The organism is Paenibacillus whitsoniae (assembly GCF_003955665.1).
Taxonomy (GTDB): domain Bacteria; phylum Bacillota; class Bacilli; order Paenibacillales; family NBRC-103111; genus Paenibacillus_E; species Paenibacillus_E whitsoniae.
Genome location: NZ_RXHU01000054.1, coordinates 57,672 through 115,342 on the forward strand (window position 1 = coordinate 57,672; position 57,671 = coordinate 115,342).

Below are 57,671 nucleotides of genomic sequence, written 5' to 3' on the forward strand. Positions count from 1 at the left end.
CAGCCGATGTTGCGCGACGTCGTCTTCAGCAGCGATTTGGCGCGCTCGACGCGCAGCTCCCGCACATAGTCGTTAAAGGTCTTGCCAACGAGATCGTGAAAGCAGCGGCTGAAGTAGCTCCGGCTCATATTGACGCGGAGCGCCACTTCCGGCAGGTGCAGCTCATCCTGCAGCCCGTCTCGAATGAGTTCGACGGCTCTCTTGATGCTGGCACGCACTTCTGCCGAATATCGCTGTCCGTCGTCTTCCATGGCTTCCTCTGCGGCAAGCTCCGGCTTCGGTGTCATCGCTGCGGATGCTGTCTGTTCCTGCATGCGCTGCACGATGCGCTGCAGCACCTCGTCCATTTGCTCATCCTCGAGCTCGACTTTCGTGATGTAATCGAGCGCCCCGAGCCGCAGCGCCTCTTGAATAAGCTCGAAATCCTGATGGAACGTAAGCACGACCATATGGATGTCCCGCTTCGTCTGCTTCACCTGCTTCATCAGCTCGATGCCCGACATCACCGGCATCGCCAGGTCGGTAATGAGCAAGTCAACGTCTTGCTCCGCGAGAAATTCGAGCGCTTTTCTACCGTTGCCGGCTTCCCCGACGACTTCGAGCCCATACTTGCCCCAGGGCATCATCGAAATAAACCCTCTGCGGACCAGATGGTCGTCATCCACGACCAATACCTTTATCATGACTCACGCCTCCTCATAGTGGATCGGCAGCCGCAGCCGCACCGTCGTTCCCGCGCCTTCCCGGCTTTCGATATGGAACGAAGCGTCCGCTCCGAATTGAAATTTGACCATGCGATATACGTAGTTCAGGCCGATGCCAAGTCCGACCCGCTTGCGATCCCCGTTATCATCGTTGAGCAGCCGCCGGATGTCCGCCTCGGACATGCCTTCGCCGTTATCGGACACACGAATCACGACATGGGTGCCGTGATCATCAGCGATTTCGACTTCAATGACACTGTTCTCGTCCAAACCGTGATACAGTGCGTTCTCCACAAGCGGCTGCAAAATAAAGCGCGGCACTGGCAGCTCAAGCGCCCCTGCGTCGGCGCGAATATTCACGACGAACTGGAAGTTGTAGCGGATGGCTTGCAGCTCGACATACTGTTTGAGCGCATCGAGTTCGTCCTTCATTTTGGCCGGACCGCCTTTACCGAGGTTGTAATGCAGCACCTTGTTCAAGGTGGAGACAAGCTTGTCGATGTCTTTCTGCCCGTTGCCCCGCGCCAGCCAACGAACCGTGTCGAGCGTATTGTAAATAAAATGCGGATTGATCTGGGCCATCAATTTTTCCACTTCCAGCTGGGCCTTGCCTTGCTCCTTGAACGCCACTTCCGAGATCAGCTCATGAATGCGGGTGCGCATGTCGGCGAATTCCTTGTGAATGACGGCAAATTCGAAAATGGGCGAAGAGCGGACCTGGAACGTGTCATTGCCGCTCCGTATGTTGCGGATGTCGTTGTTCAGCTGCGACAGAGGGCGGTACATCGTGCGCCAAATATACCAGGCAATCAAGCAGCTCGCGGCCAAGGTCGCGACGGCAAATAGCGTAAATTCCATTATCCAACGGTTAATTTCTGCGCGGTAGACAGACTTGGGGATAGCCGCCATCACCTTCCAGGACTGGTTGCTGCTCTCTTCGTACGTATAGTAGGAACTGCGCATCTTCGCCGCCGCATATTTCGCCGCATCCGCTCCGATCGGGAACGCGGCCGTATTTTCGCTGTACACGACGGTGTCGTTGTCGTCCACGATCATATGAATCAGATTACCGCCATATTGGTCGTTCTTGATAATGCTTTCGGCGAGGCGAAAATTCGTCTCGATATATACATACACGTCGTCGCGGTCGGGGAGTTCCACCTGGCGGAGGATCGACAGCACGATATGCCCATCGATTGGGTTCAGCGACATATGCGGTCCGAAATAGCGAATCTTGTTGAATTGGAACAAAACGGGAAGACTGCGCAAATTGACAGCGCCGTTTAAGCTGTAAGTTTCGAACAAGGTCGTTTGCTCTTTGCCTAAGTAATAGAACATGAGGCCCAGCGTCGGATTCGTAAAATGAATCAAGCCCAGCTCGCTGCGAATTTCATCGCTTAGCTGCTTTTTCATATAGCCGTCGCCAGCGAGGTAACTTTCAAGGCTTTTGCCGACTCTTCCGTCAAAAGCGAGCTGCTGCGACGTATGATTAAGCTGGCTGAGCGTATCTTCCAGCGAAATGAGCACTTGATGCAGATTGCTTTTGACGCCGGCCTCGGCTTTGTTTTTCAAAATCGCGTACATCGAAAAGTACGAAATGCTCCCCAGAATAATCAGCGGAGCAAGCGAGCTTAGGAATAAGATCAGGATTAGGCGCGAACGCAGCGAATAAGGCTTCTTGGTGAACGGGTACGTGCCACGCCTGGGCTGGGTTCGAGTGAATGTCATGTGCTCAGTCACCTCACTTTTCAGAGTTCTCTGACAGTTCCATAGAGCACATGGCAATTCCTGCCTGTGCTGCTAATCTGACGTTAGTGCCTGGTTTAGCGCTGAACGCTTGACTTTGTTTCTGCCAATGATTACAATATACAATAATATAAATGAATGAAGATCCATTGAAGGGACCAAGTAGTTCGCCCCCACATCTCCAGAGAGGAAGTCCAGGCTGCAAGCTTCCGTTGATGAGCGAATGAACAGACTTCCCGGAGGACTGGTTGGGAACGGTATGTTTCAGACATGCTGAGTAGCAGCTGTGCGAATTGCGGGCGTTAACCGCTTAAGAGCAGACGTTTTGCTGCGTGTTCGAATAGGAACGCCAATCGTCTGAATGCTGGGTGGCACCGCGGGTGAATTTGTGAAAATCAAATCTCTCGTCCCTGACGAAAGTCGGGGATGGGGGATTTTTTATTTTCCAGAAGAGATAAGGGAGGTTGCGATGAAATGAGTATTCAGAAGCCGAAAGGCACACAGGACCTTCTCCCGGGCGAAGTCGAGAAATGGCAGTACCTGGAGAGCAAGGCGAGAGAACTATGCCAGCGATTCAATTATAAAGAAATTCGTTCGCCGATTTTTGAAAGCACGGAGTTGTTTTCACGGGGCGTCGGGGAAACGACGGATATTGTCGAGAAAGAAATGTACACATTCATGGATAAAGGAGATCGCAGCATCTCCCTTCGTCCGGAAGGCACGGCCGGTGTTGTCAGAGCGTTTGTCGAAAACAAGCTGTACGGGATTCCGGATCTAACGAAGCTGTACTATATTGGGCCGATGTTCCGGTATGAGCAGCCGCAGGCGGGTCGTTACCGCCAGTTCCACCAATTCGGCATCGAAGCGTTCGGTTCGGTCGATCCGAGCATTGATGCCGAGGTGATTGCCTTAGGCTATACCTTCTACAAAGAAATCGGGCTTAAAGAAGTGACCGTCGAGATCAACTCGGTCGGCACGCCGTCGGTTCGCACGGCTTATCGCGAGCAGCTGCAGGCGTTCTTTGCGCCGGTGAAGGAGAAGCTGTGCAAAGACTGCCAGTCCCGTTACGACCGTAACCCGATGCGCATTCTCGATTGCAAAATCGATGCGAAATACGGCGAAGGCGCGCCGGATATCCTCGAATTCCTGGATGAAGAGTGCACGACACACTTCAATCAGGTGAAAGAGCACTTAGCGGCGATGGACATTCCGTTCCGCATCAACCCTCGTCTCGTGCGCGGCCTCGACTACTACACGCACACCGCGTTCGAGTATAAAGCGGCAGGGATCGGCGCTATTGATACGATAGGCGGCGGCGGCCGCTACAACGGCCTCGTCGGCCAAATCGGCGGCCACGGAACCGATCAGCCGGGCGTTGGCCTCGGGCTTGGCCTCGAGCGCATTCTGCTCGTGCTGCAGGCGCAAGGCGTCGAGATTCCGAAGCCGGAGCCGCTCGATGTGTATCTGATCGGGCTGGGCGAAGCCGCAGAGAAACAAATCACCAAGCTGCTGCAGCAGCTGCGCGTGCAAGGCTTGAAAGCGGAGAAGGACTATCAGGGCCGCAAAATGAAAGCGCAAATGAAGTCGGCGGACCGCTTTAATGCAACCTACGTTGCGATTCTTGGCGACGACGAGCTGGAGCGCGGCGAAATTACGCTGAAGAAAATGGATACCGGTACACAAGTTACAGTTAGTCTAGCGGATCTTGCTGCAAATGCGGCAAAGACCCTATTCGCATAAACACGCAGCGCCATTATTAACCCATTCGAGGAGGCAGTTCTTATCATGATGCTCAAAACACATCATTGCGGCGAGCTTACGAAAGCTCAGGTTGGTCAAACAGTAACACTTAACGGTTGGGTACAGCGCCGGCGCGACTTAGGCGGCGTCTTGTTCATCGATTTGCGCGACCGCAGCGGTCTCGTTCAAATCGTATTTAACCCTGATTTCTCCGGCGACGCTTTGGCGATCGCCGACCGTGCGCGTAACGAGTACGTGCTGGCGGTAAAAGGAAACGTCGTCGAGCGTGACGCCGAAACCGTGAACAAAAACATCGCGACAGGCGAAATCGAAGTGCGCGTAACGGAAATTGAAATTATGAACGCGGCCAAAACGCCTCCGTTCTTTATTGAAGACGGCGTGGACGTGGACGAAACGGTTCGTTTAAAATACCGCTACCTGGACCTTCGCCGTCCGGAAATGCAGCGCACGCTGATGCTGCGTTCCAAAGCGTCGAACGTATTCCGCAATTTCCTGGATTCGAAGGGCTTTATCGACGTAGAAACGCCGATCTTAACGAAAAGCTCCCCGGAAGGCGCGCGGGATTATCTGGTGCCAAGCCGTGTGCACCCAGGCGAGTTTTTTGCACTCCCGCAATCGCCGCAAATTTACAAGCAATTGTTGATGGTTAGTGGTCTTGAGCGCTACTACCAAATCGCTCGCTGCTTCCGCGATGAGGACCTGCGCGCAGACCGTCAACCGGAATTCACACAAGTCGACATCGAGACGTCGTTCCTGTCCCAGGATCAATTGCTGGACCTGCTCGAAGAGCTTGTCGTGAAATTGATGAAAGAAACGGCGAACGTGGACATTGCTCGTCCGTTCCAACGCATCACCTACGCGGATGCGATGGGGAAATACGGCTCCGACAAGCCGGATCTTCGCTTTGGTATGGAACTGCAAGACGTGTCGGACATCGTGTCCGGATCCGGTGTGCAAGTATTTGCCAACGTTGTGAAGGGCGGCGGCCAAGTCAAAGCGTTGAATGCAAAGGGCTGCGGCACTTGGAGCCGCAAAGAAATCGATGACCTGCTGCCGTTCGCAGCTCGTTACGGCGCGAAGGGCCTCGCGTGGATTCAAGTCAAAGACGGCGAATTCAAGGGGCCGATCGTCAAATTCTTTACCGAAGCGGAAATCGCATCGCTGACCGAGCGACTGGGCGCGGAAGAAGGCGACCTCTTGCTCTTCTCCGCCGACAAGAAGAAAGTCGTTGCTGACGTACTCGGCAACCTGCGTCTGAAAATCGGCCGTCAGCTTGGCCTGATCGACGACTCTGTTTTCAAATATGCATGGGTGGTCGACTTCCCGCTGCTCGGTTGGGACGAAGAGGCGAAGCGCTATGTGGCTGAGCACCATCCGTTCACGCGTCCAAACGAGGATGATCTTCACTTCTTCGATACAGATCCGGGGCAAATCCGTGCGCAAGCGTATGATCTTGTCTTGAACGGCTATGAAGTCGGCGGCGGGTCGCAACGGATCTATCAACGTGAAGTGCAGGAAAAAATGTTCGCCGCACTTGGCTTCTCCAAAGAAGAAGCATATGACAAGTTCGGTTACCTGCTCGAAGCGTTCGAGTATGGCACGCCTCCGCACGGCGGTTTTGCATTCGGTTTCGACCGTTTGGTTATGCTGATTACAGGCAGAACGAATCTTAGAGAAACGATTGCTTTCCCGAAAACGGCAAGCGCAACCGATTTGTTGATGGACGCGCCAGGAGAGGTAGACGACAAGCAGCTTGACCAATTGTCGATTCGCGTAGCGCTGAAGCAGCCTGCGAAAGCCTAGGGCGTGTCTGAACCCAAAGAATTTTTGAAGAGGACGTGTTCCGATGCTTCATCAATTTTCACGAACTGAGCTGGCTATCGGCCCGGAAGGGCTGGAGGTCATGAAAAACAGCACGGTCGCCGTGCTCGGCATCGGCGGCGTGGGCTCCATCGCCGCGGAAGCCTTGGCGCGCACGGGTGTCGGCCGCCTCATCCTGATCGACAAGGATGTCGTGGACATCACGAACATCAACCGCCAGATTCACGCGCTGACGACGACCGTGGGGCAGCCGAAGGCGGACTTGATGCGCGATCGGATCAAGCTGATCAACCCGGAGTGCGACGTCATTTCGCTGCGGATGTTTTACACGGAAGAGACGTATGAGCAGGTGTTCGCTTATCCGATTGACTATGTGCTGGATGCGAGCGACACGATCGAGTACAAAATTCATTTGATTAAGCAATGTCTCGAGCGCAAGATCCCGATCGTCTCCTCTATGGGCGCCGCGAATAAAATGGACCCGTCGAAGTTCCAGGTTGCGGACATTTCCAAGACGAGCATGGACCCGATTGCCCGTGTCGTTCGGCAACGGCTGCGCAAAGAGGGCATTAAAAAAGGCGTGAAGGTCGTCTTCTCGACCGAAGAGCCGATGAAGCCGCGGCAGGATGTGACGGAGCAGATCGTACCGGCCAATGCGCCGGAGATCCGCAAAGCGAAGCAGCCGCCTGCGAGCAACGCGTTTGTGCCGCCTGTGGCAGGACTGATCATGGTGAGTGTCGCCGTGAAGGATCTGCTTGAAACAGGGCTGGCGAAGAAGTAAGAAAGAGATGCTTTTCCGAAATTCGTTTCGGGAGGGCATCTTTTTTTGATTTGTTTTATATATCGGATGAATATATATTGACTCGATATATATCGGTGTGATACTTTATTTTAGAAGGAAAAACGTTCCACTTGGAGGCAAACAAACATGAACAGTCAAGACGTAATCCTGGGCTTGTTAATGAAAGGCGGATTGTCGGGATATGACATCAAGCATCGGCTGGAGTCGATCTTCTCTTATTTTTACAATGCAAGCTATGGAACAATCTATCCGACTCTGAACAAGCTGGAGAAGGAAGGCTTCATTACCAAGATGAGTGTCATTCAAGAAGGCAGACCGAACAAGAATGTGTACACCATTACTGAGGAGGGGAGAGCGCAGTTCAGCACGTATTTGAAAAGCCCGATTGAGCCGAATGAATTTAAATCCGATGTCATGACGCGCATGTTTTTCGGCGAGTTTCTTGAGAAAGACGTGATGCTTGGCATGCTGGAGGATCATTTGCAAAAGGCGCGAGACAATTTGAACCGACTAACGGACATGTATCAGGCATGTATGCCGGGCATGTCGCCGACGCAGGAAATCTGCATCCAGATTGGCATCAGCAACTCTAAAAGTGTCATTGAGACACTATCGCAGGGCATTGAACGATTGAAAAAAACGAATGAGAAGTGAGGGGAAAGCACCAATGGGGAATAAGAAAGCGGGTTTTATTATTTTAGCGATGGCGTTGGGGCTCTTGATGTCGGCCTTGGATAACACGGTGACGTCGGCAGCCATCTCCCATATTATTAGTGATATTAAAGGTTTTGATAAAATCAGTTGGGTGTTTACCGCCTATATGCTGGCTTCCACCAGTACGATGCTCGTCTTCGGCAAGATGTCCGATATGTTCGGCCGCAAGCTGTTTTATCTGATCGGGATTTCGATCTTCCTGATCGGGTCGGCGTTGTGCGGAACGGCGCAGGATATGACGCAGTTGATCATCTACAGAGCGATTCAAGGGATCGGCTCCGGCGCCATTTTTCCGATTTCGTTTACGATTATTTATACCATTTTTGCGGATCCGAAGCAGGCGGCGAAGCTATCCGGCGTATTTGCAGGCATTTTCGGTCTTTCCTCGGTAGCCGGACCACAGATAGGCACACTGCTCGCCGATACGTGGGGCTGGCGTTGGTGCTTCTATGTGAACTTGCCGCTGGGCGTTTTGTCGTTCCTCGTGCTGTTCTTTGCGCTGAAAGAATCCCGTTCCGACCGCAAACCGAAAATTGACTTTATCGGCACGCTGTTCCTTATTATTTCAACAGTTTCACTCATGCTGGCGCTCGAATTCGGCGGGAAAGATTACGCCTGGGGCTCCTGGCAAATCGTCAGCTTGATCGCCGTAGCCGTCGTTGTCGGTTTCCTGTTCATCCAAGTGGAGCGGAGAGCTTCGGAACCGATTCTTCCACTGCCGTTATTCAAAAATCGGATGGTGCTCGGCACTGTCCTCGCCTGCCTCTGCCAAGGCGCCATCATGTTTGCTGCGATTGCTTACTTGCCGATTTTCTCGACCGCGGTGCTTGGGCAAGCGAATTCCAACGGTCTGTTGACGCCGATGATGTTCTCGCTGATGGTAGGCGCCGTCGGGTTCGGCTTCCTGCAGCGGTTCTTCAGCTTTCGTACTGTTTTCGCGTTCAGCATGACGATGGGCATTATCGTCAGCTATTTGCTTAGCGTCGTCAGCCACGATGCCAGCAAACTGTACATGATTTTCTTAATGGTACTGCTCGGCCTTGGTGCGATCGGCCCGCTGATGAGCGTGGCTCAGAATGCGGTTGCTCAAAGCGTCGACCGCAAGTACATCGGTGTCTCCTCCTCCATCGTCGGGTTTTGGCGGAACATCGGGGGTGTGCTAGGCGCGTCGATTATGGCGACGATCGTGAATAACAATTATACGGCTTTGATTAAAGTAGGAGCTGCGTCCCACGGGATTCCAACGGATAAAATCGCATCGATGGGGAATCCGGAGCAGTTGATTCGTGCAGGCAGCTCCCTGCCGCAAGAGGTAGCGGGTTTCCTGCGCGACTCGCTCGGCACGGCGATTAACCATGGGTTTGTTCTCTGCATCGCTTTTGGTGCGCTCGGCCTGTTGGCTGCTGTCATCGCCGGCCCGCTGAAGTTTGCGATGCCGGTGAAGCCGCAGGAAGCAAAGCCGGAGCAGGCGCCGACGCCGTCGGTTTAAGGGAGTGGGCATCTTGGTAGTGCATGCGTAGTGCGTGTGCAGTGCAATGTTGAGGTGCCAATTCACTTGAGGTTCGTCTTCAACTGGAATTTCTCCAGTTCATGTGGTGCAGTTAGCTCCAATAGGGGTGTTTAACAGGAAACCTCCAGTTCATTTCAAATGAATCGGCAGAAATGATCCGATATGTGGGAGATAAGCTGGAGAAATTCCAGTTCATGAGTTCAGCAGATTGCAATTTCGGCTGGCTAGTATGGCTGTGTGGGGATGAGGGCGAAGTTCTGAGATCACGAAGAGGATTTTTGAGGGTGTTTAAGTGACTACCTTGGGAAGCCTCTTCTTCATTTCTGCCGGGAACATGACAGGCTCTGTCCTGCGGAGTATAATGGAGGGATAGGCACTCCCTGCCAGAACCATCATGTCGCCGCGAACAGCATGAATGGGGCGTGGGAAGCGACTTCATTATATCGCAAAGGAAACGACCCATGGATTTATTTACTTTAGCTTCTTCCCAAGATCCGACAGGCAAGCTGTTGGCCGATCGCATGCGGCCGACCACGCTTGATGAATATATCGGCCAGGAGCATATCGTTGGCCGGGGCAAGCTGCTGCGGCGCGCGATCGAAGCCGACCAGGTGACCTCGATCCTGCTCTACGGCCCGCCCGGCACGGGCAAGACGACGCTGGCGAACATCATCGCCAACCGCACGCAGGGCGAGTTCATGAAGCTCAACGCCGTCGATGCGTCGGTGAAAGACGTGCGCGACATCATCGAAGTCGCCAAATCGAATAAAGCGCTGTATGGCCGCAAAACGACGCTGTTTCTGGATGAGGTGCACCGCTTCAACACCTCGCGGCAGGATGCGCTGCTGCCGGCCGTGGAGCAGGGCATCCTCATCTTCATCGGGGCGACGACCGAGAACCCGTTCCACCATGTGAACGGGGCTCTGCTGTCGCGCTCGACGCTGTTTCAGCTCGAGCCCCTCACGGCGGAGCATGCGCTCGTCGCCATGCGCAGAGCGATCGCCGATCCCGTCAAGGGGCTCGGTTTCATGCGCCTCCACGTGGACGAGGAGGCGCTCGAGCACATTGCGCGGATGGCCGTCGGCGACATCCGCCGTTCCCTTAACGCGCTGGAGCTTGCAGCGCTGACGACCTCGCCCGAACCGGACGGTACGGTTCGGATCACGCTGGAGGTGGCGGAGGAGTCCATCCGCCGCCCGATCGTGAAAGCGGACGAGTCGACGCAGTATGACGTTCTGTCCGCTTTTCACAAAAGCGTGCGCGGCTCCAGCGACGCCGCGCTGTTCTGGTTCCTCTATGCCGTCGAGAAGCTCGGCATGGATCCGATGACGTTCCTGCGGCGGCTGATCGTCGCTTGCAGTGAGGACATCGGCCTGGCGAACCCGCAGGCGATGGTGCAAGCGGTCACCGCGATGGACGCGTATCACAAGATCGGGTGGCCGGAATCAAAGTACATCATTTCCCAGGCAATTTTATTTGCCGTGGAGAGTCCAAAATCCAACTCCATTCCACTGGCGATTATGAAAGCGGAGCAGCTCATGGAGCGGGTCAAGTCCGCCAATGTACCTTTGCACCTGCGCGATACACACTACAAAGGCGCGGAGAAGCTTGGGCACAAAGGCTACATGTACCCGCATAACTATCCGGGGCATTACGTGCAGCAGCAATACTTGCCGGATGAAATCAGGCATGAAAACATCTTCGAGGCTTCCGAGCAGGGCACCGAAAGCAAAATCAAACAAAATCAACACAAAAGAAGAGGGATGCCTGCGGATTCATAACATCCGTAGGCTCCCTCTTAAATTTTGCTGCTCCATCAGAATCGCGAAGATGCGCTCTGAAACCGGATCGTAGCGAATCGTAACAATGAGCGGAAACTCTTTGCCTTGATGGCGTGCCCAGAAGCGGAACTGCTGCTGCGCGACACCTGGGGCCACATCTGTTTTGCCGAGATATTTGTAATCGAGCAGCGTATACACTTTGCCGGCCTCCTGAAAAGCAATCCGGCTCCACTTGGCATACCCGGGATCCAAAGTTGGCGCCGGGGGCGGTGATTGACTGATGAAGCCGAATACCGGAGCTTGCAGAGCCGCAGTCTGCGGACTTGTTTTCGCGGTACCCGATGCATCAAAGGCCTGTATAGCTACCATGATCAATATCATTGATAGAGGCATGAACATCCGCCTTTCCACATGAAATTTCTTCAGCTACTAGGTCAAACTTGCTTAACTTCCTGCATAACGTACATCAAAATAGCGGGCGTGAGCTCCTTTAAGCCGAAAATAAGGGGTGGAGTGGAGATTTAACTGTACAAAATGCAGACAACTTCGTTCGATTCCGGCATTTACGCTAAATTAGCTGTAGGAAATGCAGCTTGTCTCTAGCAAAACATGAAGTCTGCATCACCATCGCCAAGAAGACGCGCAGCGCCTCAAGCTTCTATGCGGCTCGACATATCAGGCCAAGAGGGGACGGCAAGGCCGTTCTTCTTTGCTTTAGCCTTTGCGGCAGGGAGGCGAGGCATACGAATGAGCGCCAAGGTAAATCCGCGCAATTCCGGTAAAATCGAACAAGCCCCCGACCGTTCGCAGCGTCTGCTAAGGAACGATTGGGGGCTATCTGGTTAGGGCATGTCTGAAAACCCGCTCAGGGGAATTTTTCACCACCTTTTCGCCCCCTGCTGCGTCACTTTCGCTTGACGTACCCCTGGTACGCCTTCACAAAAGTTCCTTGCATGGAACGAAAGTTCGGCAAAATCTGCGGCACTCGGAGCATTCAGACGCCCTAGGCAGCTCTTTTATTTCAATTTAAAAATCTTCCGCAAATACACATTGGCCGCCTCGCTAAACTGCGCTTCCAGCAGCGCCTTGAGCTGCGACTTCGCCTCCGGCGTAGGCAGCGTATTTGGTGTAATCCCATGCAGCTCCATCCAGTGGGCAGCCGTCATATAGCATGTGCTGTTCCAGCCGTTCTTGGTGCCGCTGGCGTTCAGCCGCTCGCTGATGCCCGAGATCACGATGTCGGTCGTGCTTTGCAGATCGACGAGCGCTCGATCGAATTCATTCTTCGACTCTTTCGCACTCAAGCCGGTCACCGCACGCAGCTGTTTGACATCAATGCCTTCGTGCGCTTCAATCGCATGGTACACGTCAACCGCCGCTTTGGACAGCTCGCCGTCAGCGTAGCGTTCGTCGACGGAATATGGTTCTTCCAGAATGTTCTTCACAAGGGGGAACAAAGAGGCATGAATCAGCATCGGCTTCTTAGCGAAAAAGCGCCCGTAAGCCGCAATCCCGTCACCCGGCAGCCGGTCGCGCCACAGCCACGGATCGGTGACAAGGCCGGTGTGCCACTGCGCAGGCACCGTCACGGATTCCAGTGAGAGATGTTCCGGGATAAAGGAAGAGAGGGGAAGAAGCTTCACCTCTTCCACAATGCGAATAACGTCCTCATAGGTGTCTGCTTTCAGCGAAGTTTCGTTCGGTGCTGCCATAAGCGTATCATCCTCTCCGAATTAGTCCTTGTGGACTTCGTTAATAATGCCGCCGCCAAGACACACATCCCCTTGATAAAAGACGACAGACTGCCCAGGCGTTACCGCTTTCTGCGGCTTGTCAAAGACGACATTGCATGTGCCGTCGGCCTGGAACGTTACGACAACGCCTTGATCCGGCTGGCGGTAACGGAACTTCGCCGTGCAGGTGAACAGCCCTTCGGGCTTCTCCGGCGAAATCCAATTGACGTCCGTAGCCGTCAGCCCTTTAGAGTAAATTCCCGGATAGTTCTCGCCTTGCACAACCAGCAGCTCGTTGCGCTCCAAATTTTTATCGACGACGAACCAAGGCTCGCCTGTGCCGGAACCGCCGATGCCGAGGCCCTGACGCTGTCCGAGCGTGTAGTACATCAAACCGTCATGCCGGCCTTTCACTTCGCCGTTGCGGATGTCGACCATGTTGCCTGGGCGGGCGGGGAGGTACTGGCTGAGGAACGTTTTGAAATCCCGCTCGCCGATAAAGCAAATGCCGGTGCTGTCTTTTTTCTTTGCTGTCGCCAGTCCGGCGCGCTCCGCAATTTCCCGTACTTGCGGCTTCGGCAGATGGCCGATCGGGAACATCGCCTTCGCCAGCTGCTGCTGGTTCAACGCGTTCAGAAAGTAAGTCTGATCCTTGTTCGCATCGTTGCCGCGCAGCAGCACGTACTCGCCATTCTCTTCCTTAACTTGGGCGTAATGGCCCGTCGCCAAATAGTCGCCGCCAAGCTCGACCACCTTTTGCAGCAGCTCGCCGAATTTGATTTCCCGGTTGCACATGACGTCTGGATTCGGGGTGCGGCCTTTTTTATACTCGTCCAGAAAATAAGCGAACACTTTATCGTAATACTGCTTTTCAAAATTGACTGTATAAAAAGGGATGCCGATCTGGTCGCAGACGCGGCGCACATCTTCCGCATCCTCCTCCGCGGTGCAGTGCCCGAACTCGTCGGTATCGTCCCAATTTTTCATGAAAATGCCAATCACTTCGTAGCCTTGCTCCTTCAGCAGCAGCGCAGCAACCGATGAGTCGACGCCCCCGGACATGCCGAGAATAACGCGCGTTTTTCTGGTCATCGTAGAAACCCTCATTTCTTTCATCACAAACGATGTTTATATCTAAATATCATCCTATTATACATCTCTCTGAACAAAATTTAAAATATTTCAAGAGAATGTCATCGTTTTTTTACCACATGTCAAAGGATTTATGATAACATAGATATGATATACGGTTACTTTGGAATGTTTTTGCGAAAAATGGAAACGCTGTTTACCAAGACAGGGACGGCCATCGTGCTTGCTTCGGCGGCATGAGGCGCGGTAAGCATTAGCAAGTTTTAGCGATACGGAACATACTCCTTGATGCCATATAATCTTGAATGAGGTGTACATTTTGAAAATTTCCACTAAAGGCCGCTACGGTTTAACGATCATGATGGAGCTGGCCAATCGAATAGGCGAAGGCCCGACATCTTTGAAAAGCATTGCAGAGAAGCACCAGCTGTCCGAGCACTATCTGGAGCAACTGGTCGCACCTCTTCGCAATGCGGGTTTGGTCAAAAGCATTCGCGGTGCTTATGGCGGCTATATTTTATCCAAAGCTGCCGAGCAGGTGACTGCAGGCGAAGTGATTCGCGTACTGGAGGGCCCGATTTCTCCGGTTGATTTTGAAGAAGAAGACGATCCGGCTAAGCGCGATCTCTGGATTCGCATCCGTGACAGCATTGCGGAAGTACTGGACTCCACGACTTTGGCAAGTTTGATTGCTTTCGAGGACAAAGGCAAGCACGACAATTACATGTTTTATATCTAAGGTGAGCTATGAACCCGATTTATCTCGATCACGCAGCAACAACGCCCGTACATCGCGATGTATGGGAGGCCATGTTGCCTTTCTATACAGAAAATTATGGAAATCCATCTAGCACCCACAGCTTTGGCAGAGCATCCAGAACAGCGCTTAACCGGTTCCGTGACGCAATGGCAAAGTCCTTGGGCTGCCTGCCGGCGGAGCTGATTTATACAAGCGGCGGGACAGAAAGCAACAACATGGCGATTTTCGGGATTGTGCAGGCAGCGGAGGCATCGTCGTCCGGGAAGAAACACATCATCACATCGGCGATTGAACATCATGCTGTTTTGCACCCCTGTGAACGTTTGGAACGGCTCGGCTACGAAGTTACCTATGTGCCGGTCGACGCTTCCGGACGCGTTACTGCCCGCGAGGTAGAGGCGGCTATTCGTCCCGACACCGCACTCATCTCGATGATGTATGTCAATAATGAAATCGGCACGGCTCAGCCAATTGAGGCGATTGGCCAGCTAGCCCGTGAGCGCAGCATTCCGTTTCATGTCGACGCGGTTCAGGCGTTGGGCAAACTGCCGATCCAGCTCAGTGAACTGCCGGTCGATCTCATGAGCTTCTCGGCGCACAAGATTTACGGCCCCAAAGGCATAGGAGCGTTGTATGTGTCTCGCGCTACGAAGCTGCTGCCGTATTTGCTTGGCGGCTCGCAGGAGCGCAAACGCCGTGCTGGCACAGAGAACGTAGGCGCCATCGCCGGATTTGCCAAAGCGGTGGAGCTGCTGCTGCCGCAGCAAGCGCAAGTGAGCGCCCATGCGGCCCAGCTTCGCGGACTGTTGCTTCAGCAATTGGAGCGGCAGTTGGGGGCAGACGGATTCGTCGTCAACGGCGATCCGCAGATGGCCGTCCCGCATATCGTGAACATTAGCTTTCCCGGCGTTTCCACAGAATCATTGCTCATGAATCTAGACTTGGAGGGCGTAGCCGCAGCCAGCGGATCGGCGTGCACATCCGGCTCGCTCGAAATCTCGCACGTGCTGAAGGCGATGAAGCTCCCAGAAAATGTCACACACTCTGCCGTTCGGTTTAGCTTTGGAATGGGGAATTCTAAAGAACAAATCGAAACGGCCGCTCAGAAAATTGCAACCATTGTTGCAAGATTGCGTATTACGTAATACCGGGCGGTTCTAGGAGGAGTGTCACTTGCGCAAAGCGCACGATCTCATCGGACTTCCGGTTTTTACGGTAGACACCGGCAAGCAAATCGGTGAGGTACAAGATTTATTGATTGACCCAACGTGGAACATAAGTGGCATCATACTCGAAGCGAAGATGTGGTTCTCTGCCTTACGATACGTGTCCTGGGAAGGAATCGTCTCCGCGGGGGAGGATGCCATTACCATATCGAACGAGGATGTAATTTGCGAACTCGCGCACATGAATGAGTGCCACCCTTTTTTGGAAGGACGCAGCAGAATTAAAGGACTGCCCGTCATGACAGTCGGCGGCGAAGAATTAGGTATGGTAGAAGATGTTTATTTAAACGGGAATTGGGGAAAACAAATAGTAGGTTACGAATTGTCCGAAGGGTTTATTTCTGATTTAAAAGAAGGGCGTAAGCGGCTTCCGCTGCCGGAAACGGCAACCATCGGGGAAGATGCGATCATTGTGCCCGTACATTGCGCTCAGGAAGTTGAAGAACTCTTCGTATCCAAAGAAGAATAGGGTGAGCAGGATGCGTTGTCCAAACTGTAATTCCAAAGATATTGGAAAGATCGGTTCCCATCAGTTTTACTGCTGGGGTTGCTTCATTGAGCTAAGCGTCAACGGAGAGAAAATGTCCGTCTATCAAGTTGAAGAGGACGGAACGTTAAGTTCTCTGGACGATTTGTTTTTTGAGGAAGACATGACTCAGCTACAGGAGCATGCGAATTAATCGGTTATATCCGTTATGTTGAAAAGCGTTGTTTGCTCGCGAGAAATCGCGGGCGAACAACGCTTTTTTGATCCTGTCAGTTGAGGTTAATCCCCACAACTTTTACATATACTGTATGGGCGAGCCGAATTCGAAGATAGAGGTGAACCCCAGCATGGAGCGTATTTGGCGCAATAAATGGTTTGTCGGACTGGTCTACACGCTACTGGCGTTGGCGGTCTTGTACATGCTGCTCCTGATCAAACCGATTTTGTACGGCCTGTTTGGCTTTATCAAAGCGATTGCGATGCCTTTTTTCATCGCGATCATTCTTTCGTATATTTTGAACCCCGTCGTCACATTGCTGAATAAGCGCAAAGTACCGCGCACGATGGCGGTGTTAATCATTTACGGCGTGTTTCTATCGGGACTGACGGTGGTCGTGATGAATATGACGCCGGTGTTTATCCAGCAGGCGGCGGAGCTCAACGAACATATGCCCCAGATGGCGATGAAGGCGCAATCCCTTGTCGACGGGTTTAATCAGAATCAACTGCTGCCAGACAGCGTGAGAAGCGGCTTTAATAATTCTTTAACCAAATTTGAAAATAAAATCTCAATGGCCATTGCGAACTATGTTAACGGCATCGGCGCGACGATCAACATGCTTTTCATCGCGTTCATCGTGCCGTTCGTGGCGTTCTACATGCTCAAGGATTTCCAGCTCCTAGAGAAAACGGCTTTAACTTTCGTTCCCCGCGAGCATCGGAAGAAGACGGTATCGCTGCTCATGGACATTGACGCGGCGCTCGGCAATTATATTCGCGGCCAACTGCTCGTCTGCCTCATTATCGGCGCCTTGGCTTATGCCGGCTATTGGCTGATTGGTATGCCGTACCCGCTGCTGCTGGCCAGCGTGGTGGCCGTTTTGAACATCATCCCCTACTTAGGCCCGTTCTTTGGCGCTGCGCCGGCCCTGCTCATGGCGGCTACCGTTTCGCTTAAAATGGTGCTGCTGGTCGCCGTCGTGAATCTCGCGGTGCAGATTTTGGAAGGCAACGTCATTTCGCCGCAGGTCGTCGGCCGAACGCTGCATATGCATCCGCTTTTTATCATTTTCGCGCTGCTCGTAGGCGGAGAGGTGGCGGGGGTGGTCGGTCTGATTCTGGCGGTACCGTTCTTCGCGGTCATGAAGGTCATTCTGCAACATGTGTTTCTGCATTATGTCCATAAGCCGTCGACCTAGCCAAGGACCGGCAGACGCACAAAACCCCTCTGTATCATGACTTGCGGGATCATGATACAAAGGGGTTCTGTGCGAGGGTTGAGGATAGGAAGGGTGTGGCCCATGCGAGATCATCAGATGGACGACGGTATTCATGTAAAAAATATAAATGTTGATTTAGTATTCGATAATGAAAATCATTATCACTGAAATGAGTATAACTCAATTGAGAATCATTGTCAACGGTCGAAATCATTTTTTGACAATCCGTTATTGCCAGGATAAAGAGGGGGCAATAAGGCCCAGCAAAGTGAGTGTTGAAACGTCCAAACGTCTACACCTCCGTGAAGTATAAATTCCGATATCGGTTGTATTGTGTGGTAATACGATGCCCAAGCTTGCAAGGTTTCATGATATTGAAAGCGGATTGGCGCAGTTCGAACGCTTGCAAGGTCATACCCTTGTTGACAGGTGTCAGGCGGAAAGTTATAATTTGCCTTAAATGAAAGCGTTGATGAAACTTTAGTAAGCCATAGCCCATCGCCAGAGAGAAGGCTCCGCATAACCGGGAATCCGGTCTATGTCGGCTGTGAGAGCCTTTCGGTGCAAGAATGGCCCAAAGCTCGTTTCGGAGCGTGGACGAACTCCACCGGTTGGACCCGTTACAGATCCGCACAAGGAGATTGGCGCTTCGCCAATAACCAGGGTGGTACCGCGATGATTCGTCCCTGTTTAGCCGCAGGGGCGTTTTTTGTTGTTTTTGCACATTAGACAAAAATATGGAGGCTCACACACATGAAAGCAAGTGAAATTCGTTCCAAGTGGCTGCAATTTTTCGCGAGCAAAGGGCACAAGGTCGAGCCGAGTGCATCGCTCGTTCCGCACAATGACCCATCGCTGCTGTGGATCAATGCGGGGATCGCGCCGCTGAAGCCTTATCTGGACGGTCGTGAAATTCCGGAAAATCCACGGATCACGAACGCACAGAAATGTATCCGTACCAACGACATTGAGAACGTCGGGAAGACGCGCCGCCATCATACGTTTTTCGAAATGCTGGGGAACTTCTCCATCGGCGACTACTTTAAAAAAGAAGTTATTCCATGGGCTTGGGAATTTCTGACCGATCCGCAGTGGATCGGCTTTGATCCGAACCGCATCTCTGTGACCGTCTATGAAGAGGATGAGGAAGCGTATGAGATCTGGAACAAGCAAATCGGGATCCCGGCTGAGCGCATCTACAAACTGAAGGAATCCAACTTCTGGGACATCGGGGAAGGCCCATGTGGACCTTGCACGGAAATTTTCTATGACCGCGGAGATAAATACGGCGATCTAAACGATCCCGAATGCTGGCCTGGCGGCGAGAACGAGCGTTTCCTCGAAGTATGGAATCTTGTGTTCACGCAGTTCAACCATAATTCCGACGGCAGCTACACACCGCTTCCGAACAAAAACATCGATACCGGCGCCGGGCTGGAGCGTTTCGCCTCCATTTTGCAGGATGTGGACTCCAACTTCGATACGGACTTGTTCATCCCTATCATTAACCGCACTTGCGAGTTGACGGGCGTGCACTACCATGTCAATGACGAGCACGATGTTGCGCTCAAGGTCATTGCCGATCACATTCGTACGGTAGCGTTCTCCGTGGGCGACGGCGTGCTTCCTTCCAATGAAGGACGCGGTTATGTCATTCGCCGTTTGCTCCGGCGTGCGGTGCGTTACGGCAAAGTACTGGGCATGGACAAGCCGTTCTTGTACAAGCTGGTGCCGACGGTTGGCGAGATCATGGGCGTGTACTATGCAGAAGTCGTGGACAAAGCCGAATTTATCGAAAAAGTGATCCGCACGGAAGAAGAGCGTTTCCACGAGACACTGCATGACGGTCTGCTCATTTTGGCTGAGATGGTTGAAAAGACGGAGGCAGCGGGCTCTAAACAAATCAGTGGTCCGGATGCGTTCAAGCTGTATGATACGTATGGCTTCCCGTTTGATTTGACGGAAGACTTTGCCGCCGAGAAGGGGCTTACCGTCGACCGTGACGGCTTTGATGCGGCGATGCAGGAGCAGCGCGACCGCGCTAGAGCAGCTAGCCAGAAGGAAGGCGGCATGAAGGTTCAAGGCGGGCCGCTGTCCGACTTTACGACTAAAAGCGAATTTGTTGGTTATAATGAATTGGTAGTTACTGCTAAAATTGAAGCGATTGTGCACGAAAACGAACTCGTGGAGCTTGTCGGCGTTGGCGAGACGTGTCAGGTCATTCTGGACCGTACCCCGTTCTACGCGGAAAGCGGCGGTCAAGTGGGCGACCACGGGGTCATTCGCGGCGAGCAAGTGACGCTCAAGGTGCTGGATGTGAACAAGGCGCCGCATGGTCAACATGTACACAAAGTTATCGTAGAATCCGGCGTATTGCGCCAAGGCGTTACGGTGGAAGCCGTTGTTGCGGCAGCTGAGCGCGCGGATCTCATCAAGAATCACACGGCGACGCATTTGCTCCACAAAGCGCTTAAAGAAGTGCTGGGCACGCATGTTAACCAGGCTGGCTCTTTGGTAGAAGCAGAACGTCTGCGTTTCGACTTCTCGCATTTCGGCAGCATTACCGCCGAAGAACTGCAGGACGTTGAACAGCGCGTTAATCGTCAAATCTGGAACAGCATTCCGGTCGACATTTCCTTGAAGCCGATCAATGAAGCGAAAGCGCTGGGCGCGATGGCGCTCTTCGGCGAGAAATACGGCGACATCGTGCGCGTTGTGCGAGTCGGCGACTATTCCTTAGAGCTTTGCGGCGGCTGCCACGTACAGAACACAAGCCAAATCGGCCTGTTCAAAATTGTCAGCGAATCCGGCATCGGTTCCGGTGTGCGTCGGATTGAAGCCGTCACGGGCCGCAGCGCTTACGAGTATCTGGACGGACAATTGCAACTGCTGAAAGAAGCGGCGGGATTGCTTAAATCGAACATCACGGATGTGCCGAAACGTGTGGACCTGACGCTGCAGCAATTGAAAGAGCTGTCCCGTGAGAACGAATCGTTGCGCGGCAAGCTGAGCCGCATTGAAGCGGGCTCCCTGACGGATCAGGTGAAAAAGGTTGGCGACGTCGCTGTCCTTGCAGTGCAAGTGAACGCTGCCGATATGGATTCCCTGCGCAACATCGTGGATGAGATGAAGACCAAGCTGGGCTCGGCGGTCATCGTACTCGGCGCGGCAGCGGAGGATAAAGTGAATCTGGTCGCAGCCGTTACGCCTGATCTTGTCGCGAAAGGCTTCCACGCCGGCAAAATCATTAAAGAAGTTGCCGGAGCGGTTGGCGGCAGCGGCGGCGGACGTCCGGATATGGCGCAAGCCGGCGGCAAAGACGCATCCAAGCTGCAAGCGGCGCTTGCGAGCGTGGAAGGGCTCGTCTCCCATTTCGCATAATTATTTTTTGCGGGGACAGGAATTTTTGAAACCGTAGAGAATATATCCAGTATACAGCGTTCAATTTTCAATAATTTTACAAATGGCAAGAGGAAATGGGGTGCTCCTGAATGAGTTCCATGGACAAAACGATGAAGTTCAATGTGAAGGCGGAGGAAATCGAAACGTCGCCGAAGGACGTGCTGTTGGCGGTATATGACGCTCTTCAGGAAAAAGGGTATAATCCGATCAATCAAATTGTCGGGTACTTGCTCTCCGGAGATCCGGCATATATTCCGCGTCACAACAACGCACGCAGCCTGATTCGCAAGCGGGAGCGCGATGAGCTGATCGAAGAGCTGGTTCGCGCGTATCTGGTTCAACACAAATAGTTGCGAACTATCTTTATGAAGAAATGAGATCTGTCTAGCATGAGAGTCATGGGTTTGGATTATGGGGATAAAACGATCGGGGTCGCCCTTAGCGATGAGCTCGGATGGACGGCTCAGGGGTTGGAAGTGATTCATCGCGGAAAGCCCGGGGAAGATATCGAGCGTCTGGTTTTGCTCGTACAAATGTACGGCGTGACCGAGGTTGTCGTGGGGTTGCCCAAGAATATGAATAATACGATCGGCCCGCGCGGTGAGCTGGCGATCGCATTTGCGAAACAACTGGAAGAACGACTAAGTATACCGATACGCTTGTGGGATGAACGGCTGACGACGGTTGCGGCGACGCGGACGCTCCTTGAAGCGGATGTAAGCCGAAAGAAACGGAAGCAGGTCATCGATAAGATGGCTGCACAGCTCATCCTGCAAGGGTATATGGATGCTAATATGAAGAGGTGAATGAACATGTCCAAAGAAGAATTGCGTGAAGAAGAACCAGAAATCATTTACATTCCGGACGATGAAGGCAACGAAGAAGAGTTCGAGGTTATCATGAAATTTGAAGTGGACGGTTCAGACAAGAAATACATGATGGTCGTGCCGACGGAAGGCGGAGACGAAGACTCCGACGAAGTGTACGCTTTCCGCTATGAGGAAGACGAAGACGGCGAAGACTTAAAGTTATTCACCATTGAAGACGAAGAGGAATGGAACATTGTCGAGGAGACGTTCAATACGCTCATGGCAGAGTTCGATGAGGAAGAAGAAGGATGAGCACGCAGCCGACCGATGTATTGCGTAAAACTTACGGGGATGCTATCATTTTGTTTGATGAGCAGAACGAGTCAACGGAATATCGTCTCCTGAAAGAATTTGTGTATGAGAACCGTACCTATGCTGTGCTTCAATCCGACGAACTGAAGAAGGACGATGAATTTGACGTTTTTCGGGTCGTGGAGAGTGCAGATGGGGAATACGAGTTAGTAACGATTGAAGATGACGACGAATGGGAAACGGTATCGGAGCTTTATGACGAGATGGTCTTCCCGGATCAGGACGACTTGTAGGACGTTTACAACCGAGCGGAGCGCATCCGCTCGGTTTTGTTGTGCATGGCTGTCCATGCGCATCGTGTGAGCGGGAGGAGGATCGCATTAAGTGACGAGAGATCATGAGCAAGAGGAATGGCGCAAGCCGAGAACAGGCAGGCTGAAACGGGTACTGCTCATCCTGGGCATCGTAGTTGTCCTGCTGTTAGGTCTGGCGGGAGGCGCCGGGCTGTATGTCAGGAACGCGCTCCAGCCCGTAGCGGCGTCTGATCAGCCGGTCAGGCTGTCGATCGCTCCTGGAATGGGAACGGTACAAATATCAAATGCGCTTGAAAGCAAGGGACTTATTAGGAATGCAACGGCCTTTATGTATTATTTAAAATTCAAGAAGCAAGGTTCGCGATTTCAAGCGGGCGAATATGACATGAAGCCGGGCATGACGTTCGACGAGTTGATCGCAAAGCTGAACAGCGGCGATGTTGTCAAGGAAGAGACGATTAAGTTCACGATCCCGGAAGGCTTTACGATTGAGCAGATTGCCGCGAAGCTCGCCGAGCAGACGCCTTGGAAGAAGGATACCTTTCTCCAACTCGTCGACAGCCCTGGCGGGTTCAAAGACGAGACAACGGCCGCCATTCCGGATTCCAAAAACTTAAGGCACCGTTTGGAAGGATACATGTTCCCGGAAACGTATGAGTTCAAGAAAGACACGACGGAACAGGAATTCGTCGAACGCACGCTGCAGGAACTGGACAAGAAGCTGGCCACGCTGCCTGCGGATTGGCAGACCAAGCTGCAGGATCGCGGTCTCACCGTGCATCAAATGCTGACGATCGCGTCCTTGATTGAACGCGAGGTCGTCGTGGACGAGGAGCGCGCCAAGGTGTCCGGTGTTATTCAGAACCGGCTGAAGAAGAACATGCCGCTGCAGATCGACGCGACGGTACAATATTTGTTCGATAAGCCCAAGGATCGGCTGTTGGAGAAGGACTTGCAGATTCAGAGCCCGTACAACACGTATCTGAATGCTGGCTTGCCGCCGGGGCCGATTGCGAGCCCGAGCCTTGCGTCGATGAAAGCGGCGATTTATCCGGAAGAGACGAAGTATTTATTTTATGTGACGAAGAAAGACGGGACGAAGGGGCATCTGTTCGCAGAGACCTTCGAAGAGCATAAGAAGAACATCGAAGAAAGCAAGAAAGCGTCAAAGTAGACAGAAGGTAGGGTTTGCAAGTGAAAAAACCAGAGCTAGTCATCAGCTGCGGATCGCTGCACGATGTAAAAACAATGATTGAAGCCGGCGCGGATGCCGTCATTATCGGAGAATCGCGCTTCGGGATGCGGCTGCCGGGCGACATGAAGCTGCAGGACGTAGCGGCGGCCGTCCAGATTGCGCATGAGCGCGGAGCCAAGGTATACGTCAGCATGAACAATATTATGGTGAACAGCGTGCTTCCTGAGCTGCTTCCTTATTTGACGGAACTGCAGGAGATGGCGGTGGACGGCGTTATTTTCGGGGATCCGAGCATCCTGGTGAACGTCCGTCAGTTGCCGAAGCCGATTCCGCTGCACTGGAATGCGGAAATGACGTCGACGAATTACGCGACCGCCAATTACTGGGGGCGCCAAGGCGCAACTCGCGTCGTGCTGGCGAGGGAGCTTAATATGGAACAGGTGCTGGAATTTAAGGCGAAATGCGATTTGGCCGTTGAAGTTCAGGTGCATGGCATCACCAATATTTATCACTCCAAGCGCGAGCTGCTTCGAAATTATATGGAGCATCAGGGCAATGATGCCGAGGCGCAGGACCGCTCAATTGATCGAGGGTTGTTCCTCATTGAGCACGAACGCCGCGAGCTGCGTTATCCGGTCTATGAAGATGCGAATGGCACGCATATTTTGAGCGCGGACGATTTGTGCATGCTCGAAAATTTACCCGAACTGATGGATGGGCATATCGACAGCTTTAAAATCGAGGGGCTGCTGAAATCGACGGCCTACAATGAAGCCGTTGTTCGAAGCTATCGCGCGGCCATTGATGCGTATGCAGGCGATCCGGAGAACTTCGTTTTCAACGACGCGTGGCTCACCGCAATTACAGAGCTGCAGGACCCTGAGCGCGAGCTGTCTTACGGATTTTTCTATAAAGAGCAGGTTTATTGATTGAGGAAAGAAGGTGCGATCCCACATGATAACAGCAATTGAACGGCGTGCGCGGGGAAAGCGGGTTCGTTTGGACAAGCCGGAGCTGCTTGCGCCGGCTGGCAATTTGGAGAAATTGAAGTTCGCCATCCATTATGGGGCGGATGCGGTGTATATCGGCGGACAGAAGTACGGTCTTCGCTCCAATGCGGATAATTTCTCACTGGAAGAAATGAAGGAAGGCGTGGAGTTCGCTAATCGCTACGGTGCGAAGGTGTTTGTAGCAACGAACATTTACGCCCATAACGAGGATATTGAAGGGCTTGAGGAGTATTTGAGAGGGCTGCAGGAAGCCGGCATCTCGGCTATTATCGCGGCGGATCCGCTCATTATGGAAACGTGCCGCCGTGTGGCGCCAAAGCTGGAGGTGCACGTCAGCACCCAGCAATCCGTCATGAATTGGCAGACGGTCCAGTTCTGGAAAGATCAGGGCATTGAGCGCGTCGTGCTGGCGCGGGAAGCGAGCATGCAGGAGATCGACGAGATCAAGGCGCATGTCGATGTAGAAATCGAGGCTTTCATCCACGGCGCGATGTGCAGCTCGTATTCCGGCCGCTGTGTGTTGTCCAACCATTTTACGGATCGCGATTCGAACCGCGGGGGCTGCTCGCAGTCGTGCCGCTGGAAGTACGACTTGTTCGCGAAGGATCAGCCTCTGTCGGAGCCGATTGCGACGGACGTGCCGATGTTTACCGAGGACGACGATGCGTTCACGATGGGGTCCAAGGACCTCAGTATGATCGAGCATATTGCAGAGATGATCGAGTCGGGCGTGGACAGCTTTAAAATCGAAGGCCGTATGAAGAGCATTCATTACGTCGCGACGGTGGTGAATGCCTATCGCCAGGCAATCGACGCTTATTTTGAAGATCCGGACAATTTCAAGCTGAATCCCCTGTGGCAGGAAGAAATTTATAAAGCGGCGAACCGTCCGCTCAACACAGGGTTCTTCTATGAGGCGCCGGGGCATGAGGATCATATTTATGAGCCGGAGGATAAGGTAGTCGGCTTTGACTTTGTCGGGCTCGTCATGGACTACGATGCTGCGACAGGCACGGCGCTGATTCAGCAGCGCAATCATTTCAAGCCGGGCCAGGAGATTGAATTCTTCGGGCCGGAGGGAACGCATTTTAAACAGACGGTCGGTTCGATTGTGGATGAAGCGGGTGAACCGCTTACGGCAGCGCGCCATCCGCTTCAGCTTGTCAAAATTCAGACAGTTCAACCTGTAAAAAAATGGGATATGATGCGTAAAAAAACAGGCAAATAGTACCATGGAAGCTTTCTCCAGACTCATGTATAGTGGAGAAAGTTTCTTTTTTTTATTAGATTTGTAACGAAATTTAAAGGAAATTGAAAAGCGTTGTCGAAATAAAGGATATGTAAACCTTTTCAACGGCGTCGTGAGCTCGAACGTTGTAAAGTTAAGGCAACGAGAAAGTAGAATGAGAAACTAATGGTGGGTGAACGAGATGAAAAAAGAACAGCAAGGATTTCGAACATTTGTAGACAAAATCGTTCAAGCAACAGGAGGTCTGCGCAAAGGGAATTCTAGAGCAGCGACTGGACAAGCAGGAGGCGGCCAAGGTGGATTTGGCAGCGGCGGTTTAAAATTGGAGAATCCAATCAAATCCGTTGGAATGAAGTTGTTTTTAATGTTTTTTGCCAGCATTCTGGTATTCGTGCTTGCTGTTGGGATTATTTCTTATCAAGTTTCCAAGAGCGTCATTAAGAACAAGGTCGCGGACTCCAGCTTGCAGACCGTCACGCAGGCAGGCAAGAAGCTTGATTTTCTGTATCAAACGTTCGACGATACTTCGCTGCAATTAATGCTGAACACCGATCTCCAAACGCTGCTAGATAAGTATCAGAAGACGGAATCTTCTACATATGAAGCGCTGGATACGATTCGACAAATTACGGATAAGCTGAACGTGGTTACGTTCTCCAATAAGTCGATCAAATCGCTGCATCTCTACCGCCCAGATGGCAAATTAATCGTACTGACAGGCAATGGCGGCGGTGCGATGACAGAAAACGTCAGCAATGAAAGTTGGTTTAAGCTGACGGTTGAAAATTCCGGCAAAGTGGCTTGGCTGGAAAGCAAGCAGAAGGGATATTCATCCTCCTCCAGCAACACCTTTGCGATTTCTCGCTTGATGAAAAATACGGTTTCCAATTCTACGACGGCGGTTCTTGTCATTGAGTATGGTACGGACATCTTGAACAAAGAGCTCGCCGGCATCTCTCTTGGCGAAGATAGTAAAGTTGTGATCACGAGCTCGACCAACAAAAACGTTGCTACTGCCAATCTGGAATCGATTGAGAAAGACGCGGAAGTCCAGTTGACGAAGGAACAGATTGAACAAGGCAATGGCTCATTTACGACAAAAGACGATCACTTGGTTGCCTTCTATACATCACAAGTGTCGGGGTGGAACCTTGTCGGCGACATTCCGGTTAGTGCGCTTGTGAAAGATGCGAAGAAAATTTTCAATTACACGCTTATTATTGCTTTGATTGCTGCGCTTGCTGCCGTATTAATCGGTATTTTCGTAGCGAGAATGATCGGCAGTCCGCTGGTGCACCTTCGCAATTTGATGCAGCAAGGGGCGAAAGGGAAGCTGACGGTTCGCGCGAATTACAAATCGCAGGATGAGATCGGGCAGCTTGGCGCCAGCTTCGACATCATGATGCAGCAGATCACGAATTTGGTGCAGCAGACGAGCGCATCCGCCCAAGCAGTATTCGAGACTGCGCAGGAACTGACGAACTCCTCCCAAGTGACGGCGACTGCTGCGAGAGAAATTGCGGTAGCAACGGATGAGATCTCTAACGGTGCCGGCGGCTTGGCGACAGAGTCGGAACGCGGCAACGAGCTGACGCATCATATCGGGATTCAGATGAAGGAAGTTATTGAAGCGAACCTGGAAATGGGTACAGCTGCCGCCGACGTGCAGTCATCGAGCTCGCTCGGAACGAAGTATATGAATGAGCTTATTGCCAAAACGAATCTGACGGAAGAAATGATTCGTTCCATGGTCGATAAAGTCGATAAGCTGAAAGAAAGCACACGCTCGATTCGTAAAATTTTGGTTCTGCTTAACAATATGACCAAGCAAACGAACATTTTGTCCTTGAACGCGACAATCGAAGCGGCTCGCGCAGGCGCAGCCGGCAAAGGCTTCATGGTCGTTGCGGATGAGATTCGCAAACTGGCCGATCAGTCCAAGCAGTCCATTGAGGTCGTCGGACAAATTACCGAAACGATTCAAGGCGAGATTGATGAGACTGTGAAAGTGTTGTCCACAGCAACACCGATCTTCCAAGAGCAAATCACGGCTGTGAAAGAAGCCGATACGATCTTCAAGCAAGTGACGAACCACATGGGCGGCTTTATCGAAAGATTGAGCACGGTCAGCGATTCAATCTCCACGTTGGAGCAGTCGCAAGTTGTCTTGTCGGACGCGATGACGAATGTCAGCGCGGTTGCGGAAGAATCGCTCGCAACATCCGAAGAGGTGGCGTCCCTCAGCTCCGAGCAGCTCAGCATCAGCGACGGCTTGGTCAAATTGTCGGACAAGCTGGATCAGCTGTCCAAATCGCTCAACGATACGTTATCCAAATTCGAGGTATAAGCCGAAACATCCACTTTCCTGACGGAGAGTGGGTGTTTTTTTATTTTCAGCGGTATGTCGCTTGGTTTGGTTAAGAGACGGAATGCCGATACTGAGTGTATCAGGGGAAAGTCCGAACATATAAAGGGGTCAAGGTTCATGAGGGTAGCCAGGATGTCGCCCGTTCAAAAAAGACGGATTTTTATCGCGCTGCTGTTACTGATGCTTGTGTTTGCAGGGATCGCAGGCAAGCTGTTCTGGATTCAAATTGCGACGGCTGAAAGTTATTCGTCCAGAGACATTAATCTTGTTAAAAATTCGGTCATTCAGCGACAGCGTGCACTTGTGCTCCAAAGCGGCAGAGGGCAAATTTTGGACAGGCATGGGAAGCCGATGACAGGCAAAATGGCGAAAGCGTTAGTCGCTTTTCCCATTCACAGCGATTATCAAATGTCGCGCCAGGATGCTGATCGGCTTGCCCGGATTTTGCAGACCAGTTCGGAGCGTTGGCTGACGTTCTTGCAAAATTTGAAGGAGCCCCAGGTATGGGGAGCGGGGGAGAGCGGTGCATTCGCTCAGTTGTCCGATTCGCAAGCAGGGCAAATTGAAGCGCTCGGCCTCCCGAACATCAAGGTTGTCGATATGGAGGACCGCTATCCGGCGGAGATGACAGCGCGCCAACTGATCGGATTCATCGGGCAAAATCCGGAGCGGGTGCAGGAGCTCTACGGGACCGATGTGGCGAAAGGCAAAATGGCGCTTACAACGAAAATCGGCGGCTCCGGGCTCGAAAAGTCTTTCGATACTTGGCTGCGGGGGCTTGGCGAGACGTCGATCTCGTATTTTACAGACGCCGGCAAAAGACCGCTGGCTGGGTTGGACGCCCGCCTGATTGCGCCGAATAATGCGTATTATCCGGTAAAACTGGTGACGACGCTGGATATGGACATTGAGGCGAAGATTGAGGCTTTGATGGATAAGCTGGGCATCAAGGAAGGCGCGGCCGTCGTGCAGGATGCGGAGCATGGGGATGTCATCGCGATGGCGAGCCGCCCTAATTTCGATCAGAGCGATGTTCGGCTCTCCAGCAACAACTGGATTAATTATGCGGTGAAGGCGACGGCGCCAGGCTCGATCTTCAAAACGGTTGTCGCAGCCGCCGCGCTGGATGAGAAGGTCGTTTCGCCTACGGAAACGTTCAATTGCGAAGGCGCGTTAGGGAAGTACGGGTTTACCTGCTGGCTGAAGGGCGGGCATGGTCCGCTGACGCTGGAACAGGGCTTCGCAGAATCCTGTAACATCGTGTTTGCAAATGTGATGAAGCGGTTGACGGCTCCTCAGCTGGAGCGATACGCGAATAAGCTTGGCGTGCTGAACGATGTGGGGTGGACGGGGAAAACAGACACGATGGAGGCTTTCCGCCAGTTTGACAGCGAAGAGCCGGGGCAGCTGTTCGCCTCGCATACCCCCCATGACGACGAGGGGGTGCTTATGCAGACGGCGATCGGGCAGCGCGACGTACGCATGACGCCGCTCGCTGCGTCGAATCTGATCGTTACGCTGCTTCATGATGGGAAGGGGTTTGAGCCGCGCGTGGTTCAGGAGATTCAATATCAAACCGGGCGCGAAATGGAAAAGTTCCCGGTGAAGAAGCTCACTTCGCCCGATGGCGTCATAACTGCGGCAACTAGCCGTACACTGCTCGATTGGATGAGGGAAGTGGTGACAGACGGCACGGGGCAGAGCTTGAAAGGGGCGACCTGGAACTTGGCGGGCAAATCGGGAACAGCGCAGCTGCAAAGCGGCAAGCAGGAAAAAATCAATCAATGGTTCATCGGCTACGGCCCTGTGGAAGCGCCGAAGTATGCCGTATCCGTCGTGGTGAAGAATACGGGACCTGCGGATAAAAACCAATCTATGCCGCTATTCAAGGGGATTATGGATATTTTGGCCGCCTCGGGCACCTCAGACAGCAGGTAATGAGATGGTGAAACAGGTGCCGAGGTTTTCCTGGCTGTGGACATCGATCTGGCCGCCGAAATTTTTGATGATGCGGTAAGAGACCATGAGCCCGAGCCCTGTGCCTTTATTTTTGGTTGAGTAAAAAGGAGTGCCGAGCCGCTGTACCTGCTCTTCGCTCATGCCTACGCCCGTATCTTTAATCTGCAGGATGATGGAGTGATCTTTCCGATAACCGGCGACATGTAAATGACCTCCTTCCGGCATGGCCTCGATGCCATTTTTCGTCAAGTTGATCAGGCATTGCGTCATTTTATCGCTGTTCGCTTTAATTCGCAGGCCAGCCTGAATATCAAACACGATCTCGATGCCTCTCATTGCCGCGTACGGCGTGATCAGGTTGCTGATTTTTTGAGCCAGTGTAGATAAATCGAGCTCCTCCATTTTCTCGGCCTCGGGCTTGGCGAACGATAAATAATCGGAAATGATGCTTTGGGCCCGATCGATTTCTTCGATGACCATGTGCGTGTAGATGCGTTTTTTGTCCTCGGAGACTTGGGACTGGCTGAGCATTTGCATGAAGCCGCGGGCAACGGTCATCGGATTGCGAATTTCGTGGGCCACGGATGCAGCCAGTTCGCTGAGTACGTTCAGCTTCTCCGATTTATGGACTTCATGGCGCAGCGCGATATTTTCCTGGATACGGACGATGAAGTAGCTGAGAATCCCCATGGATGCCGTTTGAACGAGAATGTACAACAGGGTGTAGTAGATGAACGTATGCGGAATGGGTAAATCCATTCTCATCCTGTACAGGACGAGCATGCAGCTGTACGCGAATGCGCTGGCGAGAGCAAGGAGACTGGGAAACATAATTTTCGGCGTGACCTGCTTCCAGTTGCTGAGGGAGATGAAGGATAGGATGAACGGAACGAGCAGCGCAGCCAAAGAAGCGAACCAGAGAAAATGCAAACCGTCCATGACATAGGCATAACCCAAAATAACGAGATAAACGGCAAGACCCGAACGTACACCGCTGTAGAGGAAGGCGACCAGGATAGGAAGGGTGCGGAGATCGAACGCAGTTCCAGATACGATAAATAAGGGGTGGGACATGCAAAATAATGCGCTCACGGAGCAAACGATGCTGATGGCATACGGGGCGGAGCCTTTAAAACGGAAGGAATCCGGCGATTCATGCCAAGTGAGATGATATAACACGATCGGTATGGACAGGACTAAGATGTTGAGCAGAATTTCGTCAAAGACATTCAATCTTCTCGCCTACTTCATAGAAATTTCCATCTTCAATGATTATTTCGACAAAAAAAGTAAATATCCTTTGCCTATCAGGAAAAAAATATTGTTTTTTGTAACGAAATTGGCTTACAATTTGGACGGCAGTACATTATGCACGTTCAGGAGAACTTACATGAAGACAACATCGTTTCCTTCCTCGCTTCTTATTTTGGATCGTTCCGAGGATGTGACCCCTTATCCAGCGCTGTATCCGTTCGCTGTAGAGGAACTGATCTGCCGTTCGATGCATGAGGGAGCGCGTCCGATTCTACATATATGGCGGCATCCCCGCGCGTTTATTATGGGGCTTCGCGACAGCCGTCTGCCGGCGGCCGCGGCGGCGAAGGGCTGGCTGCAAAGTCAAGGCTATGCTACTGCCGTGCGGAATTCCGGCGGTGCGGCGGTGCCGTTGGACAGCGGTGTTGTGAACATCACCCTGATGTATCCGAAGGATGCGGGGGATATGGATCACCGCAAAGATTTTCATCGCATGGTTGCGATGATTCGTGAAGTGCTGGATTCGTTGACGAAATATGTGGAGCAAGGGGAAGTGGCCGGTTCGTTCTGTCCGGGCGAATTCGATCTTGCGATCGGGGGCCGCAAGTTCTGCGGTATCGCGCAGCGCAGGCAGCAGCGAGCGATTGCGGTGCAGGCATTCATCATTACGGAGGGCTTAGGCGTGGAAAAAGCGGCGCTGGCCCGTGGCTTCTACGAGCGGGCGGTGCCGGAGGGGATGTCTGCAGACTATCCGCACGTCTCGCCGGAGAGCATGTCCTCCCTGGCGGAATGTCTGCACATTCCGCTGACATCGCAGCACTTCGTCCAGCAGCTGCTGGACGTGGCGGCGGAAACCGGCATTGCCGTTGCAGGTCCGACCGACATCGCTGACTACCCGTCCGAGGCCGACATCCTGGAGATGGTCCGCCTCATGGAAGAGCGTTACGGCATCCTCCGTGATACCCAATGATGTCAGGTTAAACACAATAGTGTCTAGAGAAATAAGATAACGCCGTTATCCTATTGTGAAGTTTACACTGATCGGTAAGGAGATAAGTTAGGTAAACGAACTTATTTGCGGCAAATGTCGCCGAAATACAATGAAAACCAATAATAAGATAGCGGTGTTATCTTATTGAGGTAAATCACGAGCCGTCCGGGGAAATAAGTTAATAGAAGTAACCTATTTTCTAACGAACCGCAGCATGCGATTGACCAACCGGACATCTGGTGACACCTCGACTCCTTTACCTGCCTCCCTTAAGGACTAACCAAGAAAATAATGCAGGGCGGCAGGGAGTTCTCCCTGCCAGAACCCCCACAAATGTTTGCCGGGCTTCTCGAGATAATGAAGTGCGGCTTTTTTGCTGTTCAGCGCCGCTAACGTTTCACGGTTTTCACGGACAAAATCAAAGGTGCCTCGCTCCGTCTTGACCTCTTCCTCATCGAGTCCGATGAGCATGTACATTTCGAGCCACGACAAGTCTTCCGCAGCTAGAATCTGCTCCCGGGTTGAGGCGAAAAATGCGCCTGACAAGGATATTACTCGGCAAAAAAGGCTAGGATAAGCTAAGGCGAGATGCAGAGACACCGTTCCGCCCAGGGAGTCCCCGGCCAGGATGCGGTCGGAGCGCTCCGCGCGGATCGGGTACCGATTTTCAATATAAGGAAGAAGCTCATCTGCAAAAAAACGGCAGTACGCCGCATGACGATCCCCTTCCGGCGCATACTCCGCTGTGCGGGTGGCGACGTTCACATCGACGCCGACGATGATGGCGGGCTCCATATCCGCATCCAGAATGCAGCGGGTCATCGTGGTCGCGATGCGCCCAAAGTTAAAGAACTGCTCTCCGTCCTGGCAGTAAATGACCGGATAGGAGAGCAGTTCATTGTAGCCCGGGGGCAAATAGATGCGCAGCGAGCGAGTCTCTCCAAGAATAGTGGACGGAAGCTCCTCTCTCAGAATCGTGCGTTGATAGTAGCGGGCGTCGTCGGACATGGAAAAGATCTCCTTTAAGAGGTAGTTTTAAAAGTCGTCTTGTTGAACCCTCACTTTTAAAATAAGGGTAGGTGTATTATAGCAGTTGTTAATTCTTTGTAAACTGTATTATATATTTTCGAGAACTGTACTATACATTTTGAAGAAAAAAGGTCATATACCTTACCATTACTGGTGTACAATTCACCGAAACAGGATTATAATAATACTATAACAGAAGATTAGATTGTAGGCACGCAAATCATATAAGAGGTGAAATGGTATGAGTAAGCCACTTGTCAGCCAAACAAATTATGAAGTGTACACAGAGAAGGTTGAGCCATTGCAGGTTCTTGCTCCGGACGGCACAGTAGTTAACCCGGATAAAATGCCAAAGCTGAGCGATGATCAATTGAAAGAACTTATGAGAAGAATGGTTTTCACTCGCGTGTGGGACGAAAGAGCGGTTAACCTTGGACGTCAAGGTCGTCTTGGTTTTTACGCGCCAGTATCCGGTCAAGAAGCTTCCATGATCGGGAGTGAATTCGCTTTAAATAAAGATGACTTTATTTGCCCGGGCTACCGCGATATGCCGCAATTGGTATGGCACGGTCTTCCGATGTACCAAGCATTCTTGTACTCCCGCGGCCATCAGCACGGCGGTCAAATTCCGCAAGACGTGCATGTCTTGATGCCGCAAATCATCATCGGCGCGCAAATTCTTCACGCAACCGGCGTTGCGATGGCATTCAAAAAGCGCGGTGAGAAACGCGTAGCGATCACGTACACAGGCGACGGCGGAAGCTCCGAGGGCGATTTCTACGAAGGCATGAACTTCGCAGGCTCTTTCAAACTGCCTGTGATTTACTTCGTACAAAACAACGGCTACGCCATTACAACACCTTACGCGAAGCAAACAGGCGCGCTTTCCGTTGCGCACAAATCCGTTGCAGCCGGCATCAAAGGCGTGCAAGTTGACGGGATGGACGTTCTTGCTGTTGTTCAAGCCGTAACAGAAGCTGCTGAAAGAGGCCGCAGAGGCGAAGGCGCTACATTGATTGAGGCGCTTACTTACCGTTTCCGTCCGCACTCCATGGCGGATGACACAACGAAATACCGTACGAAAGACGAAGAGGCGGAGTGGGAACCGAAAGATCCGCTGACGCGCATGCGCATTTTCTTAACGAAGAAAGGCCTGTGGAGCGAAGAAGAAGAAGCGAAAGTGAAAGAAGAAGCGAAAGCAACGGTTGCTGAGCAAATTAAGAAAGCGGAAGAAACGGCGAAAATGACGGTTCCTGGCTTGATTGATTCGATGTTCGAAGTTACGCCGCCTCACCTGGAAGAGCAAAAGAAAGATTACCTGGGCTAATCGGAACAGCCTTTTATATACGAAGACAATTAGGAGGCACAGACAGTCATGGCACAAATGACGATGATTCAAGCGATTAAAGACGCGATGCGCGTTGAATTGGAAAGAGATCCTAACGTAGTGCTGTTCGGTGAAGACGTTGGTCATGTTGGCGGCGTATTCCGGGCGACAGAAGGTTTGCAAAAAGAGTTCGGCGAAGACCGCGTATTCGATACGCCGCTCGCTGAGTCCGCCATCGGCGGTCTTGCCGTCGGTATGGGCGTTCAAGGCTTTCGTCCGATTGCCGAGATTCAATTCGTCGGCTTTATCTATGAAGCACTCGACCAAATCTGCGTGCAAGCTGCGCGTATGCGTTACCGCTCCGGCGGCCGTTACAACTCCCCGATTACGTTCCGTACGCCTTACGGCGGCGGTGTAAAAGCGGCTGAGCTGCACACGGACGCACTTGAAGGTTTGCTTGTTCAAACGCCGGGGATTAAAGTTGTCGTTCCGTCCAACCCTTACGATGCGAAAGGTCTCTTGATCTCCGCAATCCGCGACAATGACCCTGTTTTCTTCATGGAGCATCTGAACTTATACCGCGCATTCCGCGCTGAAGTGCCTGAAGGCGAATATACCGTTGAACTGGGCAAAGCGAACGTTGTTCGTGAAGGCTCCGACGTAACGATCATCACTTATGGTGCAATGGTGCACACATCTGTGAAAGCTGCGGAAGAAATCGAAAAAACGGAAGGTGTCAAAGTCGAAGTTATCGACCTGCGTACGCTGATTCCGCTCGATATTGAGACGATCGTGGCTTCCATCAAGAAAACGAACCGTGCGATCATCGTCCAAGAAGCGCAAAAAACGTCCGGTGTTGCCGCTGAAGTGATTGCCCAAATCAACGAAAAAGCGATTCTGCACCTGGAAGCGCCTGTGCTTCGCGTAGCTCCTCCAGATACGGTTTATCCGTTCGCGCAAATCGAAGATGCTTGGCTCCCGAGCCCAGCTAGCGTCATTGCCGGCATTAAAAAAGTACTTGAATTTTAATTCACAGACGAAGGGTACAGGAGGTCGTACACGTGGCATTGTTTGAATACAAGTTCCCAGAGCTTGGCGAAGGCATACATGAAGGCGAGATCGTGAAATTGTTAGTAAAAGCGGGCGACACCGTCACGGACGAGTCGATCCTGATGGAAGTCCAAAATGATAAAGCGGTTGTAGAAGTTCCTTGCCCGGTTGAGGGCAAGATTGTCTCCGTCGCTGTAAAAGAAGGCCAAGTATGCACGATCGGTCAACTCGTGATGACGATCGACGTCACTGGCGAGATGCCTGCGGAATCGATGCATCACGGTTCCAGCCACGCGGCTACAGCCGTGGCTGCACCTCCGGCTGCCGCACCTGCACCAGCGGCGGCACCGGCTCCTGCAGCAGCGCCAGCGCCTGCTGCGGCAGCACCGGCTGCGCCTAGCGCAAGCGGCGCGGCGCGCGAAGTGCTTGCGACGCCTAGCGTGCGCAAGCTCGCAAGAGAGAAAGGCGTCCTCCTCGCAGAGGTGACGCCGACCGGCAAGCACGGCCGCATTACGCGGGAGGACGTGCTCGGCTTTACTGGAGCCGGCGCAGCGGCTCCGGCGGCATCGGCGCCTGCAGCGGAAGCAGCAGGCGAGGCAGCGGCAGCACCTGCTGCGGCAGCGCAGGTGGTTACTTCCGGCGAGCGCGTCGAAGAGCGCGTGCCGTTCAAAGGCATCCGCAAAGTGATCGCGAATGCGATGGTCAAATCCGTGTACACGGCTCCGCACGTGACCCTGATGGACGAAATCGACGTCACGGCGCTGGTTGCGCTGCGTGAGCGCACGAAGCCGCTCGCAGAGAAAAAAGGCGTGAAATTGACATACCTGCCTTTCATCGTGAAGGCATTGGTTGCAGCTTGCCGTCAATTCCCGGTCATGAACGCGATGATCGATGAAGAGAAGCAAGAAATCGTCTACAAAAAGTACTACAACATCGGTATCGCGACGGATACAGACAACGGCTTGCTGGTACCTGTCATCCATGATGCCGACCGCAAAAACGTATGGTCCATCGCAGCGTCCATCAAAGATTTGGCTGTTCGCGGCCGTGACGGCAAGTTGTCCCCGAATGAAATGAAGGGCGGCACCATTTCCATCACAAACATCGGTTCCGTCGGCGGTATGTTCTTTACACCGGTCATCAACTTCCCTGAAGTTGCGATTCTGGGTGCAGGTCGCATTACAGAAAAACCGGTTGTGAAAAACGGTCAAATCGTACCTGCGTCCGTTATGGCGCTTTCCTTGAGCTTCGACCACCGTATTGTTGACGGTGCGACAGCGCAAAACTTCTTGAACTACATTAAACAGCTTCTGGCAGATCCAGAGCTTCTCGTCTTGGAGGTGTAACAGCATGGTAGTAGGTGATGCTTCTCTCGATATTGACTTGCTCGTCATTGGAGCAGGCCCAGGCGGTTACGTCGCTGCGATTCGCGCAGCTCAGCTCGGCCAAAGCGTTCTGATCGTTGATAAAGAGGCATGGGGCGGCGTGTGCTTGAACCGCGGCTGTATCCCATCCAAAGCGTTGATTTCCGCGGCGCATACGTATGAGCATGCTCAGCATGCAGACAGCATGGGCATTTCGGTTGAGAACGTGAAGGTTGACTTCGCGAAAGTCCAAGCATGGAAAAACAGCATCGTGGCGAAGCAAACAGGCGGCGTCAGCGGGCTGCTCAAAGGCAACAAGGTTCAAATGTTCCAAGGTGAAGCGATGTTTATCAATGAGCACGAAGCACGTGTGTTCAACGATGCGGAAGCGCCGCGTTACCGTTTTAAAAATTGCATCATCGCAACAGGCTCCCGTCCGATCGAGCTGAAGGCATTCCCTTTTGGCGGCAGAATCATTTCGTCCACCGAAGCGCTGAACCTGCCTGAAATTCCGAAAAGCCTGGTCGTCATCGGCGGCGGCTACATCGGCGTTGAGCTTGGTCAAACGTATGCGAAATTCGGCACGAAAGTGACGATTTTGGAAGGTTCCGACCACGTGCTGCCTGGCTTTGAAAAAGAATTCACGAAGCTCGTTGCCCGTAACTTGGATAAAGTCGGCGTTGAGGTGCACACCGAAGCAATGGCGCAATCCTGCACGAAAACGGACAATGACGTTACCGTAACCTTTACGGTGAAAGGCGAAGAAAAACAAGTAACAGCGGATTATGTCCTTGTTACGGTTGGCCGTCGTCCGAATACAGACGGAGAGTTAGGCCTGGATCTGATCGGTCTGAAAATGACGGATCGCGGCTTGATCGAAGTCGACAATCAAGGTCGTACAAGCATTCCGCACATTTTTGCAATTGGCGATATCGTGCCGGGCATGGCGCTTGCGCACAAAGCTTCTTACGAAGCGAAAGTCGCGGCGGAAGTGATCGCGGGTCACAACTCCGTTGTGGATTACAAAGCAATTCCAGCGGTTGTGTTCTCCGATCCGGAAATCGCAGGTGTTGGCCTTAGCGAAACGGAAGCGAAGGAAAAAGGCATCAACGTTGCTGTCGGTAAATTCCCGTATGCAGCGAATGGCCGCGCGAATTCCTTGAACGCAGGTCAAGGCTTTGTGAAGCTCGTTGCCGACAAAGAAACCGGCACGCTGCTTGGCGGTCAAATCGTTGGGCCAGAAGCATCCAACCTGATCGGCGAAATCGCGCTTGGCGTTGAAATGGGCGCAAACCTGGAAGACATCGCGCTGACGATCCATGCGCATCCGACTTTGACGGAAATGATCATGGACGCGGCGGAAGGTGCGCTAGGTCACCCGATTCACGTGCTTGGCGGTAAGTAATATCCTAGGTAGTTAACACCTTTAGATAAAAAGTCCCGAGAGTTTGGCCGTTAGGCCGCTCTACGGGACTGTTTTATTTTTCGGACCCATACGCAAATCCATGAGAACCCGCATAAGATGTAGGTGATATGCGCTTTTTGAGAACGCTTACACAAAAGGGGAGAACGGGATGAAAGGAATCGTGACAACACTGCTGAAATGGCTTTATCCGCTGCTACGCATGCTGCTTTTGGCTGCTTTCCGGGTCAACGTGAAGGGTCGTGAGCGGTTTAGGTTAGCGGAGAACATGGTGCTGATTCCGAATCACGTTTCTTTACTGGATGGGGTGCTGCTTTCGCTCGTGCTGCCGAAGGAAGCGGTGTTTGTGGTGAACACGGGAATGGCAAAGCGGTTCGATTGGCTGTTTCCGATTCGGGAAACGATTGCGGTCGACCCGGCCAATCCCTATGGGGTTCGGAGCATGCTCAAAACGATCCGCAGCGGCAAGCCGTTAGTTATTTTTCCGGAGGGGCGCATTACAACCACGGGGGCGATGATGAAGGTGTACAGTGGGATCGGCTATATGGCGCTGCGGGCGAAGGTAACGCTGGTGCCGGTTGCGATCAATGGGTTGGAGTACGCCAAGTTTTCGTATTTGGCCGGGAAGGTGAAGCAGCGCTGGTTTCCACGGGTGGATTTCAGCTTTGGGGAACCGTTTCAGGTGCCTCCGGGTATGGTGGAGGGTTTATCGCGAAAGGCGCAAAAAGTATGGGCGACCACTTGGATTCGGGATCGAATGCTGGATCATTTGCTCGAGAGCCGGTTAAAGCCCCAGTTGAATTTGTTCCATGAACTGATGGCTGCGAAGGGGCGGCATGGGGCTGGACGTGTGATCTTAGAAGACGTCGTGACGGGGACGACCCTTACTTATCGTCAATTGGCACTGCACAGCTATGTGCTTGCGCTTAAGCTGAAAGGTCTGCTAGGGCAGCTGCCCAGGGGAGCGCGCACGGCGATTGTGCTGCCGAATACGTCGGCGCATGTGATTGTGCTATTTTCGCTGTTTCGGCTAGGGAAGCCTGTCGTGATCCTGAATTATTCGGCAGGCGCGGGGGCGATGCTGGATGCTTGCGAGACGGGGGGCGTGCGGACGATTGTGACGTCAAGAGCTTTTGTGGAAAAGACCGGTCTGCAAGAGTTTGTCTTGCTGGCAAGTGAACGGCATGAGGTGCTGTTCCTCGAAACGATCAGGGCGTCTGTGACGGTGGCGGATCGGCTGCTGGGCTGGCTGCAGGCAAAGCTGCGGATGAAGGGCCCCGTGGCGGGGGCTGGTGCGAATGAAGTTGTGCTCTTCACTTCCGGCAGTGAAAGCAAGCCGAAAGGTGTGGTGCTCTCGCACCGCAATCTATTTGCGAATATGCAGCAGGCGAAGCTGGTGATCGGGTTTAATAGCGGGGATATTGTGCTCGGCACGATGCCGATGTTCCACTCGTTCGGGTTGACGGCGGGCACGCTGCTGCCGCTGCTGACGGGCATGAAGCTGGTTTTGTACCCGAATCCGCTGCATTATAAGGTCATTCCCGAGCTTGTGTATGATAAAAATATTACGATTTTATTCGGTACCTCCACGTTTCTGGCCGCGTATGGACGGATGGCGGAGCCGTATGATTTGGCGCATTCGCTGAGGTATGTCGTCGCCGGTGCGGAAAAGCTCAAGGACGAGGTGCGTGCGCTATGGATGGACAAATTTGGCATCCGCATCTTGGAAGGCTACGGAACGACGGAGACGTCGCCGGTCATTGCGCTGAACACGCCGATGCATGCGAGTCGGGGAAGCGTGGGCCGGCTGCTTCCCGGCATGGAAGCGCGGGTGGAGCCTGTGGACGGTATCACCGAAGGTGGCGAGCTGTTCGTTCGGGGACCGAACGTCATGCAGGGCTACTTGATTCATGGGCAAGGCTTCGTGGCTAGCCCTGATTGGTACCGCACGGGCGATGTGGTCACGATCGACGAGCAGGGATTTATTCGGATTGTGGCCCGGCTGCAATCCTTCGCCAAAATCGGCGGCGAAAAGGTATCGCTGCCGATGGTGGAGGGCTATGTGGCCGCATGCATGCAAGCGTCATCCTTATGCGTGGCGGTTGCTGCGCCCGACCGGCGCAAGGGCGAGCGCATCGTGGTGTATCATACCGACAGCGGACTGACGCCGGGAAGCGTGCGCGAGGCGCTGGCGCAGCGGCAGCTGCCGGGCATCTACATGCCCTCGGAGCTGCGGTATGTGGAGAAGCTGCCCTTGCTGGGCAACGGCAAGGTCGACTATGTGACGCTGCGGGGATGGGCGCAGCGAGAGTGAGCTGGCTTGCCGCATTGGCAGCTGAGAGAGCTCGGGGCGCCGGAAGGGGACCTGGATGTCGCGAGGGAGCGCAGGGCAAATAAGGGGGGTACACCACATCTATTGGCACGAATTTGCCATTCGCAGCGGAAATAAGCGTGGTAAACCGCTGCTATTGCTCGGAGATTAGGCGTTTTCGAGTGAATTTTGGCGGAATAGAAGCGGTTGACCACTTCTATTTGCGGCGTGTGGTGGGAAATGAAGAGAATAAGCGCGGTGGACCGCGCTTATTTGTGTTTAGCGTGTTTGGAGGGAGGAAGGGCGTTGCAGGGTTGGGAGGAAGGTTGTGGTGAAGAGAGGAACTATTGCGAACGGTAAGGAACTTTTGGAGGCAAATTAGCAGGGGCAAGACCTAGCTAATAGCCTCGATTTAGGCGAAAAGCGTGCCGCGATCGAGTGTTAAGAGGGATTGTCCCCTCTTAAATCGCGAAAAATCGCCGCGTGAGGCAAATTAGCAGGGGCAAGGCCTAGTTAATAGCCTCGAATAAGGCGAAAAGCGTGCCACGAGCGAGTGTTAAGAGGTTCTGTCCCCTCTTACATCGCGAAAAATCGCCGCGCGAGGCGAATTAACAGGGCCGAGGCCCTGCTAATGCCTTCTGCTCAGTCGGAACGCTCATAGGCTGCTGCCTTACTTCGTCTTGGCAGCACCCTCCGCGCAGCAAACCCGCAGCGTGCCCGGCAAGACGTGCACATCCAGCGGCGTCGTACCGACGATCTCGCCGTCGGCCTGCAGCAGCAGCGGCTCACCCGCGCTCAGCTTGATCGCGGTGCCTTGGTAAAACGTCACAGCCGGGTGTGTGGTATGCTTCCCTTGATACACGGTCAAAAGCACGGGCAGCAGGCGAAGGCGGCTGCGGCTCTGGATCACGACGACGTCCGCGAGGCCGTCCGTCGGGGAAGCGCTGGGGCAAATCTGAATTGCCCCGCCGTAGTAGGGGATGTTCGCGATGGCGCACAGCCACATATGCGGCAGCTCGTGCACGAGGCCGTCCACTTCGAGCCGGGCGGCCTGCGGTTGATACGTTGCGAACACCCGCAGAATGGAGAGCAAGTACGCCAGCCGGCCGAGGCCGAAGCGGGCCAGCCTCTTTTTGTAACCAGCTTCGTTGGTGACTTTGGCGACCATGCCGTCGAAGCCGGCCCCGAAGCTGTTAACCGCAACCCGTGCGCCGCCGCCCAGCGCCAGCACGTCGATCACGGCCTCGCCCCTGCCATGCAGCGCGAGGTAAAGCGCTTCCAGCGGCTGACGCGGCACGCCGTACGCCTTGGCAAAGTCATTCCCCGTCCCCGCGGGAATGACCCCCAGCCGGAGCTGCTGCTCCGCAGCTCCAGAAAGCAGGAGCCCGTTCGCCGCCTCGTGCACGGTGCCGTCGCCTCCAATGACAAGCAGCAGGTCGAACGCCTGTTCACGGGCATAAGCGGTCGCTTGACGAGAGGCATCGCCGGGCTTCGTCGTCATCGCGAGTTCGTACGAGACCGCACACCGAACGAGCTCGGTTTCGATCTCCCTCCATATGTTAGATCCCCTGCCATTCCCAGAAAGTGGATTCACAATAATGGCGATTCGTTTCATGCTGGACAACCCCTTGTCTTCTATAAATAATGTGGATGCGTTAACGCTGAGAAGGCCGTAAATATGCGAGATGCATACAATTTTCTCTTTACATCGAGAGGGGTGTTTTGTAAAATAAACCACAGGTTAATTAATTTACTATTACGTGAGATTTCTTGACATCTAGCCGGACGGGCCGTCGGAAATACAAAGGAGAGAACAGGAATTTGAACATTAACATGAGCGCAAAGACCAAGTCGACCGGGAGTCGCAATCGTCATCGATTCAACCTGTCCATTCTCCGCCATCTCAAGCTGCGTTTCAAGCTGCTGCTCATGAATGCCATTGCCATTTTGTTTATGCTGATCATCGGTTTCACCGGGTATTACAACATGGATAAGATGTCTAGCAATACTACTAAAATGTACGAGGAAAGCTTATTGTCTGTCAAATGGATAAATCAGCTGGAAGCGAGCTACAATGAATCCAGTTCGAATTTGCTGGAAATGATGCTGTCTACGGACGTCATGTATAAGGGGAAGCTGAAAGAGAACCTCGATAAAAGCCTGACGACGATCCAGGACCTCGATGGGAAAGTCAAAGGGCAGATGCGCGGCAGCGAAGAGTTGAAGGGGTATCAAAGCTTCAACGAGTTAAATGCCAAGTACCTGGAGCTTGTGGGCAAAACGATCACGGCGGCAACGCAAAACAATCAGGTAGCCTACCAGGTGTTCAACAATGAAGTCGCGCCGCAGCGAACGAAAACGATTGAGGCGCTGAATGCACTCGTTCAACTGAAAGAGACGGCAGCCGACAATTCGCAAAAAGACAGCAGCCACGATTCCGCAGTTTCCCATGTGGTGATCATCCTCACGATCGTGGCGGCAATCGTCTTAATGACAGGCATGGCGCTGGTGCTGAACATGATCGTGACCAAGCCGATCCATCACTTGCAGGCGAATATGGTCAAAGCGGCCGAAGGCGACTTGTCTGCACAGGGAGACTACCCGTATCAAGACGAGGTAGGCAGGCTGACCACATCCTTCAACGAGATGACGAAGAGTATCCGCAGCCTTGTCGCGCAAATCGCCGAAAACGCGCTGACGTTGTCCGCGAGCTCCCAAGAGCTGTTGGCCAGCTCGGAGCAAAGTGCGATGGCCGCTCGCCAAGTGGCAGGTTCCTCTCAAAAGCTGTCCGGCGACTTCGAGCGCCAATTTTCAAGCGTTCTTCAGGCGAATGAAGCCGTAGGCCAGATGGTGACGAATACGAAAAGGATCAACGAATCTGCGCAAGAGGTTACGCAGCTGGTCGGACGTGCGACGACTGCGTCTCGCGAAGGTCAGGAATCCATCTCATCCATTGCCCTTCAAATGAATGATATTTCCGATTCCGTACGCGAAGTCGGCGGGGTGATTGACGAATTGGGCCGAAACGCCGATAAAATCGGACAAATTATCCATGCGATCAATGAAATCTCGACGCAGACCAACTTGCTTTCTCTGAACGCTGCGATCGAGGCGGCGCGCGCAGGAGAAGCGGGCCGCGGCTTTGCCGTCGTTGCCGGCGAGGTGCGCAAGCTGGCGGAGCAAACCGCCGCTTCCGCGCGCAATATTACCGGATTGGTGTCAACGATCCAGTCGCAGATTCATCACGCCGTACAAGCGATGCAGACCGGCGCGGGCAAAGTGGAGACCGGGCTTACGATCTCTGAGCAGGCACAGGAATCGTTCGTTCACATTGCCGCTTCCGTCGAGGAAGTTAACGCGAAAGTGGAAGTGGTGAACCTGAACATCCAACAGCTCGTGGCTGCGAACTTGCAAATTGAGCAGGTCATGCGCACGGTCAGCGAAGTGTCCGAGGTGGGCATCTCCGTTTCGCAGGAAACGTCGGCGGCGAGCCAGCAGCAGATGGCGACGACGGAGGAAATCGAGAACTCGGCAAAATCTTTGGCAGGATTGGCCGAAGAGCTGCAAATTTCGTTGCATAAATTTAAAGTATAGAGAGAACCGCAGGCCGCGCTGCCTGCGGTTTTTTTCATACTCTAGCGAGGAGTAAAGCAAAGGAATTTGGGCTATCAGTCCCTATTCAGTCTTATTCCCCCCTCTGAATAGTTGAAACGTCTATCTCAGAGCGATTACCGGCAGACGTATAATGTATCCTAGGGGAGGAGAATGAACATGAATTTTTATTTGAAAGACGGGGAATTGCAAGAAACCGGGAGCTATTTTCAACGTGAGTTTCCCAAGCTTGCCGAAGTTGCAATTGAACATGCAGTTCAAGCTTGCAAAAACCTATTTCGGGTTCCTTTTTCCATGGATACGAACCATTGGATTGATCTCGGTGAACCCGTTAATTGGCTGCACAACCCTTCCAAGGATCTTGAGTTTACTTGGGTACTGAATCGACATTGGTACATGCTCGATTTGGGGCGAGCCTATTTAATGACGCATAACGAAGAGTTTGTCCACACATTTATGAAGCATTTGCGCGGCTGGAGGGAACAGAACCCAGTACCCGTATCGCCGTTGTATGAGGAAGCCGTCTTTTTTCAAAAGCCAGGGCCATGGCGTTTGCTCGAGGTAGGACTTCGGGTGCAGTCATGGATTTCCGCGTATAAATATATGGAAGCCAGCACGACGATGACCGAACTTTTTCGAGCTGAATTTAAAGCGGCTTTGGCGGAGCATGCCCAATACTTAACGAGTTATTTGGGCAATACGGAAATCAACCATGCGATTATGCATATGCAGGGCTTGTTTATGATCGGCGTATTTTATCATGAGCATCCCAGGGCTTCATTTTGGCGGCAGTTCGCAGTGGAGAGACTGTCGCTGTGTATGACGCGTCAAATTGATGCCGACGGCGTGCAGTGTGAACTGACCACCCACTATCACAATGGCAGTATTGAAATGTTTGGGACGCCGTATTGGCTGGGTAAAGTATCCGGACATCCGCTGCCCGAAGCGTACGGCAGCAGACTGCGCAATATGGCCGCCTTCACACATGCGATGATTCGGCCGGATGGAGGCTCTACGGCTGTAGGAGACTCCGATTTAATCGGTTCCAGCGCTGAACGTCTTGCTTTGCTAGGCGCAATTCTGGATGATACTACCTTTATCAAGCTGGGCAAGCTTAGTGCCGAAATTTTATGGCTATTTGGCCGCGAGCGATACGAAAAGTTTAAAGAGCTGCAGCTTGACAGCATTGCGGGGGCTCCGAGTTCCGTGGCCTTTTCTAATACCGGCTACTATTTTATGAAAAGTGAGGAGCACTACCTGTTTTTCGATGCTGCTTCCATGGGAGGAGCTCATGGTCATGCGGACGCCTTGAATATGGAGTGGATGTGGAAGGGCACCCTGCTCTTCCTTGATCCGGGACGATACACTTATGAAGAGGGGGAGTGGCGGCGTTATTTCAAGAGTACCCGGGCGCACAATACGATTACTGTAGACGGGCTGGATCAAACGCCGTATTTGTCCACGCAGGAATGGGACGTTCCGCATGCTGCTTGTACGGTGAATCGCTGGATCTCAGGGGAAGATTATGATTTCATCGATGCATCTCACCAGGGTTATATGAGGTTGGAAGACCCTGTGCTTCATCGCAGGTGGCTGCTGCTGAGCAAAAAGAGCAGTGCGATTATAATTGTGGACTGGCTGGAAGCCAAGGGTACGCATCATTATGAACAGAGATTTCAGCTGCCTACGTCGGCGGCGGTTCAACACTGCGAGGAACGTTCGCCATCTGAAGGTCTGCAATCCGTGATTGCATATCCTTCCAATCTTCACCTGCATATGTATTGGCAGACGAGCGGAGATCAGCCTGCCCCGTTTACTGTTGATTGCGAACAGGGATGGGTTTCTGAAATCTATGGGATCAAAGCCGAGACCTCGACGCTCGTCGGCAAAGGAACGTTTACGGGGGCACGGGGGATTGTTACGTTGTGTATCCCGGAAGACCTCTGCGAGCATAAAGAACGGCCGCAGGTCACCCGATTGGAAATTGACGCAGCGTGTCAAAACGTTCATGTTTCGTTCACCGATTCGACTGGACTGCACCATGTTGATCTCGATCCTACAGAAATCGGATGGAAGGATAGCAAGGAGGAATGAGGAGATGTATCTTTTCAGCTACTTCAAGACGGATGAAGAACAACTATTCGTGAGTTCAAGCCCTGACGGTCTCGTTTGGAACGGGCTCTGTGGAGGCAAGCCTTTATTCGCTTCGAGTGTTGGTACGAAACAGATTCGGGACCCGTTTCTCTTGGAGGATAAGGAAGGCGTGTTTCATCTCGTATGGACAGACGGATGGCGCAGCCGGAGTATTGGTTATGCCCGCTCTCGCGATTTGATCCATTGGCAAGAGGAGCGTTTAATCGGAGTCATGGAGCATCTGCCTGAGACACAGAATTGCTGGGCACCGGAAATTTTCTGGGATACCGTTTGGGAGGCGTATCGCGTTATTTGGTCGTCCACGGTAGGCGAAGGTGAGAGAAATCATCGGATATGGTCTGTTACGACGCAAGACTTTAAGTCTTTCTCGGAGGCTTCATTGTATTTCGATCCCGGTTATAATGTCATCGACGCCAGTATGACAGATAGGGGTGACTCCTATTTGATGCTGTATAAAGATGAACGGGGCATGAATGAAAATGGAACGGCTTTTAAGTCGATACGTTCCTGTCGTATAGCCAAGGAATCCAAGGTCCCCCCATCGGTTAGTGAGATTTCTGAACTTTTAACTCCCGAACTGACGGAGGGACCGACCCTATATGCGTTGGAGGAGGAAGGGAAGCCTTTTTGGATCATGCTGTTTGACGGCTTTCAAGACCAGTACTATGGTGCATGCTGTTCCAGCGATTTGCACAAGTGGGAAGATATCTCAGGACAGCTTCAATTGCCTGCCGGAGCCAGGCATGGCTCCGTTATAAAGCTGAGTGCTTCGAAGGCAGGGTTATTCACGAAATAACCTGGCTAAACACTGGCTAAACCATTGAATAAGCCGTGAGCCGCAGAGATGATTCTTTGCGGCTTTTTCAGCATGGTGGAAAAGAATCTTGGTGTCGACTGAGCTGTCCTAGAAACTGTATCCGGAACACAGTCGATTTGTCCTACGGTCATAGTTGTATTGTCGCTCTCGCCTTCGAAGCGCGGTGTACTATGCTTGAACTACCACATTGAAAAGGAGCAGGTGCACGATGCGTAAGCGGTTATCCGTTCTCAACAGCTATGTATTCATTTTTCCCAGTCTATTTTTAACGATAGCGCTTGGTATTTATCCAATTGTATGGGCGCTTCGCTATATGTTCTATGATTATCAGGGGTTCGGGACTCCAGCATTCATCGGACTTGACAATTTCGCCCGATTATGGCGAGATCGGGAGTTCTGGCATTCGGTATATAACACCTTTATCTATGCAAGCGGCAAAATCATTATCGTTCTGCCGATATCGCTTGTATTGGCCGTTATCCTGAACAAAGGACTGAAAGGCAAGGTGCTTTTGCGGGCGGTCTATTTTATGCCGACGATCATCTCAACGTCCGTGATGTCGATTATCTTTTTTACAATTTTCAACTCGTATAACGGTCTGCTGAATCAATTTCTTCTGAAGTATGGCATCATTGCCAAAGCCATTGACTGGTTGGGGCCGAATTACGCAATGGTAACGGTCATTATTACAGCAATCTGGGGGGCGATCGGCAACTATATGCTGCTGTTCATCGCCGGTCTGCAAGGCATTCCCGATGATTTGTACGAGAGCGCGTCCATTGACGGGGCGAATGCGCTGCACAAGTTTTGGAACATCACAATTCCGATGCTGGGGCCGGTCCTGCAAATGATTGTCATGCTGGCCATTATTACCGCACTGAAAGGGTATGAGAGCATTATGGTTCTGACAGAAGGAGGTCCGTTCGGAAAGACGGATGTCATGTATCTCTATGTGTACAAATTATTTTTTCCGGTATCGGCTGCAACCTCCACGGTACAGCAAATCGGCTACGGCAGCGCAGCCGGGTTCGTGACGGCGCTGATTGTCGGGGCGATTACCGTCGCCTATTTCTACCTATCCAAGCGGCTTAATCAGGATTGAGAGGAGGAGAGCATAATGCGCATTACGAAAAATGGCGTTAACCGAAGCGGATATATCGCCGCTCATACCGTGAAATGGCTCTTTTTGCTGATCATCGCGTTCTTTACACTTTTTCCAATCGTCATGGCGATACTGGGGTCATTTAAAACGAATGCCGAGCTTACGACGGGAGCAACGTTGCTGCCTTCGGTCTGGCAGTTCTCGAACTATGCTACTGCCTGGAAGCAAGCCAATTTTGCTCAGTTCACATGGAACAGCTTGTTTATTTCCACCGTTGTAACCGCGGGCACTCTGTTGGTAGCTTCGATGTCTGCTTACGCGGTCGACCGTTCGTCTTTTCCGGGCAAACGCTTGTACGCTGCGCTGCAGGGCAGCACGATGTTTATTTCGATTGGGGCGGTGGTGCTTCGGCCGCAGTTCGATCTGATGGTCAAGCTTGGGTTGAATAAATCCCTCTGGGGCGTCATTCTTATTCTGATCAGCGCGCATGCGACCGTTTATTTTATGCTAATTGGTTTTTTCAAGGCGATCCCGAAGGATCTCGATGAAGCGGCCTATCTGGACGGTTGCAATTTCTATACGGTATATTGGCGCATTATTCTACCTTTACTGGGGCCGGCTCTTGGCGTCACAGGATTGTTCACGTTCCGAGGGGCCTGGAATGAGTACATTCTTCCACTGGTCTTTACGATGACGAATCCCAAGCTGCAAACGCTGACAGTGGGACTGGCGAATTTACGCTACGGAATCGGCGCAGCTGCAGAGTCGCACCTTATGATGGCGGGCGCATGCCTGTCGTTTCTGCCGATTCTTGTGGTGTATGTACTTGCAAACAAATCGTTTATTCAAGTGACAGCTGGCGGGGTAAAGGGATAAGCGCTTTTGGCGATGCAATAGAAAAGTGGTTTTCCCCTACTAGCTAGAGTTGATTTGTCCTTCACGGTGTTCGCGTTTTTGGAATTATGCTGATAGTAGTTCTACTTTGTTAAAAAAATGGTCTTAAGGTAAACTAAACGAGGAGGGTTTTACACATGAACAAAAAAATGGTGCTGGCCGCGCTGCTTGGAATGACAATGGCGGCATCCCTGGCGGCTTGCGGAGGGCAAACGGAGTCGAATTCGGCGAGCACTTCGCCATCCGGAGCTGCTTCCAGTGGGGCGAAAACAAAGCTGACGTATTGGACTGTCGATCGGCATGATGCTGATTACATGAAAGAAGTGATAAAGAATTTCAATGAAACGAACAAGGATAACATTGAAATTGAAATGACCGTGCTTGCGGACAATTTCAACCAGTCGGTTGATATTGCGTTCGCCAGCAATCAGGCGCCGGATATTTTGAGAACGAACGATTTTACGGGATTTGTCAAGAAAGGTTACCTTGCCCCTCTTAACGATATGATGACGGATGAAATGAAGAATCGCTACAACAGTCTGCTGGTTGAAGAGCTGAATACGATCGACGGCAACATTTACTCGCTGCCGAACACGGGACAGTATTGGAGATTGATTTACAATGTGGATCTCTTTAAGAAAGCCGGTATTGCCGCACCTCCGTCAACGGTGCAAGAAATGGTGGAAGATGCCAAGAAGATTACGGAAGCCGGCAAAGATATTGGTGCTTACGGATTCGCGGAGAACTTTAAAAACCCGGGATCGGCGTTCAGCCGAATTGCCAATCCGATCGCTTCGCTCAGTGGCACTTCTGTGGTGGATGGCTTCAACTATAAGACAGGGCTGTTTGATTACGCCGTATATAAGCCGATCGTTGAAGCGCTTCGTCAAATGAAACAGGACGGCAGTATGTTGCCGGGCGTAGAGTCGCTTGACATCGATCCGCTGCGCGCACAGTTTGCGGCAGGCAAGATTGGCATGTACTTTAATCATTCCGGCGAGCCGGCTGTGTACCAAAGCCAATTCCCGACGAAAATTAACTGGAGCGCTGCGCTTCCGCCAACGATCGATGGCAACAAGCAGGGAACGGTTTCGGTTATCGCGGGGAACTACATTGGGATCAGCAAAAGCACTCCGAATAAAGAAAAAGCCTGGAAGTTCCTGCAATATATTTACAACCTTGACTTCCAGAAAGCTTATCATGAAAAAGGGTACGGTATTTCCATTGTACCGGATGTGAACGCTGTCGCCCAAAAGCCTACGACGCCGGGCATTGAAGGCTTCCTCCCTACGAAATTCGATGCTTTGTATGCACCGACGCCGCTTACGGTGACGGAGGCTAAGGTAGAAGGCGTAAAAGCCGGCAACGCCATTATGAAATACATGCTCGAAGGCGGAGATTTGGATAAGACGCTCAGCGATTTATCCACACGCTACAACGCCGGATTGGATAAAGCGAGAACGTCGGGAGATACGAAGACCAAGGCGAATCCGAGCTTTGATCCGTTCAAGCTCCAGGGCAGTCTCGCCAAGTAAGCACGGGGACAGTAGGATGGATATAGTAAGGGGCGCGCTGCCGAGAGCAGCGCGTCCCTTGGCTATTCGTCCAGAAGGAGGCGGGTTTGTCTGAAAGATCGGTATTATCAGTTATCACTTCGCCAAAGGTTGCGTATTTCGGTGCTGCTGCTCACCATTCTCTCGATTGCACTGACCGGTGGAATGTCATATTGGATTGCTTTCCGCTCGACGGAACAAGGGGCGTTCATTTCTAGTCAGAATACACTGAACAAATCCGCTCGCATTCTGGACGAAAAGCTTCGGCATATTATCGTTACGACGTCATCCATGATGTTAAGCGATGCCTTTAAGCAGACAATGGAGGACGTGGCAGCTCGCGATACGTCGAACTACTATACCCGGTTATCCGCCTTGCAGACGCCGCTTGGTCAAATGAAGTTGATTGAGCCGTCAATTCAATCCGTGCTCATCTCCACACCGATCGGGGAGATGTTCGCAACGAATGATTTGCGGAGCCAAACCCGGCTGCGAGACACAGTGCTGAATCCTTATCTGGACAGTAACGAACGTGTGATGTGGGTAAAAAATCATGAGGACTTACTGTTCTACGGCAGGCAAGAAGTGGTTTCGTTGATCATGAAGCCCGTAACGGAACTGAATATTCGCGATGTAAATATCGTCGTTAATGTGAAAGAAGAAGCGCTTCGACGTGTTGTCACCGATGATCTGCTCGATAACGCCTCCGAGTATTTTCTGATTGCGGGCAGCGGCGAAATCGTACTTCCCATTAACGGTCAGAAGTCTGCTTTCCAAAAGGACCCAAGCTTCTTAAACAGGTTGCAAGTGCAGGATCGCGGATTTTTCAAGTATTCGTTGGAGGACAAAGCCTATCTCGTCAATTTCTCCCGGCTCACCCTGAACAAGCAGTGGACGATGGTCAGCTTGCAGACGCAAGCAGATCTCTTGAGACAGGTGAATCGTATTAAAACGATTACGCTGATCATTATGCTGTGTTGCATCGTACTGGCATTCGTGTTGTCCAATGTCATCGCAAGCGTACTGCTGAAGCCCCTTCACAAGCTACAGGGCCTAATGCGGAAAGTTGAAAACAATCATTTGGATGTGCGGTTTGAAAGCCGATATCAGGATGAAGTCGCTCAAGTCGGACTCAAATTCAATCGGATGCTGGAAGAAATCGCCTCGCTTATTGAGAATGTCAAGGAAGCCGAGTTCGAAAAACGCAAAATGGAAGTGAAGGCGCTTCAAGCGCAGATTGATCCCCATTTTTTATACAATACGCTGAACACCATCCTATGGAAGTCGGAAAGCGCTCAAAACCAGGATGTTACCGAAATGATTACTTCGCTCTCAATGCTGTTTCAACTTGGGCTCAATGGCGGAAACGAGATGACAACATTGAATATGGAAATCGATCATGTTCGGCAGTATCTCATCATCCAGCAAAAATGCTATGAGGATCTGTTTGAGTATACGATTGAGCTAGAGGATGACTCCCTGCTGGAGGAGCCGATTTTGAAAATACTGCTGCAGCCTTTGGTGGAAAACACCATTTTGCACGGATTTCAAGAGATGGAGAGGAAGGGCTTCATAAAGGTGTCGATAGCTCGTTCCCAAGCCCAATTGCGTCTTACGGTTGAGGATAATGGAGCGGGAATGAACGTTCCATCTGTGATGGCAAATATGAAACAGGAGCACGCCGAAGCCAAGAGTTATGCACTCCGCAACGTCTATGGACGATTGCGGCTGCATTACGGTCATGGGGCGGATATTGTGATGCACAGCGAACCCTATATTTCTACTTCGGTTACATTGATTATACCGTTTGGAGGGGAAGGAGGGCCTTATGACTGAAGCAATTAGAATGTGTGTAATTGACGATATCAAAACCGTAGTGGAAGGCATTGCGACCCAAATCGACTGGGAAGCGTACGGTATCCGCATCACGGGGACGGCGAGCAATGGGCAGAAGGGACTTGAACTCATTGATGAAACGGAACCGCATATCGTGCTGACCGATATACGCATGCCGAGATTGAGCGGCTTGGAGATGACAAAACAGGTGCTGCAGAAGCATCCTCGTACCAAAATCGTTTTCATGAGCGGATACACCGATTTCCAATATGCGCAGCAAGCCGTGCAGCTCGGTGCTTTCGACTATATTGTGAAGCCGATCAATCCGAAAAAAATGATCGACGTGGTCCTGAAGGCCCGTCATGCGATTGAAGAAGAGATGGGCGAAACGCAGAGATACCACGAGATGGAGAGGAAGCTGCGTGAAAGCTTGCCCTATTTGCGGCAGGAATATTTCCAATTGCTGCTGCAATTCCGGACAACCCCTGAGCAAGCGGCGAGGCGCTGGGATTTTCTGAACATCGGGCTGTCGCGCGAGCGCTTTGCCGTCATGCTGGCAGAAATCGACCAGTTCATGGAGCAAACGGATATGCTGCCGGTTCAAGAAGTTGAGCTTATTCGGTTTACTGTACACAACATTCTGGAGGAAACCTTGGGCAGGCATACCCAGGCTTTCGTGTTCCGCGACAATACCAACCGGTTCGTCGCGATCTTTAATCCGACCGATTCCTTCGGCTTGGAAGCCATTGCAGAGCAATGTCGCGAGAATGTCGCCAAATTCTCCAGATACACCGTTTCGCTCGGTCTTGGAGAAGAAGTTGCGGCCATTCATCAAATATCCCACGCATATGCGCAGGCGCTCGCGGCGCTGTCATACAGCTTCTACACAGGGGGCAACACGGTGTACAGCTTTCCAAACAAGAGCCCGATGCAGGAGGAATTGCCGCGATATTCTCCGGAGAAGGAGAAGGAGCTGTTTTATTGTTTAAGATCCGGTAATTTGGTAAAAGCTTGTGCCATCGTTGACGAGCTCTTTGAGGAGACGCTGACGGGAGGTACGCCGCCGGCTCCGCAAACAGTGAAAGGGTATGGCGACGATGTTGCGTTCCTCATCAAGCGGGTGTTCTCCGAAAAGCTGACGGACGAAGAAATGAAGGCGATTGAACGCGAGTGGCAGTCTATCAAAAATCTGACCTCCTTCAAACTGACTGAGCTTCGAACCAACATCAAGGAGTTGTGCAGAATCGGCTGCGAGCGAATTCAGAAGCGGCAAACCGAGGAAGCCAATCAGGTAGTAGAACAGGTGATTGCTTACATTCGTCAGCATGTGGATTCAGATATGACTGTTAACGATTACGCCAAGCTCGTTTATTTGAGCGGCAGCTATTTTGCAAATCTATTCAAAAAAGTAACGGGGATGACCGTCGTTCAGTTCGTCACGTCAGAACGAATGGAGCGAGCAAAGGTAATGCTTGTCGAAGGCAAACAGGTGCAGGACATTGCGCAATCGCTGGGTTACGAGGACAGGCCGCACTTCAGTGAGCTGTTCAAGAAACATACGGGCATGACACCGTCTGAATTCAAGCAGTTGTACAGCGGGAAAGAGTAGGATCAACATTCATGCGGTGAGTGTCGTGCCGCGGCAAGCACGCGCCACCGCAATTTTGGCGGTTGACAAACAAATCAATTTCATGTAAAATTGTTGCTATTGATTGAAATGAAACGAATAACACTTCATACAGGGCCTCCATTTACCCCACACGAACGATTCCGCAAGATGAACATAACCCCCTCTTCTTGTCAGTTCTTTTCGAAAAGGCATCCATCACCTTATTTGTATTGGTAACCCGAGGCAGCGAAAGTGTTTCGGCAGCAAGTGTTTGGTTTCGCAATTCTCACTGGCGCGGTCATCGGAGCCGCAAGGATGGAAGAGAGGTAGGGCTTCCGTTGTTTTGTATTTACTTCCGACACGTTAGACTGCGACGAAATAAAGTGTTGTAAATTTCCCTCGCAGCTCCTAATAATTGCACAATTTCATAACGATCAATCCATGAATCGTTGTCGCGGTGTAGAACTGCGGGAACGATTTTTCATTATTCATAGCGCACCTCTTAACCGCTGGTTAAACTTTCACACTTCCTTTACAATGAAGGTGTCAGATTATGGTGGAGGGAGCCCGGCAACGTTCATGAATTTGAATAAAAAAGTATTCCTCGGCTTTTTATTTTTTATTATAATTCCGCTTTTTGTGCTGGGGACGGCCGTCTACTCGGTGTCGCAGCAGCTCATTGAGAAGAAGTACGGCGACCTGACCGAAGTGACGCTGCAGGCGATTTCCCGGAACATTTACTACATGTTCAAGGAAGCGAACTATTTTTCGGATTTCTGGATGGTGAAGGACAGTGTGCAGGAAATTTACCGCACGATGGATCAGGTGAAGGCGAACGAAACGCTGTCGTCCTACGATCAGAATGCGTTCGATACGTTTCTGCGCGGCTCCATTTTGACGTATTCCCCCATTCAATCTGTCATGATTTACAATAATGTCGGCAAGCTGTTCAGTGCCGGACGTACGAGCGCGGGCGCACTGCCTTGGGCGACGCTTAGTCAGAGCACGGCTTTTCAGCAAATTGAAGCCCTCAACGGGAGTCCGCTATGGATCGGCCCTTCGGAGTATAAAGAGTTTGGCACCGCGCGTGGCGAGTTCTATCAGGCCCGGATTGTCAAAGATTTCTGGACGATGGACAACCTCGGCTACATGCTGACCAAATATAAATTCAGTGAGCTCGATCAGATTTTCAAATCGTTCAATACGGAGAATTCGAGCCGCTACCTGCTCGTGAATAAGAACGGTCTTATATTTTACGATAACAAGCAAAATCTGGAGGGCGCGAATATCCTTCAGCTGCTGCAAGGTAAGTTGGAGCTTCAAAAGATCAACTACAGTTTCCAGTCGAATTTTCAGGATGAGAAAAGCCTCGTGTCGCTCTATCATCTGAATTTGAGCCAGATGGGGGTTCAGGACTGGAGTGTCGTCTCGATCACGTCCTGGAAGTACGTAGCCGGCGAGCTGGAGACGATAATGAAGCTGGTGGCGGGGATTACGTTTGTCTCTTTGTTTTTTGCCCTGATGTACAACCTCGTCTTCGTTCGGCGCATCATTCAACTGATCCTGCGCATGTTGTCCTCGATGAAAAAGGTGGAGCGCGGCGATCTGACGACGCGAATGGAAGAGAGCGGGAAGGACGAGACGTCGGCCTTGGCCCGAGGCTTTAACTCGCTGGTGGCACGGGTGGAGGATTTGCTCGATGAGGTGAAGAAGCAGCAGGATCGCAAAAATAAAGCCGAGCTGATGCTGCTCCAGGCGCAGATTAAGCCGCATTTCCTTTTTAATACGCTAGAGTCGATCAATGTGCTTGCGATTCAGAATCAAGGAAAAAAAGTGAGCCAAATGGTCGTCCGGCTCGGCAACTTGCTGCGTATCGGGATGGAAAATCGCGAAGAAATTTCGCTCAAGCAGGAACTCGATCATCTGCGCAGCTATTTGCAAATTCAGGAATACCGCTTCGAGGATCGGTTTCACTATACGATTGAGGCGCCGGAGGAGCTGCTCCATTACGATATTTTGAAGCTGACCTTGCAGCCGCTGGTGGAGAACAGCTTGCAGCATGGCATCGAGCCGATGGAGGCGATGGGGCAGATTACGGTTCACGCCCAGGATGAAGGCGAGAGCATTGGGCTTTACGTCTCCGACAACGGCGTCGGCATCAGCAATGAGAAATTGGCGAAATTTCATTATAAAACGGAGCTGGAAACGCCGCTGCATGAAATTATGGACGGCGAGGAGCGCCGCGGGCTCGGACTCAGCAATGTCGCGGACCGGGTTCGGATTCAGTATGGCGAGCGGTACGGCATGTTTATTTGCTCGCAGGAAGGCGCGGGTACGACGATCAAGGTTGTTATTCCGAAGAAAGGGAGAATCGTAGGATGAGGCTGACGGCGATTTTGGCGGATGATGAACCGAATATTTTGCGCAATTTGCAGGGGGTCATTCCTTGGGACGAGCTGGGGATTGACATTGTCGGTACGGGGAAGAACGGACTGGAAGCCTACGAGCTCTGCGAGCGATTCGTGCCTGATCTCGTCATGAGCGACATTCGGATGCCGCATATGGACGGGATTGCGTTTATCCATAAGCTGCGGGAGATTAACGAGGATTGCAAGGTGCTGATGGTGACGGGCTATCAGGATTTTGAGTATGTGCGCTCGCTGCTGCGGATTGGCGTGAGCGATTATATTTTGAAGCCGATTGATTACGAGGAGCTCGAGAATTCGATTCGCAAGCTGGCGAACGACATTCGCGATCGCAAGCATCAGGCGCAGGAAGAGCAGTTGAAGCTGGGGAAACTGCAAAGTCTGGTCTATGAAAAAGTGCTGCAAGACGTTATCCTGAACGACTTGGATTTCGAGGCGGACGGCTATTTGCCGATCGATCGTGCGGATTTTCAAACAGTCACGTATCTCCTGGCGATACTCGATGTGGATATGTACTCGGAGCATACACTGACGTGGAGCGAGCCGGAGCGAAAAGCCTGGAACCTCGCGGCGCGAAAGGTGCTCCATCATGTACTCGCCGAGGAGCGGGAGGCGGCAACGATTCTGCAGATGCGAGAGGGCGAGTGGGCGCTTCTGCTGCCATGGACGGGCGCGGCGGAGGAATCGCCCGCCAAATTGGAGGCGCTTGCGGCTACGCTGCTGCA

At 52.2% G+C, this 57,671-nt stretch carries 45 protein-coding genes (2 of these 45 cut by a window edge); 37 read left to right on the forward strand and 8 right to left on the reverse strand.

Annotation, left to right across the window (positions count from 1 at the left end):
• Positions 1-683: the 5' portion of a response regulator transcription factor gene (locus EJQ19_RS17805; RefSeq protein WP_126142584.1), read on the reverse strand. 124 nt of this gene lie to the left of the window's left edge; only the first 683 of its 807 coding nucleotides appear in the window; its start codon is at positions 681-683; its stop codon lies off the left edge, out of view.
• Between the two features lie 3 nt (positions 684-686).
• A complete protein-coding gene (locus tag EJQ19_RS17810) occupies positions 687-2,432 on the reverse strand; it encodes a sensor histidine kinase (protein WP_126142585.1) in 1,746 nt (581 codons plus the stop codon).
• A gap of 492 nt (positions 2,433-2,924) precedes the next feature.
• Between EJQ19_RS17810 and hisS the strand changes: the two genes are divergently transcribed.
• The 6 genes from hisS (at position 2,925) to EJQ19_RS17840 (ending at position 10,839) form a co-directional block, all read left to right on the forward strand.
• Positions 2,925-4,190, forward strand: coding sequence for a histidine--tRNA ligase (gene hisS / locus EJQ19_RS17815; RefSeq protein ID WP_126142586.1), 1,266 nt, complete (start codon positions 2,925-2,927; stop codon positions 4,188-4,190).
• 45 nt (positions 4,191-4,235) lie between these two features.
• Complete coding sequence (gene aspS, locus EJQ19_RS17820; protein WP_126142587.1) at positions 4,236-6,014, forward strand: aspartate--tRNA ligase; 1,779 nt, start codon at positions 4,236-4,238, stop codon at positions 6,012-6,014.
• 43 nt (positions 6,015-6,057) lie between these two features.
• Complete coding sequence (locus tag EJQ19_RS17825; protein WP_126142588.1) at positions 6,058-6,813, forward strand: tRNA threonylcarbamoyladenosine dehydratase; 756 nt, start codon at positions 6,058-6,060, stop codon at positions 6,811-6,813.
• Between the two features lie 147 nt (positions 6,814-6,960).
• Complete coding sequence (locus EJQ19_RS17830; protein WP_126142589.1) at positions 6,961-7,488, forward strand: PadR family transcriptional regulator; 528 nt, start codon at positions 6,961-6,963, stop codon at positions 7,486-7,488.
• 13 nt (positions 7,489-7,501) lie between these two features.
• Positions 7,502-9,037, forward strand: coding sequence for an MFS transporter (locus EJQ19_RS17835; RefSeq protein WP_126142590.1), 1,536 nt, complete (start codon positions 7,502-7,504; stop codon positions 9,035-9,037).
• A gap of 482 nt (positions 9,038-9,519) precedes the next feature.
• Entirely contained in the window at positions 9,520-10,839 is a 1,320-nt protein-coding gene (locus EJQ19_RS17840; RefSeq protein WP_126142591.1) for a replication-associated recombination protein A, read from the forward strand.
• On the opposite strand, the gene EJQ19_RS17845 is transcribed toward EJQ19_RS17840, so the two are convergent.
• The 3 genes from EJQ19_RS17845 to mnmA form a co-directional block, all read right to left on the reverse strand.
• Positions 10,834-11,232 (reverse strand): DUF3889 domain-containing protein, encoded by a 399-nt coding sequence (locus EJQ19_RS17845; protein WP_164716601.1) that lies wholly within the window; start codon positions 11,230-11,232, stop codon positions 10,834-10,836. The genes EJQ19_RS17840 and EJQ19_RS17845 overlap by 6 nt on opposite strands.
• 623 nt (positions 11,233-11,855) lie before the next feature.
• On the reverse strand, positions 11,856-12,551 hold the full coding sequence (locus EJQ19_RS17850; RefSeq protein ID WP_126142593.1) for an AlkZ-related protein: 696 nt from the start codon (positions 12,549-12,551) through the stop codon (positions 11,856-11,858).
• Positions 12,552-12,572: 21 nt separating this feature from the next.
• Positions 12,573-13,664: a tRNA 2-thiouridine(34) synthase MnmA gene (gene mnmA, locus EJQ19_RS17855; protein WP_126142594.1), complete on the reverse strand. Its 1,092-nt coding sequence runs from the start codon at positions 13,662-13,664 to the stop codon at positions 12,573-12,575.
• A gap of 319 nt (positions 13,665-13,983) precedes the next feature.
• Here mnmA and cymR point away from each other — a divergent pair, with 319 nt between their 5' ends.
• From cymR to EJQ19_RS17930, 15 genes are all read left to right on the forward strand, one after another.
• On the forward strand, positions 13,984-14,403 hold the full coding sequence (gene cymR / locus EJQ19_RS17860; protein ID WP_126142595.1) for a cysteine metabolism transcriptional regulator CymR: 420 nt from the start codon (positions 13,984-13,986) through the stop codon (positions 14,401-14,403).
• Between the two features lie 8 nt (positions 14,404-14,411).
• Positions 14,412-15,569, forward strand: a complete 1,158-nt coding sequence (locus EJQ19_RS17865; RefSeq protein WP_126142596.1) for a cysteine desulfurase family protein — start codon at positions 14,412-14,414, stop codon at positions 15,567-15,569.
• Positions 15,570-15,597: 28 nt separating this feature from the next.
• Positions 15,598-16,119, forward strand: a complete 522-nt coding sequence (locus EJQ19_RS17870) for a PRC-barrel domain-containing protein (RefSeq protein WP_126142597.1) — start codon at positions 15,598-15,600, stop codon at positions 16,117-16,119.
• Between the two features lie 10 nt (positions 16,120-16,129).
• Positions 16,130-16,330: a hypothetical protein gene (locus EJQ19_RS32600; protein WP_126142598.1), complete on the forward strand. Its 201-nt coding sequence runs from the start codon at positions 16,130-16,132 to the stop codon at positions 16,328-16,330.
• Positions 16,331-16,484: 154 nt separating this feature from the next.
• Complete coding sequence (locus tag EJQ19_RS17880) at positions 16,485-17,555, forward strand: AI-2E family transporter (protein ID WP_126142599.1); 1,071 nt, start codon at positions 16,485-16,487, stop codon at positions 17,553-17,555.
• A 774-nt stretch (positions 17,556-18,329) separates the two neighbouring features.
• The gene (alaS, locus tag EJQ19_RS17885; RefSeq protein WP_126142600.1) at positions 18,330-20,957 is read left to right on the forward strand and encodes an alanine--tRNA ligase; all 2,628 of its coding nucleotides are present in this window, start codon (positions 18,330-18,332) and stop codon (positions 20,955-20,957) included.
• A gap of 110 nt (positions 20,958-21,067) precedes the next feature.
• The gene (locus tag EJQ19_RS17890; RefSeq protein WP_126142601.1) at positions 21,068-21,328 is read left to right on the forward strand and encodes an IreB family regulatory phosphoprotein; all 261 of its coding nucleotides are present in this window, start codon (positions 21,068-21,070) and stop codon (positions 21,326-21,328) included.
• A gap of 39 nt (positions 21,329-21,367) precedes the next feature.
• The gene (ruvX, locus tag EJQ19_RS17895) at positions 21,368-21,784 is read left to right on the forward strand and encodes a Holliday junction resolvase RuvX (RefSeq protein ID WP_126142602.1); all 417 of its coding nucleotides are present in this window, start codon (positions 21,368-21,370) and stop codon (positions 21,782-21,784) included.
• A gap of 6 nt (positions 21,785-21,790) precedes the next feature.
• Positions 21,791-22,099 (forward strand): DUF1292 domain-containing protein, encoded by a 309-nt coding sequence (locus EJQ19_RS17900; protein WP_126142603.1) that lies wholly within the window; start codon positions 21,791-21,793, stop codon positions 22,097-22,099.
• Positions 22,096-22,392: a DUF1292 domain-containing protein gene (locus tag EJQ19_RS17905; protein WP_126142604.1), complete on the forward strand. Its 297-nt coding sequence runs from the start codon at positions 22,096-22,098 to the stop codon at positions 22,390-22,392. The genes EJQ19_RS17900 and EJQ19_RS17905 overlap by 4 nt, the downstream gene beginning before the upstream one ends.
• 91 nt (positions 22,393-22,483) lie before the next feature.
• On the forward strand, positions 22,484-23,587 hold the full coding sequence (gene mltG, locus EJQ19_RS17910; protein WP_241242965.1) for an endolytic transglycosylase MltG: 1,104 nt from the start codon (positions 22,484-22,486) through the stop codon (positions 23,585-23,587).
• A gap of 20 nt (positions 23,588-23,607) precedes the next feature.
• Entirely contained in the window at positions 23,608-24,537 is a 930-nt protein-coding gene (locus EJQ19_RS17915) for a peptidase U32 family protein (protein ID WP_241242966.1), read from the forward strand.
• A gap of 25 nt (positions 24,538-24,562) precedes the next feature.
• The gene (locus EJQ19_RS17920; protein WP_126142605.1) at positions 24,563-25,846 is read left to right on the forward strand and encodes a peptidase U32 family protein; all 1,284 of its coding nucleotides are present in this window, start codon (positions 24,563-24,565) and stop codon (positions 25,844-25,846) included.
• 202 nt (positions 25,847-26,048) lie between these two features.
• Positions 26,049-28,214 (forward strand): methyl-accepting chemotaxis protein, encoded by a 2,166-nt coding sequence (locus EJQ19_RS17925; protein WP_126142606.1) that lies wholly within the window; start codon positions 26,049-26,051, stop codon positions 28,212-28,214.
• Between the two features lie 153 nt (positions 28,215-28,367).
• Positions 28,368-30,173 (forward strand): peptidoglycan D,D-transpeptidase FtsI family protein, encoded by a 1,806-nt coding sequence (locus EJQ19_RS17930; RefSeq protein ID WP_241242967.1) that lies wholly within the window; start codon positions 28,368-28,370, stop codon positions 30,171-30,173.
• Here EJQ19_RS17930 and EJQ19_RS17935 read toward each other — a convergent pair.
• Entirely contained in the window at positions 30,159-31,427 is a 1,269-nt protein-coding gene (locus EJQ19_RS17935) for an ATP-binding protein (protein WP_126142608.1), read from the reverse strand. The genes EJQ19_RS17930 and EJQ19_RS17935 overlap by 15 nt on opposite strands.
• A 157-nt stretch (positions 31,428-31,584) precedes the next feature.
• On the opposite strand from EJQ19_RS17935, the gene EJQ19_RS17940 reads away from it, so the two are divergent.
• Positions 31,585-32,418 (forward strand): lipoate--protein ligase family protein, encoded by an 834-nt coding sequence (locus tag EJQ19_RS17940; protein ID WP_126142609.1) that lies wholly within the window; start codon positions 31,585-31,587, stop codon positions 32,416-32,418.
• A gap of 297 nt (positions 32,419-32,715) precedes the next feature.
• Here the strand turns inward: EJQ19_RS17940 and EJQ19_RS17945 are convergent, their stop codons facing one another.
• Complete coding sequence (locus EJQ19_RS17945; RefSeq protein WP_126142610.1) at positions 32,716-33,447, reverse strand: alpha/beta hydrolase; 732 nt, start codon at positions 33,445-33,447, stop codon at positions 32,716-32,718.
• 262 nt (positions 33,448-33,709) lie between these two features.
• Here EJQ19_RS17945 and pdhA point away from each other — a divergent pair, with 262 nt between their 5' ends.
• From pdhA to EJQ19_RS17970, 5 genes are all read left to right on the forward strand, one after another.
• Positions 33,710-34,795 carry a pyruvate dehydrogenase (acetyl-transferring) E1 component subunit alpha gene (gene pdhA / locus EJQ19_RS17950; protein ID WP_126142611.1) on the forward strand — a complete coding sequence of 362 codons (1,086 nt, stop codon included), beginning with the start codon at positions 33,710-33,712 and terminating at the stop codon, positions 34,793-34,795.
• A 48-nt stretch (positions 34,796-34,843) separates the two neighbouring features.
• Positions 34,844-35,824, forward strand: a complete 981-nt coding sequence (locus EJQ19_RS17955; protein ID WP_126142612.1) for an alpha-ketoacid dehydrogenase subunit beta — start codon at positions 34,844-34,846, stop codon at positions 35,822-35,824.
• Between the two features lie 32 nt (positions 35,825-35,856).
• Positions 35,857-37,191, forward strand: a complete 1,335-nt coding sequence (locus EJQ19_RS17960) for a dihydrolipoamide acetyltransferase family protein (protein WP_126142613.1) — start codon at positions 35,857-35,859, stop codon at positions 37,189-37,191.
• A gap of 4 nt (positions 37,192-37,195) precedes the next feature.
• Positions 37,196-38,614 carry a dihydrolipoyl dehydrogenase gene (lpdA, locus tag EJQ19_RS17965; RefSeq protein WP_126142614.1) on the forward strand — a complete coding sequence of 473 codons (1,419 nt, stop codon included), beginning with the start codon at positions 37,196-37,198 and terminating at the stop codon, positions 38,612-38,614.
• 169 nt (positions 38,615-38,783) lie between these two features.
• Entirely contained in the window at positions 38,784-40,946 is a 2,163-nt protein-coding gene (locus EJQ19_RS17970) for an AMP-binding protein (protein ID WP_241242968.1), read from the forward strand.
• A gap of 667 nt (positions 40,947-41,613) precedes the next feature.
• On the opposite strand, the gene EJQ19_RS17975 is transcribed toward EJQ19_RS17970, so the two are convergent.
• Complete coding sequence (locus EJQ19_RS17975) at positions 41,614-42,681, reverse strand: diacylglycerol/lipid kinase family protein (protein ID WP_126142615.1); 1,068 nt, start codon at positions 42,679-42,681, stop codon at positions 41,614-41,616.
• Positions 42,682-42,764: 83 nt separating this feature from the next.
• Between EJQ19_RS17975 and EJQ19_RS17980 the strand changes: the two genes are divergently transcribed.
• From EJQ19_RS17980 to EJQ19_RS18025, 10 genes are all read left to right on the forward strand, one after another.
• Complete coding sequence (locus EJQ19_RS17980; RefSeq protein WP_126142616.1) at positions 42,765-44,537, forward strand: methyl-accepting chemotaxis protein; 1,773 nt, start codon at positions 42,765-42,767, stop codon at positions 44,535-44,537.
• 177 nt (positions 44,538-44,714) lie between these two features.
• Positions 44,715-46,649 carry an alginate lyase family protein gene (locus EJQ19_RS17985; protein ID WP_164716602.1) on the forward strand — a complete coding sequence of 645 codons (1,935 nt, stop codon included), beginning with the start codon at positions 44,715-44,717 and terminating at the stop codon, positions 46,647-46,649.
• 4 nt (positions 46,650-46,653) lie between these two features.
• Entirely contained in the window at positions 46,654-47,505 is an 852-nt protein-coding gene (locus tag EJQ19_RS17990; protein WP_126142618.1) for a glycoside hydrolase family 43 protein, read from the forward strand.
• A gap of 229 nt (positions 47,506-47,734) precedes the next feature.
• The gene (locus EJQ19_RS17995) at positions 47,735-48,628 is read left to right on the forward strand and encodes a carbohydrate ABC transporter permease (RefSeq protein ID WP_126142619.1); all 894 of its coding nucleotides are present in this window, start codon (positions 47,735-47,737) and stop codon (positions 48,626-48,628) included.
• A gap of 15 nt (positions 48,629-48,643) precedes the next feature.
• Positions 48,644-49,504: a carbohydrate ABC transporter permease gene (locus tag EJQ19_RS18000; RefSeq protein ID WP_126142620.1), complete on the forward strand. Its 861-nt coding sequence runs from the start codon at positions 48,644-48,646 to the stop codon at positions 49,502-49,504.
• A gap of 155 nt (positions 49,505-49,659) precedes the next feature.
• Positions 49,660-51,057, forward strand: a complete 1,398-nt coding sequence (locus EJQ19_RS18005; protein WP_126142621.1) for an ABC transporter substrate-binding protein — start codon at positions 49,660-49,662, stop codon at positions 51,055-51,057.
• A gap of 141 nt (positions 51,058-51,198) precedes the next feature.
• Complete coding sequence (locus EJQ19_RS18010) at positions 51,199-52,911, forward strand: sensor histidine kinase (RefSeq protein ID WP_126142622.1); 1,713 nt, start codon at positions 51,199-51,201, stop codon at positions 52,909-52,911.
• Positions 52,904-54,520: a response regulator gene (locus tag EJQ19_RS18015; protein ID WP_126142623.1), complete on the forward strand. Its 1,617-nt coding sequence runs from the start codon at positions 52,904-52,906 to the stop codon at positions 54,518-54,520. The genes EJQ19_RS18010 and EJQ19_RS18015 overlap by 8 nt, the downstream gene beginning before the upstream one ends.
• A 579-nt stretch (positions 54,521-55,099) precedes the next feature.
• On the forward strand, positions 55,100-56,902 hold the full coding sequence (locus EJQ19_RS18020; protein ID WP_164716603.1) for a cache domain-containing sensor histidine kinase: 1,803 nt from the start codon (positions 55,100-55,102) through the stop codon (positions 56,900-56,902).
• Positions 56,899-57,671 carry the 5' end (the start) of a response regulator transcription factor gene (locus EJQ19_RS18025; RefSeq protein ID WP_126142625.1) on the forward strand. Its footprint extends 823 nt past the window's final position, so 773 of the gene's 1,596 nt are visible here — the first part of the coding sequence; its start codon is at positions 56,899-56,901; its stop codon lies off the right edge, out of view. The genes EJQ19_RS18020 and EJQ19_RS18025 overlap by 4 nt, the downstream gene beginning before the upstream one ends.

What these genes read in the sequence shown, in the direction of transcription:
- EJQ19_RS17995 (WP_126142619.1), top strand. Translation starts at nt 47,735, where the DNA reads ATGCGTAAGCGGTTATCCGTTCTCAACAGCTATGTATTCATTTTTCCC.
- EJQ19_RS18000 (WP_126142620.1), top strand. Translation starts at nt 48,644, where the DNA reads ATGCGCATTACGAAAAATGGCGTTAACCGAAGCGGATATATCGCCGCT.
- EJQ19_RS17880 (WP_126142599.1), top strand. Translation starts at nt 16,485, where the DNA reads ATGGAGCGTATTTGGCGCAATAAATGGTTTGTCGGACTGGTCTACACG.
- EJQ19_RS17985 (WP_164716602.1), top strand. Translation starts at nt 44,715, where the DNA reads ATGAATTTTTATTTGAAAGACGGGGAATTGCAAGAAACCGGGAGCTAT.
- EJQ19_RS17830 (WP_126142589.1), top strand. Translation starts at nt 6,961, where the DNA reads ATGAACAGTCAAGACGTAATCCTGGGCTTGTTAATGAAAGGCGGATTG.
- hisS (WP_126142586.1), top strand. Translation starts at nt 2,925, where the DNA reads ATGAGTATTCAGAAGCCGAAAGGCACACAGGACCTTCTCCCGGGCGAA.
- mnmA (WP_126142594.1), bottom strand. Translation starts at nt 13,664, where the DNA reads ATGACCAGAAAAACGCGCGTTATTCTCGGCATGTCCGGGGGCGTCGAC.
- EJQ19_RS17955 (WP_126142612.1), top strand. Translation starts at nt 34,844, where the DNA reads ATGGCACAAATGACGATGATTCAAGCGATTAAAGACGCGATGCGCGTT.
- EJQ19_RS17850 (WP_126142593.1), bottom strand. Translation starts at nt 12,551, where the DNA reads ATGGCAGCACCGAACGAAACTTCGCTGAAAGCAGACACCTATGAGGAC.
- EJQ19_RS17890 (WP_126142601.1), top strand. Translation starts at nt 21,068, where the DNA reads ATGAGTTCCATGGACAAAACGATGAAGTTCAATGTGAAGGCGGAGGAA.
- EJQ19_RS17990 (WP_126142618.1), top strand. Translation starts at nt 46,654, where the DNA reads ATGTATCTTTTCAGCTACTTCAAGACGGATGAAGAACAACTATTCGTG.
- ruvX (WP_126142602.1), top strand. Translation starts at nt 21,368, where the DNA reads ATGAGAGTCATGGGTTTGGATTATGGGGATAAAACGATCGGGGTCGCC.
- alaS (WP_126142600.1), top strand. Translation starts at nt 18,330, where the DNA reads ATGAAAGCAAGTGAAATTCGTTCCAAGTGGCTGCAATTTTTCGCGAGC.
- lpdA (WP_126142614.1), top strand. Translation starts at nt 37,196, where the DNA reads ATGGTAGTAGGTGATGCTTCTCTCGATATTGACTTGCTCGTCATTGGA.
- EJQ19_RS17900 (WP_126142603.1), top strand. Translation starts at nt 21,791, where the DNA reads ATGTCCAAAGAAGAATTGCGTGAAGAAGAACCAGAAATCATTTACATT.
- EJQ19_RS17920 (WP_126142605.1), top strand. Translation starts at nt 24,563, where the DNA reads ATGATAACAGCAATTGAACGGCGTGCGCGGGGAAAGCGGGTTCGTTTG.
- EJQ19_RS17810 (WP_126142585.1), bottom strand. Translation starts at nt 2,432, where the DNA reads ATGACATTCACTCGAACCCAGCCCAGGCGTGGCACGTACCCGTTCACC.
- EJQ19_RS17925 (WP_126142606.1), top strand. Translation starts at nt 26,049, where the DNA reads ATGAAAAAAGAACAGCAAGGATTTCGAACATTTGTAGACAAAATCGTT.
- EJQ19_RS32600 (WP_126142598.1), top strand. Translation starts at nt 16,130, where the DNA reads ATGCGTTGTCCAAACTGTAATTCCAAAGATATTGGAAAGATCGGTTCC.
- EJQ19_RS17825 (WP_126142588.1), top strand. Translation starts at nt 6,058, where the DNA reads ATGCTTCATCAATTTTCACGAACTGAGCTGGCTATCGGCCCGGAAGGG.
- EJQ19_RS17840 (WP_126142591.1), top strand. Translation starts at nt 9,520, where the DNA reads ATGGATTTATTTACTTTAGCTTCTTCCCAAGATCCGACAGGCAAGCTG.
- EJQ19_RS18015 (WP_126142623.1), top strand. Translation starts at nt 52,904, where the DNA reads ATGACTGAAGCAATTAGAATGTGTGTAATTGACGATATCAAAACCGTA.
- aspS (WP_126142587.1), top strand. Translation starts at nt 4,236, where the DNA reads ATGATGCTCAAAACACATCATTGCGGCGAGCTTACGAAAGCTCAGGTT.
- EJQ19_RS17930 (WP_241242967.1), top strand. Translation starts at nt 28,368, where the DNA reads ATGTCGCCCGTTCAAAAAAGACGGATTTTTATCGCGCTGCTGTTACTG.
- EJQ19_RS17940 (WP_126142609.1), top strand. Translation starts at nt 31,585, where the DNA reads ATGAAGACAACATCGTTTCCTTCCTCGCTTCTTATTTTGGATCGTTCC.
- EJQ19_RS18005 (WP_126142621.1), top strand. Translation starts at nt 49,660, where the DNA reads ATGAACAAAAAAATGGTGCTGGCCGCGCTGCTTGGAATGACAATGGCG.
- EJQ19_RS17865 (WP_126142596.1), top strand. Translation starts at nt 14,412, where the DNA reads ATGAACCCGATTTATCTCGATCACGCAGCAACAACGCCCGTACATCGC.
- EJQ19_RS17945 (WP_126142610.1), bottom strand. Translation starts at nt 33,447, where the DNA reads ATGTCCGACGACGCCCGCTACTATCAACGCACGATTCTGAGAGAGGAG.
- EJQ19_RS18020 (WP_164716603.1), top strand. Translation starts at nt 55,100, where the DNA reads ATGAATTTGAATAAAAAAGTATTCCTCGGCTTTTTATTTTTTATTATA.
- EJQ19_RS17835 (WP_126142590.1), top strand. Translation starts at nt 7,502, where the DNA reads ATGGGGAATAAGAAAGCGGGTTTTATTATTTTAGCGATGGCGTTGGGG.
- EJQ19_RS17845 (WP_164716601.1), bottom strand. Translation starts at nt 11,232, where the DNA reads ATGCCTCTATCAATGATATTGATCATGGTAGCTATACAGGCCTTTGAT.
- pdhA (WP_126142611.1), top strand. Translation starts at nt 33,710, where the DNA reads ATGAGTAAGCCACTTGTCAGCCAAACAAATTATGAAGTGTACACAGAG.
- EJQ19_RS17905 (WP_126142604.1), top strand. Translation starts at nt 22,096, where the DNA reads ATGAGCACGCAGCCGACCGATGTATTGCGTAAAACTTACGGGGATGCT.
- EJQ19_RS17970 (WP_241242968.1), top strand. Translation starts at nt 38,784, where the DNA reads ATGAAAGGAATCGTGACAACACTGCTGAAATGGCTTTATCCGCTGCTA.